Annotated in this window: 43 protein-coding genes (2 of these 43 only partly in view); 19 read left to right on the forward strand and 24 right to left on the reverse strand. The window is 75.1% G+C overall.

What is annotated here, in order from left to right; genetic code table 11:
* The 5 genes from J7W19_RS31505 to J7W19_RS31525 form a co-directional block, all read left to right on the forward strand.
* Positions 1-347, forward strand: the 3' portion of a protein-coding gene (locus J7W19_RS31505) for an ABC transporter ATP-binding protein (RefSeq protein ID WP_004954271.1). It extends 460 nt beyond the left edge of the window; the window shows 347 of its 807 coding nt (coding positions 461-807); its start codon lies beyond the left edge, outside the window; its stop codon occupies positions 345-347.
* Between the two features lie 5 nt (positions 348-352).
* Positions 353-2899 (forward strand): FtsX-like permease family protein, encoded by a 2547-nt coding sequence (locus J7W19_RS31510; RefSeq protein WP_004954269.1) that lies wholly within the window; start codon positions 353-355, stop codon positions 2897-2899.
* A 460-nt stretch (positions 2900-3359) separates the two neighbouring features.
* Entirely contained in the window at positions 3360-4763 is a 1404-nt protein-coding gene (locus J7W19_RS31515) for an erythromycin esterase family protein (RefSeq protein ID WP_040892499.1), read from the forward strand.
* Positions 4764-4950: 187 nt separating this feature from the next.
* Positions 4951-7287, forward strand: coding sequence for an Orn/Lys/Arg family decarboxylase (locus tag J7W19_RS31520; protein ID WP_004954265.1), 2337 nt, complete (start codon positions 4951-4953; stop codon positions 7285-7287).
* Positions 7288-7337: 50 nt separating this feature from the next.
* A complete protein-coding gene (locus J7W19_RS31525) occupies positions 7338-8135 on the forward strand; it encodes a maleylpyruvate isomerase family mycothiol-dependent enzyme (protein ID WP_004954261.1) in 798 nt (265 codons plus the stop codon).
* Between the two features lie 103 nt (positions 8136-8238).
* Here the strand turns inward: J7W19_RS31525 and J7W19_RS31530 are convergent, their stop codons facing one another.
* Positions 8239-9213: an Acg family FMN-binding oxidoreductase gene (locus tag J7W19_RS31530; RefSeq protein ID WP_004954258.1), complete on the reverse strand. Its 975-nt coding sequence runs from the start codon at positions 9211-9213 to the stop codon at positions 8239-8241.
* A gap of 283 nt (positions 9214-9496) precedes the next feature.
* Between J7W19_RS31530 and sigJ the strand changes: the two genes are divergently transcribed.
* The 3 genes from sigJ (at position 9497) to J7W19_RS31545 (ending at position 11514) form a co-directional block, all read left to right on the forward strand.
* A complete protein-coding gene (sigJ, locus tag J7W19_RS31535; protein ID WP_004954256.1) occupies positions 9497-10342 on the forward strand; it encodes an RNA polymerase sigma factor SigJ in 846 nt (281 codons plus the stop codon).
* A gap of 62 nt (positions 10343-10404) precedes the next feature.
* Positions 10405-10689, forward strand: a complete 285-nt coding sequence (locus tag J7W19_RS31540) for a hypothetical protein (RefSeq protein ID WP_004954253.1) — start codon at positions 10405-10407, stop codon at positions 10687-10689.
* A 27-nt stretch (positions 10690-10716) separates the two neighbouring features.
* Positions 10717-11514 carry a DNA-formamidopyrimidine glycosylase family protein gene (locus J7W19_RS31545; protein ID WP_152264651.1) on the forward strand — a complete coding sequence of 266 codons (798 nt, stop codon included), beginning with the start codon at positions 10717-10719 and terminating at the stop codon, positions 11512-11514.
* A 158-nt stretch (positions 11515-11672) separates the two neighbouring features.
* Here J7W19_RS31545 and J7W19_RS31550 read toward each other — a convergent pair whose 3' ends face one another.
* A complete protein-coding gene (locus J7W19_RS31550) occupies positions 11673-12776 on the reverse strand; it encodes a DNA alkylation repair protein (RefSeq protein WP_004955540.1) in 1104 nt (367 codons plus the stop codon).
* A 394-nt stretch (positions 12777-13170) separates the two neighbouring features.
* On the opposite strand from J7W19_RS31550, the gene J7W19_RS31555 reads away from it, so the two are divergent.
* The gene (locus J7W19_RS31555) at positions 13171-13806 is read left to right on the forward strand and encodes a TetR/AcrR family transcriptional regulator (RefSeq protein WP_004955543.1); all 636 of its coding nucleotides are present in this window, start codon (positions 13171-13173) and stop codon (positions 13804-13806) included.
* A gap of 133 nt (positions 13807-13939) precedes the next feature.
* On the forward strand, positions 13940-14386 hold the full coding sequence (locus J7W19_RS31560; protein ID WP_040892748.1) for a hypothetical protein: 447 nt from the start codon (positions 13940-13942) through the stop codon (positions 14384-14386).
* Between the two features lie 30 nt (positions 14387-14416).
* On the opposite strand, the gene J7W19_RS31565 is transcribed toward J7W19_RS31560, so the two are convergent.
* The 4 genes from J7W19_RS31565 to J7W19_RS31580 all read right to left on the reverse strand — a co-directional run bounded on the left by J7W19_RS31565 (position 14417) and on the right by J7W19_RS31580 (position 18186).
* A complete protein-coding gene (locus J7W19_RS31565; RefSeq protein WP_040892746.1) occupies positions 14417-14989 on the reverse strand; it encodes a class I SAM-dependent methyltransferase in 573 nt (190 codons plus the stop codon).
* 208 nt (positions 14990-15197) lie between these two features.
* Positions 15198-16010: a PLL family lectin gene (locus J7W19_RS31570; RefSeq protein ID WP_158688840.1), complete on the reverse strand. Its 813-nt coding sequence runs from the start codon at positions 16008-16010 to the stop codon at positions 15198-15200.
* Between the two features lie 29 nt (positions 16011-16039).
* Positions 16040-17014: a 2-hydroxyacid dehydrogenase gene (locus J7W19_RS31575; protein WP_004955554.1), complete on the reverse strand. Its 975-nt coding sequence runs from the start codon at positions 17012-17014 to the stop codon at positions 16040-16042.
* Entirely contained in the window at positions 17011-18186 is a 1176-nt protein-coding gene (locus J7W19_RS31580; RefSeq protein WP_004955557.1) for a lactate 2-monooxygenase, read from the reverse strand. Before J7W19_RS31580 ends, J7W19_RS31575 begins: the two co-directional genes overlap by 4 nt.
* Before the next feature lie 115 nt (positions 18187-18301).
* Between J7W19_RS31580 and J7W19_RS31585 the strand changes: the two genes are divergently transcribed.
* The gene (locus J7W19_RS31585; RefSeq protein WP_152264656.1) at positions 18302-19510 is read left to right on the forward strand and encodes a PucR family transcriptional regulator; all 1209 of its coding nucleotides are present in this window, start codon (positions 18302-18304) and stop codon (positions 19508-19510) included.
* Here the strand turns inward: J7W19_RS31585 and J7W19_RS31590 are convergent.
* From J7W19_RS31590 to J7W19_RS31600, 3 genes are all read right to left on the reverse strand, one after another.
* A complete protein-coding gene (locus J7W19_RS31590; RefSeq protein WP_004955188.1) occupies positions 19497-20135 on the reverse strand; it encodes an HNH endonuclease family protein in 639 nt (212 codons plus the stop codon). The genes J7W19_RS31585 and J7W19_RS31590 overlap by 14 nt on opposite strands.
* A gap of 257 nt (positions 20136-20392) precedes the next feature.
* Positions 20393-21895, reverse strand: coding sequence for an MFS transporter (locus tag J7W19_RS31595; protein WP_004955185.1), 1503 nt, complete (start codon positions 21893-21895; stop codon positions 20393-20395).
* A gap of 306 nt (positions 21896-22201) precedes the next feature.
* Positions 22202-22753 (reverse strand): hypothetical protein, encoded by a 552-nt coding sequence (locus J7W19_RS31600; protein ID WP_004955182.1) that lies wholly within the window; start codon positions 22751-22753, stop codon positions 22202-22204.
* A gap of 100 nt (positions 22754-22853) precedes the next feature.
* Here J7W19_RS31600 and J7W19_RS31605 point away from each other — a divergent pair, with 100 nt between their 5' ends.
* Both J7W19_RS31605 and J7W19_RS31610 read left to right on the forward strand, forming a co-directional pair.
* Positions 22854-23783 carry a hypothetical protein gene (locus tag J7W19_RS31605; RefSeq protein ID WP_004955181.1) on the forward strand — a complete coding sequence of 310 codons (930 nt, stop codon included), beginning with the start codon at positions 22854-22856 and terminating at the stop codon, positions 23781-23783.
* A 116-nt stretch (positions 23784-23899) separates the two neighbouring features.
* Positions 23900-24136 (forward strand): hypothetical protein, encoded by a 237-nt coding sequence (locus J7W19_RS31610; protein WP_004955178.1) that lies wholly within the window; start codon positions 23900-23902, stop codon positions 24134-24136.
* A 51-nt stretch (positions 24137-24187) separates the two neighbouring features.
* Here the strand turns inward: J7W19_RS31610 and J7W19_RS31615 are convergent, their stop codons facing one another.
* The 9 genes from J7W19_RS31615 to J7W19_RS31655 form a co-directional block, all read right to left on the reverse strand.
* Positions 24188-26389 (reverse strand): terpene synthase family protein, encoded by a 2202-nt coding sequence (locus J7W19_RS31615; RefSeq protein ID WP_004955177.1) that lies wholly within the window; start codon positions 26387-26389, stop codon positions 24188-24190.
* A gap of 198 nt (positions 26390-26587) precedes the next feature.
* Positions 26588-27997 carry a family 2B encapsulin nanocompartment shell protein gene (locus tag J7W19_RS31620; RefSeq protein WP_004955174.1) on the reverse strand — a complete coding sequence of 470 codons (1410 nt, stop codon included), beginning with the start codon at positions 27995-27997 and terminating at the stop codon, positions 26588-26590.
* A gap of 367 nt (positions 27998-28364) precedes the next feature.
* On the reverse strand, positions 28365-30977 hold the full coding sequence (locus J7W19_RS31625; RefSeq protein WP_004949791.1) for a condensation domain-containing protein: 2613 nt from the start codon (positions 30975-30977) through the stop codon (positions 28365-28367).
* Complete coding sequence (locus tag J7W19_RS31630) at positions 30974-35137, reverse strand: amino acid adenylation domain-containing protein (RefSeq protein ID WP_004949790.1); 4164 nt, start codon at positions 35135-35137, stop codon at positions 30974-30976. The genes J7W19_RS31625 and J7W19_RS31630 overlap by 4 nt, the downstream gene beginning before the upstream one ends.
* A gap of 54 nt (positions 35138-35191) precedes the next feature.
* Positions 35192-36349 (reverse strand): acyl-CoA dehydrogenase family protein, encoded by a 1158-nt coding sequence (locus J7W19_RS31635; RefSeq protein ID WP_004949789.1) that lies wholly within the window; start codon positions 36347-36349, stop codon positions 35192-35194.
* Positions 36346-39453 carry a non-ribosomal peptide synthetase gene (locus J7W19_RS31640; protein WP_004949788.1) on the reverse strand — a complete coding sequence of 1036 codons (3108 nt, stop codon included), beginning with the start codon at positions 39451-39453 and terminating at the stop codon, positions 36346-36348. Before J7W19_RS31640 ends, J7W19_RS31635 begins: the two co-directional genes overlap by 4 nt.
* 143 nt (positions 39454-39596) lie before the next feature.
* Entirely contained in the window at positions 39597-40865 is a 1269-nt protein-coding gene (locus tag J7W19_RS31645; RefSeq protein WP_004949787.1) for a hypothetical protein, read from the reverse strand.
* 69 nt (positions 40866-40934) lie between these two features.
* Complete coding sequence (locus J7W19_RS31650; RefSeq protein ID WP_004949786.1) at positions 40935-42185, reverse strand: MFS transporter; 1251 nt, start codon at positions 42183-42185, stop codon at positions 40935-40937.
* Between the two features lie 329 nt (positions 42186-42514).
* Entirely contained in the window at positions 42515-43024 is a 510-nt protein-coding gene (locus J7W19_RS31655; protein ID WP_004949785.1) for a MarR family winged helix-turn-helix transcriptional regulator, read from the reverse strand.
* Between the two features lie 55 nt (positions 43025-43079).
* Between J7W19_RS31655 and J7W19_RS31660 the strand changes: the two genes are divergently transcribed.
* A complete protein-coding gene (locus J7W19_RS31660) occupies positions 43080-44219 on the forward strand; it encodes a questin oxidase family protein (protein WP_233478201.1) in 1140 nt (379 codons plus the stop codon).
* Between the two features lie 70 nt (positions 44220-44289).
* On the opposite strand, the gene J7W19_RS31665 is transcribed toward J7W19_RS31660, so the two are convergent.
* Positions 44290-45687, reverse strand: coding sequence for an NAD(P)/FAD-dependent oxidoreductase (locus J7W19_RS31665; RefSeq protein WP_004949783.1), 1398 nt, complete (start codon positions 45685-45687; stop codon positions 44290-44292).
* Positions 45688-46041: 354 nt separating this feature from the next.
* Here J7W19_RS31665 and J7W19_RS31670 point away from each other — a divergent pair, with 354 nt between their 5' ends.
* The gene (locus tag J7W19_RS31670) at positions 46042-47403 is read left to right on the forward strand and encodes an ATP-binding protein (protein ID WP_004949781.1); all 1362 of its coding nucleotides are present in this window, start codon (positions 46042-46044) and stop codon (positions 47401-47403) included.
* Positions 47400-48527: a tetratricopeptide repeat protein gene (locus J7W19_RS31675; RefSeq protein WP_004949779.1), complete on the forward strand. Its 1128-nt coding sequence runs from the start codon at positions 47400-47402 to the stop codon at positions 48525-48527. Before J7W19_RS31670 ends, J7W19_RS31675 begins: the two co-directional genes overlap by 4 nt.
* A gap of 105 nt (positions 48528-48632) precedes the next feature.
* Here the strand turns inward: J7W19_RS31675 and J7W19_RS31680 are convergent, their stop codons facing one another.
* Complete coding sequence (locus J7W19_RS31680; protein ID WP_004949778.1) at positions 48633-49367, reverse strand: permease prefix domain 1-containing protein; 735 nt, start codon at positions 49365-49367, stop codon at positions 48633-48635.
* Positions 49364-49705: a PadR family transcriptional regulator gene (locus J7W19_RS31685; protein ID WP_004949776.1), complete on the reverse strand. Its 342-nt coding sequence runs from the start codon at positions 49703-49705 to the stop codon at positions 49364-49366. The genes J7W19_RS31680 and J7W19_RS31685 overlap by 4 nt, the downstream gene beginning before the upstream one ends.
* Positions 49706-49922: 217 nt before the next feature.
* Between J7W19_RS31685 and J7W19_RS31690 the strand changes: the two genes are divergently transcribed.
* Both J7W19_RS31690 and J7W19_RS31695 read left to right on the forward strand, forming a co-directional pair.
* A complete protein-coding gene (locus tag J7W19_RS31690) occupies positions 49923-50921 on the forward strand; it encodes a daunorubicin resistance protein DrrA family ABC transporter ATP-binding protein (RefSeq protein ID WP_040891310.1) in 999 nt (332 codons plus the stop codon).
* Complete coding sequence (locus J7W19_RS31695) at positions 50918-51817, forward strand: ABC transporter permease (RefSeq protein WP_004949772.1); 900 nt, start codon at positions 50918-50920, stop codon at positions 51815-51817. The genes J7W19_RS31690 and J7W19_RS31695 overlap by 4 nt, the downstream gene beginning before the upstream one ends.
* Positions 51818-51898: 81 nt before the next feature.
* Here J7W19_RS31695 and J7W19_RS31700 read toward each other — a convergent pair whose 3' ends face one another.
* From J7W19_RS31700 to J7W19_RS31710, 3 genes are all read right to left on the reverse strand, one after another.
* A complete protein-coding gene (locus J7W19_RS31700) occupies positions 51899-52858 on the reverse strand; it encodes an L-tyrosine/L-tryptophan isonitrile synthase family protein (RefSeq protein ID WP_004949770.1) in 960 nt (319 codons plus the stop codon).
* Between the two features lie 125 nt (positions 52859-52983).
* Entirely contained in the window at positions 52984-54402 is a 1419-nt protein-coding gene (locus J7W19_RS31705; RefSeq protein WP_004949767.1) for a cytochrome P450 family protein, read from the reverse strand.
* 313 nt (positions 54403-54715) lie between these two features.
* Positions 54716-55789, reverse strand: a complete 1074-nt coding sequence (locus J7W19_RS31710) for a glucose-1-phosphate thymidylyltransferase (protein WP_004949766.1) — start codon at positions 55787-55789, stop codon at positions 54716-54718.
* A 465-nt stretch (positions 55790-56254) separates the two neighbouring features.
* Here J7W19_RS31710 and J7W19_RS31715 point away from each other — a divergent pair, with 465 nt between their 5' ends.
* A protein-coding gene (locus J7W19_RS31715; protein ID WP_078588153.1) for an AfsR/SARP family transcriptional regulator crosses the window boundary here: on the forward strand, positions 56255-57671 show its start. It continues 2354 nt past the right edge of the window; only the first 1417 of its 3771 coding nucleotides appear in the window; its start codon is at positions 56255-56257; the stop codon falls past the right edge of the window.

Below are 57671 nucleotides of genomic sequence, written 5' to 3' on the forward strand. Positions count from 1 at the left end.
GCCCCGGCCAGCTCTCCGGCGGCCAGCAGCAGCGGGTCGCCATCGCGCGGGCGCTGATCACCCGGCCCGAGGTGGTGTTCGCCGACGAACCGACCGGCGCCCTCGACACCCGGTCCGCCCACGAGGTCCTGGGCCTGCTCCGGCGGGCGGTCGACGCGCTCGGTGCCACGGTCGTCATGGTCACCCACGACCCGGTGGCCGCCTCCCACGCCGACCGGGTGCTCTTCCTCGCCGACGGCCTGCTCGCCGGCGAGCTGACCCGCCCGGACCCGCAGGCGGTCGCCGACCGGATGGTCGCCCTGACCGCCGCGGCCGACCGCCGCCCGGCCGCGACGGCGACGGTGTGAGCCGCATGCCGAACGGACTCGCGCGGGCCTCCGTCCGCTTCCGGCCCGCGTCCTTCGCGGGCAGCCTCGTCGCGCTGCTGTTCGCCTCGGCGATCATCACCGCCTGCGGGGTGCTGCTCCAGACGGGCATCACGGCCCACGTCGTACCCCAGCGGTACGCCCACACCCCGGTCGTCGTCGCCGCCGACCCCTACGCCCGGATCACCACCGGCCACGGCGAGAACCGCTCGACCAGCGAGGCCGCGCTCCCCGGCCGCGGCCGCGTGCCCGCGGCGCTCGCCGCGCGGATCGCGGCCCGGCCCGGCGTGGCCGCCGCCGTCCCCGAGCTGGCGTTCCCGGTACGGGCCGGGGTCACGGCGCTCCCCGACCTCACCGGCAGGCCCTACGGAAGCGCGGGAATCGCCCTCCCGCCCGGCACCCGCCCGCTGTCCGACGGCCGCGCGCCGCGCTCCGGCGAGGTGGTCCTGGACGCCGCCTCGGCACGCACCGCCCGCCTGGCGACCGGCGACCGCGTCACGCTCACCGGCCCCGGCGGCACGGCCGCGTACCGGATCGCCGGCCTGGCCCGGGAGGGCGCCGGACCGGCGACCGCCTGGTTCGCGGACGCCACCGCCGACCGGCTCTCCGGCCACCCGGGCGCCGTGGACGCCATCGCCGTACGCCCCCGGCCGGACACCGGCACCCCCGCCCTCGCCCGCCAGGTCCGGCAGGCCGTCGGCGACGGGCCCAAGGTGCTGACCGGCGACGCGCGCGGCGCGGCCGAGGAACCCGGGGTGACCGACGCCCGGGAGCTGTTCACCGGCATCGGCGGCTCCTTCGGCGGCATCGCCACCTTCACCGCCGTCTTCGTCGTCATGGGAACGGTGGCCCTGGCCACCGGTCAGCGGGCCCGCGAGTTCGCCCTGCTGCGCGCGATCGGCGCCACCCCGCGGCAGATCCGCCGCACCATCGCCACCGAGGCGGTCATCATCGCGCCGGTCGCCGGCGCCCTGGGCATCCCGCCCGGGCTCGCCCTCGCCCACTGGTGGTTCGGTGAACTGCGCGAGCGCGGGGCCGTCCCCGACGGCGTCCACCTGGACGTCGGCTTCATACCGCTGACCGTCGCCGTCGGCGCCACCCTGCTGTCCGCGCTCGTCGCCGGCTACGCAGCCGCCCGCCGCTCCGCGCGGCTGCGTCCCAGCCAGGCCCTGGGCGAGGCGTCCGTCGCACGCGTCAGGCCCGGCTGGATACGCACCCCGCTCGGCCTGGCCGCCCTCGTCGGCGGTACGGTCCTGGCCGGTCTCGCCGCCGACCAGAAGGGCGAGTCGGCCGCCAACACCGCCCTCGGCGTCGTCATGTGCTTCCTGCTGGCCGTCGCCCTGCTCGGCCCGCTGGTGGCCCGGCTCTGCGCGACCCTCCTCGGGCTGCCGCTGCGGACCCGCGCCGCGGGCGCCGCCGGGTCGCTGGCCGCCGACAACTCCCGGGCCCAGGCCCACCGCCTCGCCTCCGCCATCACCCCCATCGTGATGGTCACCGCCTTCTGCGGAACCCTCCTCTTCCTCCAGGGCACCATCCGCCACGTCGCCGACCGGAACGTCCGCGACGCCGTCGTGGCCGACCACGTCCTCACCACCACCGGCCCCGGACTGCCCGCCGCCACCGCCGAACGCGCCGCCCGCGTCCCCGGCGTGGACACCGCCGTCGGCGTCCTGCGCACCGGAACCCTCCACAAGGTCGGGGACGGGCTGTCGTCCGCGACCGCCCTCGGCGTCTCCGGCGACCCGGCCCGGCTCCCCGCCGTCCTCGACCTCGGCGTCCGGACCGGCTCCCTGGCCGGCCTCGGCACCTCGCCCGACACCGTCGCCCTCGCCACCACCCTGGCCGACAGCCTGCACGCCGCGCCCGGCGACCGGATCCCGCTCTGGCTCGCCGACGGCACCCGGGTCCGGCCCCGGCTCGTCGCCACCTACGACCGGGGGCTCGGCCTCGGCGAGGTGCTGCTGCCCCGGTCCGTCGTCGCCGCCCACGCGGCCACCGCCCTCGACAGCCAGGTCCTGGTCAAGGAGGACCCCGGCGCGGACCGCTCGGTCGTCGCCCGGCGGCTCGCGGAACTGGGCCCGCCCGGGACCGCCGTCACCGACGCGGCCGGCTACGCGGCCACCGCCGACCGCGACCAGGAGCTCAACGCCTGGGCGAACACCGTGATGGCGGCCGTACTCGGCGGCTTCGCGGCCGTCGCCGCCGCCAACACCCTGGTGATGACCGTCCTCGACCGCCGCCGCGAGGTCGCGCTCCTGCGCCTGACCGGCACCACCCGCCGCCAGGTGCGCGACATGATGCGCTGGGAGGCCCTGCTGGTGGCCGCCAGCGGCCTGCTCCTCGGCGCCGTCATCGTCTGGATCACCCTGGTCCCCATCGCCCGAGGCGTCACCGGCTCCGCCCCCTACGTCTCACCCGTCACCGTCCTCACCCTGACGGCCGGCGCCATCCTCCTCACCCTCACCGCCACCGCCCTCCCGACCCGCGCCCTCCTCCGCCGAGGACCGCTGGCGGCGGGGTCGGAACGGGGGTGAGGCGGTGGGCGGTGCCCGGAGGGGAGGGGCCGGTCCGTCGGCCGGACCTTGTGCCCGCCGTGGGAACGGGCTCCGGCACCGGGCGCGCCGAGTACGGCCGGAGGCCCGCTCGGGCGGCTCCCAGGGGGTGTGACGCACACCGTTGCACGGCGCGCGGGCCTCGCGCGCCCGCCTTCGGCGCCGCGAACGCGCCGGACCCGCCCGCCGGTTCCCTCCGCCGCGCCCGCGTGCGGCTGCCGGTGGTGGTGCGGCGTCCCGAGGCGTCCCGAGGCGCCCGGAGGCGCCCGGAGGCGCCCCGGAACCGGCGGCGACGGCCGCTCGATCGCCGGTCCCGGGGCCGACCGGACCCACCGCGCCGTGTCGGCGACGCCCCGGCCCGCAGGCCGGGGGATAACCCCACCGCGGCGCCGGAGGCGCTCCGGATGGCTCCCCGCGCACCCCGCCGCCGATGCTGAAGCCCATGAAACGGCACCACACCACCGCGCTTCTGAGCCTGTTCCTCTGCATGGGCACGGCCACGACCCCGGCCCTCGCCGCAGGACCCGCCACATCCGCCATATCCGCCACATCCGCCTCTGCCGACCGCGCGGATGAAGCCGTCGTGAAGGCGATCGGACGCGCCGCCCACCCCCTCCGGACCACTGAACCCGGCGGGCCGGACGGCGATCTGCGCGCCCTGGACCGCGTGGTGGGGGACGCACGCGTGGTGGGGATCGGCGAGGCGACGCACGGGTCGCACGAGTTCTTCGCGCTCAAGCAGCGCGTCTTCCGGCACCTGGTGCGCGAGCGGGGGTTCCGCACCTACGCGCTGGAAGCGCCGTGGAGCACCGGACTCCGGCTGAACGACTACGTGCTGCACGGGAAAGGCGACCCGCGCCGCATCATGCGCGAGGACTTCCAGGACTCCTACCTCCTCTGGAACACCCGGGAATACCTCTCGCTGATCCAGTGGATGCGCTCCTGGAACCTCGCCCACCCCGGCGACCCCGTCCGCTTCATGGGCAATGACGTCGCCTACGCCGGCCCGGACCTCTACGACCGCGTCCTCGACTACGTACGGCGCGCCCACCCGGCCGTCCTGCCCGAACTGACCGCGCTCTACCGGGACCTGCGGCCCACCGGACCCTCCGGTCCCTACCTGCGCGACTACCTCACCCGCCCGCTCGCCGAGCGCCGGGAGCGCGCCGCCCTCGCCACCCGCGCCCTCGACCTCCTGCGGAAGCAGCGGCCCGCGCCCGGCCGGGCGGCCGGGGAAGCGTACCGGTGGGCCGTCCGGAACGCGCTCGCGATCCGGCAGACCGCCGATCAGTACGCCTTCGACTTCACCGGCCAGGACGGCGTCACGGCCGGAATGCGCTACCGCGACCGGGTGATGGCCGACAACACCGCCTGGTGGCAGGAGAACACCGGCGGCAAGGTCCTGCTCTCCGCCCACAATGGCCACATCGGTTACCGCAGCGGCGACCCGGTGAACTACCCCAAGACACAAGGCGCGTTCCTCCGCGACCGGCTCGGCGCACGCTACGTCTCCGTCGGACTCACCTTCCACCACGGGACGTTCAACGGCGTCGGGGCCGACGACGCCATGCTGGACGCGAACGTCCGGCGGTTCACCGTGGCCGCCGCGCCCGGCGGCAACGAGGACACCCTCGACCGCGTCCGCCACCGCGACTACCTGCTCGACCTGCGCACGGCCCCCGCCCCGGCCCGCGACTGGCTGCGCGCGCCGCGCACCGCGCTCGACTACGGCACCGCCTACCCCGCACAGCAGAAGCCGGTCGCCCTGGCCCGCACCTTCGACGCGCTGATCCACCTGCACTCCGTACGGGCCTCGGACCGCCTCCCGGCGGGCGAGGGCGGCTGAGCCGCAAGCCTCTTGACCGCGCCCGGCGCCCGGCCGCGCCCCCGCGCGCCCGGGAACGCCACGGCTCCCCACCGACGGGTGGTTTGAACGCACCCGTCCCGTCGCGCGCCGCCCCGCGCGCCAGACTGGCCGGAGGACGACCCGATGATCCGATCGGGATCCGGGCGGACCGCGCTAGGGGGACGAGATGGCCGTCGGCACCGTGCTGTTCGCGCTCGACCAGGACCCGCGGGACCAGGGCGCGCGCGGCGAGCAGCTCCGCAGGATCCGCGCCGCCCTGGAAGCCGACGGGCTGGAGGTGCGCTGGGCCGGCACCGCGGCCGACGCCCGCGCCGTGCTGCGCACCGAGGCGGGCCTCGCCGCCGCCGTGGTGGCCTGGGACCTGGCCGCCGGCCGCCACCCGGCGGAGGAGCCGGGCGGCGCGTCCGTCCTCCGCGGCGTCGGACGGCGGTTCAAGGACCTGCCCGTCTTCCTCGTCCTCACCGACGAGGCCGACGAGGACCTCGACCGGCTGCCCCTGTGGGTCGCGGAGAGCGTCGTCGGCTACGTCTGGCCGCTGGAGGACACCCCCGGGTTCATCGCCGGCCGGATCTCCGCCGCCGCCCGCGCCTACCGGGAGGCGGTACTCCCGCCGTTCTTCAGGGCACTGCGCCGCTTCGACGACGCGCACGAGTACTCCTGGCACACCCCGGCGCACGCCGGCGGCGTCGCCTTCCTCAAATCACCGGTCGGACGCGCCTTCTTCGACCATTACGGCGAACGGCTGCTGCGCAGCGACCTCTCCATCTCCGTCGAGGAACTCGGCTCCCTCTTCGAGCACACGGGCCCCATCGGCGACGCCGAGCGCAACGCCGCCCGCATCTTCGGCGCCGACCGCACCTACTTCGTCCTCCACGGCAACTCCACGGCCGACCGCATGGTCGGCCACTTCTGCGTCTCCCGCGACGAGATCGCCCTCGTCGACCGCAACTGCCACAAGTCCGTCCTCCACGGACTCGTCCTCTCCGGCGCCCGGCCCGTCTACCTCGTCCCCACCCGCAACGGCTACGGGCTCGCCGGTCCGGTGCCCCCGGCCGAGACCGCAGCGGACGCGGTGGCCGGCCGCGTCGCCCGCAACCCGCTGGCCGCCGACGCCGCGCACCCCCGCGCCGAGTACGCCGTCATCACCAACTCCACCTACGACGGCCTCTGTTACGGCGCCGTCCGGGTCGCCCGGCAGCTCGCGCCCAGCACGCCCCGGCTCCACTTCGACGAGGCGTGGTTCGCCTACGCCCGCTTCCACCCGCTGTACGCCGGCCGCTACGCGATGTCCGTCGACGCCGACACGTTCCCCGGCCCCGACCGCCCCACGGTCTTCTCCACCCAGTCCACGCACAAACTCCTCGCCGCGCTGTCGCAGAGCGCCATGGTCCACGTCAGGGACGCGCCCCGGGCCCCCGTGGACCACGAGCTGTTCAACGAGGCGTTCATGATGCACGGCACCACCTCGCCCCTCTACCCGGCCCTCGCCTCCCTCGACGTCGCCGCCGGGATGATGGACGGCCCCCAGGGCCGCTGGCTGATCGACGAGGGGATCACCGAGGCCGTCCGGTTCCGGCAGGCCGTCGTCCGCACCGGGCGGCGCGTCATGGCCGCGGGCGACCGGCCCGACTGGTTCTTCGGCGTCTGGCAGCCCGACACCGTCACCGACCCGAGCACCGGGGCCCGCCACGACTTCGCCGACGCCCCACCCGACCTGCTGCGCACCGAACCGTCCTGCTGGGAGCTCGAACCCGGCGCCGACTGGCACGGCTTCCCCGGCCTCACCGAGGGCCACTGCATGCTGGACCCCGTCAAGGTCACCCTGACCTGCCCCGGCATCGACGCCACCGGCCGCTGGTCCGACACCGGCATCCCCGCCCGCGTTCTGACCGCCTACCTCGCCACCCGGGGCATCGTCGTCGAGAAGACCGACAGCTACACCACGCTCGTCCTGTTCTCCATGGGCATCACCAAGGGCAAGTGGGGAACGCTCCTCGACGCCCTGATGGACTTCAAGGCGCTGTACGACGAGGACGCGCCCCTCGACCGCGTCCTGCCCGGCGTCGTCGACCGCCACCCCCGCCGCTACGCCGGCACCACGCTCTCCGAGCTGTGCCGGTCCATGCACCGGCACCTGCGCGACACGGACCTGGTCACCCTGCTGGACACGGCCTTCCGCGAACTCCCGGAGCCGGTCGCGCCACCGCAGCGCTGCTACCAGCGGCTGATCCGCGGCGGCACGGAGCGCGTACGCCTCGCCGACGCGGCCGGCCGCGTCGCGGCCGCCATGGTCACCGTCACCCCGCCCGGCATCCCCGTCCTGATGCCGGGCGAGTCGACCGGCGCCGCCGACGGGCCGCTGCTGCGCTACCTGCGCGCCCTGGAGTCCTTCGACCGGGCCTTCCCCGGCTTCCGGAGCGAGACCCACGGCGTCACGGTGGACGACGAGACGGGCGACTACGGCATCGCCTGCCTGCGGGCCGACGAGGAGGTCCGGACGTAGCCGCCGGACGGACACGCCGACCCGGGCGCCGGCGGCGGTAGGGTCGGCGCATGGACCTCGTAGCCCATTTCCGCCGCGAGACGCGGGCGTTCGAGGACGCCGTCCGGAGGGCGGCCCGCGCCGGGGACGCGCCGCCGGTCCCGTCCTGCCCGGGCTGGACGGTCACCGACCTGACCGGACACCTCGCCTGGGTGCACCGGTTCGTGGCCCACGTCGTCGGCGACCGCCTGCGGGACGCCCCCGACCACACGGATCCGGCCTTCCTCGGCCTGCCCCCCGACCGCGCCGGCTGGCCCGACCCCGAACGCCCGCCGACGCACGGGCCGGTGCCGGCCTCTCTCGTCGGCTGGTACGCGGCCGGCGCCGCCGCGCTCGGCGCGCTCTTCGCCGACCGGGATCCCGACGAACCGGTGTGGACCTGGACCGCGGACCGCACCACCGGCTTCTGGCTGTGGATCCAGACCTTCGAGGCGGCCGTGCACCGCTGGGACGCCGAGAACGCACTCGGCGCGCCGCGGCCGTTCGACGCGGAACTCGCGGCCGACGGCGTCGGCCGGTTCCTCGGCACCGTCGTCCCGGCCTGGCGGACCGCCGGCCGGGCACCGTCCGGCGACGGCGAGCGGTTCGGCTTCCGGAGGACCGACGGCGAGGGCCACTGGACCGTCCACTTCGACGGCGACACCGTCCGCTGCGCAGCGGGCCCCGGCCCCTGCGACGTCGAACTCTCGGGCACCGCATCGGACCTGACCCTCTTCCTCTGGCGGCGCATCACCGCGGAGCGCCTGGCGGGCGTGGAGGGCGACCAGGCCGTGCTGAAGCGGTGGGCGGTGCTGGTGCCGACGGTCTGACGACACCCCTCCGGACGTCCGCGCCCGCCCGCCGGCGATGAACACCCGCGCGGTACCGACACCTGGCATGGGTGAACGCGGTCAGGAACGCGCCTGGGTTTCCTTATGGGTACTCCCAGGCGCGTGCGCCCATCGCCGGTGCCGCCCGTGGGGTCGGGGCGCCCTCCGGGCCGTACCCCAGGCGGAAGAGGAACTGCGGGCGGCTCGGTTCGCCGCTGAGGGCGTTGCGGAGGTCGGGCCACTCCAGGGCCTGGTGCAGCGGGCAGGTGCGGAGGCCGCGGGCGGTGGCCAGCAGGAGGGCGCGTTGTACGGCCTGGCCGGCCCGTAGCCAGTCCGCCGGGCGGTCCCGGCCGGTGACCACCAGGGCGAGCTGCGCGTGGCGTTCGAACGGCACCGCCGGGGCACTCCGGGCGCGGCCCGCGCCGGTGAAGTCGCGCAGCGGTATCCGGCCCGCCGCGTCCGCCGGTCCCAGCGCGGCTGACGGGATCCCGTAGGGGAAGGTCCTGCCGTGCACCCAGGCGCGGCTCTCCCGGAGCCGCGCCGAGTCCCGGCGGTTGCGCCGCTCCGCCTCGGCGGTCAGGGTCAGCATCCGGCGGGTGGCGATGACGCCCGGCAGGTGCAGCCGGGCACCCTCGGACAGCACGGCCGACGCCAGATCCGTCAGCGTCCGGGCGGGCACCGGCCGTTCCGTGAACGGCGCCCGGCTCGTCCGGCGCAGGGCGACGGCCTCGTAGAGGTCCGGCCGGCGGGAGGCGTCCGGTGGGAGGCGGGTGAGGTTCACGACGGCCAACAGGTCCGGGTCCCGGGCGTCGGGCAGCAGCCGCACCCGCGGTCGGCGGCCCAAGTGCCGGGCCGCCACCCGCAGGTTGAACAGGGCCGCGCCGACGGAAAGCAGCCGCGCCCGGCCCGTCGGGTCGGCGGCCGGCAGCCAGCGGTCCGCGGCCGGGCGCACCTCCAGCCGGCAGGTGCCCGGGACCGGACGGATCTCCCATGGCTGGGAGTTGTGGATCGACGGGGCCGCCGCTGCCGCCGTCAGCAGCGTCTCCACATCAGTGGTGCCGAGTCCTGCCGCGTTCATCGCCATCAGTCCTCTCCGCAGGTCACGGATGTTCCGCCGTCCACGCTGCGGGGGTCCGCGGCGGGCCGCCAAGGGCCGAGTGGCTCCGCGGGACGGGAACTCCGGCCCCTGTCCGCCCCGGCCGTGCGGCCCCCGGGCGGTCGTCCGCCGCCTCCGTCCGTCCCCCCGCCAGGCCGTCCGAACCGGCCGGTATCCTGGCCGCGCCGCGCCCGGGGAGGTCCCGGCCGCCGCGGGCGCCCGGCTCGCGCGACCCGCGCGGCGGAGCCCGGGGGAACGGGGAGACGTGGACGACGTGTTCGAGGGGCAGCGGCCCCTGCTGCTGGGGATCGCCTACCGGATGCTGGGCAGCATGTGGGACGCCGAGGACGTGGTCCAGGAGGCGTACCTGCGCTGGGCCCGCACCGACCGGGAGAGCGTCCGCGAGCCGCGCGCCTTCCTCGCGACGGTCGTCTCCCGCCTCGCCCTGGACCAACTGCGCTCCGCCCGCGTCACCCGCGAGGCGTACCGGGGCGAGTGGCTGCCCGAGCCCGTCGCCACCGACGCGGCCGGCCCGCTGGACACGGCGGAACTGCGCGACAGCCTCTCCTACGCCACCCTGCACATGATGGAACGGCTCACTCCGCCGGAGCGCGCGGTGTTCGTGCTGCGGGACGCGTTCGAGATGCCGTACGAGCAGATCGCCGAGGTCGTCGGCGCCTCCGCGGCGACCTGCCGGCAGATCCACCGCCGCGCGCTCGGCCACCTCACCGCCGCCCGGCCCCGGCCGCGCCCGTCGCGCGAGGAGCACGAGCGGCTGCTCGCCCGGTTCCTGGAGGCGGCGGCCGGCGGCGACCTGGCCGGGCTGAAGGACCTGCTGAGCGCCGACGTGACGGTGTGGAGCGACGGCGGCGGCAAGGTCAGCGCGGCCCTGCGGCCGGTCCTGGGCCGGGACAAGGCGGCGGCGTTCGTGCTGGGGCTGGCGGCCAAGTACGAGATCACCGCGCAGCGCTTCGTCGAGGTCAACGGCGAGCCGGGGCTCCGGCTCAGCGCGCGCGGCGGCGACCAGGTCGTCCTGATCGACGTACGCGACGGCCGGATCCACGCCGTCTTCGCCGTTCTGAATCCGGACAAGCTGCGATACGCGGAATGAGGGGCGGAACGCCCGCCGGGCGGCGTTCGTGTCGTTTGGTCCCGGTGGCTCGTTGGCACGGCATGAACAACCGCATCATGTCGCGCATCGCCGCCGGGTCGCTGCTGCTCCTCTCCGGCGGCCTCGCCACCGCGACCACCACCGCGTACGCCGCCGAAGGCCCGACGGCCGCTCCGGCTGCCCCGGCCGCCCCCGCTCCCGCCGCCTCCGGCGTCACCCAGCGGCTCTCCCACCTCGCCGCCACCGGTGACGCCACGGCGGGCCGGGCCGCATCCTGGGTGGAGGACACTGTGCCGGAGGAGGTGAGCGGCCGGGTGTCCCTCAAGACACCGCTGTCCCGCGACTGAGGGACCGTACGCCGTAGGAGGCGCCGCATGCCCGAGGGCGACACCGTCTGGCGGACCGCGCGGCGCCTCCACCGCGCTCTGGCGGGCACCACACTGACCCGTGGCGATCTGCGCGTCCCCGCCCTGGCGACGACCGATCTCGGCGGCCGGGACGTCATCGAGGCGGTGTCGCGGGGCAAGCACCTGCTGCTGCGGGTGGACGGCGGACTCACCCTCCACTCGCACCTCGGCATGGAGGGCTCCTGGCGTGTCCACGCCGCCGGGGAGCGGCGGCGCGGCGGCCCCGAGCACCAGATCCGCGCCGTCCTCGCCAACGACCGCCAGGTGGCGGTCGGTTACCGCCTCCCCGTACTCGAACTCCTGCGCACCGCCGACGAGTCCACCGTCGTCGGCCACCTCGGTCCGGATCTCCTCGGCCCGGACTGGGACGCGGCGGAGGCGCTGCGCCGCCTCCTCGCCGATCCCGGACGGGCCGTCGGCGACGCGCTGCTCGACCAGCGCAACCTCGCCGGGGTCGGCAACGTCTACAAATCCGAGATCTGCCACATGCTGCGGATCTCGCCGTGGCTGCCCATGGAGCGGGTGCCGTCACCGGCCCGGCTGCCGGCCCTGGCCCGGAAGCTCCTCGACGTCAACAAGGACCGCTCCGCGCGGATCACCACCGCCGACCCGCACCCCGACCGCCGGCTCTGGGTCTACGGCCGCGCGGGCCGCCCCTGCCGCCGGTGCGGCGGGCCGATTCGCCTCGCGGACCAGGGCGAGCCCGGCCGGGAACGGCCGACGTACTGGTGCCCGCGCTGCCAGGGCGGTGCGGCGGGCGCGTGAACCGGGCGCGTCAGGCGAGTTCGGGAATCGGGGAGCCCCGCCGACAGCCGCACCGGGGCCCGAAAACACGAGCGGACCCTGGCCCGAACCCTCGGGACCGGGACGCGGGTTGCTCGCGCGGGTCCGTCCCGGGGCGCTGGGCGTTCAGCTCGGCAGCTTCAGGCTGGGCCGTCCGATGCCTCGCCGGCGGTGATGTGGACCTCGGTCGCACCGAGGACACGTCCGTTGGCCTGGACCTCGATGCGGTGAGGGCCAGGGTGGATCGTGCGGACCGAGAGGCTCGCGAAGCGGTGTCGGCGTGAGAACCGGACCGCTTGGCCCGCGGGGAGGTCCTGGACGGTCAGCTTGAACACCTTGCCCGCCTTGGGACCGCGGACCCCCTGGTAGTGGACCAGGTAATCGATCGCCGCTCGCGTCGCCTCGGTGGCGTGCAGCGTGAAGGTGACAGTGGTCGTCTCCCCGATGGAGATGGTGGACGGTGAGCAGGCGAGGTCCGTGATACCGATCGGGGCCTGGTGATCGAACCCGAGAACCGCGAGAGCCTCCGGGTGTCCTCGTTTGACGAGCGTCCGCAGACCGTGGCGCACGACGAAATCGCCCCGCGTACTGCTGCGGGACCATCGCCGTGCGGCGTCGAGGGCGAGGTCGGGGTGGTCCTTGCTGATGTCGTTGAGGTGGTTCGCCACGGAACGGCGCACGTAAAGGGACTCGTCGTTGAAGAGGGCCTCCAGGAGCGCCAGCGCGGGAGCGGGATCGGCGACGAACCGGGAGAGTTGCCGCGCCCAGGGCAGGCGCGGGCGCGTGCCCTCCGAGACGAGCCGCCGAACGTGTTCGTCCGGGTCGGTGGTCCATGCCCTGAGCCGGTCCATCGTCGCCTCGTAGTGGGCGTCGACGAACGGGCGAAGCGCGAACTCGGCGGTGCAGCGGGGAGTGAGCGCGGCCAGCAGCGGCAGCGCCACGTCGGGCCGGTCCAGCAGCGCCGAGGCGACGTAGGCGTTGACGGGCATGGAAGCCCACCTCAAGAGGCCCCCGCCGTCGAGGGCGCCGCGGATCACCCGGTCGGCCTCTTCGGGGGACGCCGGCATCGTCGCCGCGAGGGCGCGGGCGATCCGGTCGATACGGGCCATCAGCTCCAGTTCACCGATACCAGTGGCCGCGAGCCGCTCGAACGCCGTCCGGTCGAACGAGGCCGACGCACGCGCCAGGTCACCCGCGAGACGCCCGATGAGCTCCGGCGACAGTTCATCCTTGAAATCGGCCATCTCAACGCCCGCCCACGGTTACGTCGACGCCCCTGACCGCCCGCCCCGTACGGCTCTCGGTCAACGGGAGGAGGGGACCGATGCGCTCCCCCTGTTCGTTCGGGAGCGGTGTGCATCTCGACCTGGACATCATGGCCGCGAGTCTGCCACGGACCACTGACACACGGTCCGGACCTCAGCCTCTCCGAGCTGCGACGACACCACCTGTTATGCGCCGACGCAGCTCGATCGCGCCCAGCCGTTTACAGGGGGCCACCGACGAACGGGCGCACCCGAGCCCTCTCCCCGCGCGGTTCCGCGGCCGCCATCGCCGGGGACGCGAAACGGATTACCAGGTTACATAATAGACTCGGTCAGTTGAGTTCCCTGGTAACGCGCGTGCTAGGGTAGCGGCATGGACGGATCGATGGGCCTGCGGGAGCGCAAGAAGCAGCGGACGCGGGCGGCCATCTCCGACACGGCGATCAGGCTGTTCCTCCGGCACGGCTTCGACGGGGTGTCGGTGGCGGACGTCGCGGCGGAGGCCGAGGTCTCCAAGCCCACGCTGTTCCGGTACTTCCCGACCAAGGAGGACCTGGTCGTCCACCGGTTCGCCGACCACCAGACCGACGCCGCCACCACGGTCCGCGAACGCGCCCCCGGCACCTCCGTTCTGGACGCCCTGCACCGTGACTTCCGCGCCCGGCTGGACGCCCGCGACCCCATCACCGGCCTCAACGACGCCGCGGAGGTCCTCGCCTTCCACGGCCTCATCCGCTCCACGCCGACCCTGGTGGCCCGCATGGGCGAGTACCTGGCGCGCGAGGAGGAGATCCTGGCCGAGGCCCTCCGCGAGACGCCGGCCACCGAACGGCCGGACATCACCGCCCGGTTGCTGGCCGGACAACTGGTCGCCACCCGGCGGATCCTCGCCCTGGCCAACTGGGAGCGCATCGTCGCGGGCCGCTCGGCCGACGAGGTCCACCCCGAGGCCGTCGCCGACGCCGAGCACGCCTTCTCCCTGCTGCGCGACGGCTTCCGCGAGAGCTGACGGGCTTCCAGGACGGGCTTCCGCGAGAGCTGACGCCCGCCGCGCCCGCCCGAGAGCCGCCTTCGGCGCGCGGCATATGATCGACGGCCGGTCCGGGCCGTCCGCCCGGGCCGTCGCCGTCGGAAGAGGAGACATGCGCAAGACAGCCATGGCCGTCATCACGGTCGCGACCGCCGCACTGCTGGCCGGTTGCGGTGGCGGGGGCAAGAGTGACGACAAGGCCGGCAAGGACGCGCCCGCGTCGCAGGGTTCGAAGTCCCAGCCCAAGGAGGACGCCGGCAAGGGGGCGTCCCACCAGGTGACCCTGGAGGTGCGGGGCAAGGGGACGACGCAGATCTACTACAACCTCGACGGCAATGGCGCGCAGCAGGTGACCCTGCCCTGGAAGAGGACCGCCACCATCACGCCGGAGGGCGCGGAACGCAAGGTCGGCCGGCTGGTGAGCGTGGTCCCCGGCTCGTCCCAGGACGAGAACGGGATGCTGCGCGCCGGGTCGTGCACCATCGTCGTCGACGGGAAGAAGGTCGCGGACAACCAGGACGGCAAGAGCAGCAAGCCCTGCGAGTACAAGGTCAGGTAGCCGCCCGGCCGGCCTCTCCGCGCCGCCGGCTCACGCGGCGCCCGTGAAGGCCCGGAAGCGGAATCTGCCCTTTCCGGCGCTGACCTGGGCCTCCTCGAAGCCCGCCGCCCTGAGTCGGCCCGCCAGGGTGTCCGGCGGCACCGGCACACAGGTGTCGCCCCGGTGCACCAGGCGGAAGAGGGTCCCGTCCAGCGCGTCGCAGCCCGCGAAGACCCCGCCCGGCCGCAGCACCCGGCGCGCCTCCGCGAACAGCCGGTCCTGGCGTTCGGGCGAGGGCACGTGGTGGAGCATCGTGAAGCAGGTGACCGCGTCGAACCGCCCGTCCGGAAGCGGCAGTTCGGCGCCGTCCGCGTGGACGACCCCGACCGGCCCGCCGTAGCGCCGCCGCAGCCGTTCGACGGCGGCCGGGTCCACCTCGGCGAGCGTCAGCCGGTCCACCCGGTGCAGCAGCCCGTCCGTCGTGACGCCGTAACCGGGCCCGATCTCCAGGGCGTCGCCACCGAGCGGCACGCCGTGCAGCGCCCAGGGCAGCACCTGCTCCTCGACGGTCCGGGCCCAGCGCCTGGACCGGCAGTAGAAGCGGTGGTAGCGGTTCATCGCCATACGGCGAGGCTAGGACGGGCCGGGGGCGCCGCCTACCGGGCGGAACGCGCCCCGGTCCGTATCCGCCACCGCCCCGGCCCGCGCGGCGCAGGCCGGGCGCCCGCCCGGCCCCGGGATACCGCGCCGTGCGGCGGTCGCCGAGCACGGCCGCCGGCGGGGGAGTTCGGCCGGAATCCGCTCCGCCCGGCGCCGGGTCATGGGCCGCCGGTCAGGAACAGGCGGCGTCCGCGCACAGCCGCCACGGCTCCCAGCTCAGGAAGCGGTCCCGCTCGGTGGCCGTCCAGTAGCGGTCGCGGTTCCACTCCCGGGCGACCAGCCGCAGCCGGCCGTCGGGGAGCTGGGTGACGGACGGCGCGCTCAGGCCGACCCCGCTCTCCGGCACCAGGCCCGTGGCGCGGACCCCGCCCCAGTGGTCGTCGGTGTTCGCGTACTGGCTGCGCACCTCCATGGCCGCGCCGGTGGACCGGCTCGCGGCGAAGGCGTGCAGCCGGCCGTCGCGCTCCTTGAAGAGGGACAGGCCGCCGTGGTACGGGGGCGGGGCCAGCTCGAAGCCCTCCGCCGGGGGCCACGCGTCGTCGGGCGTGCGCAGCACGGTGTGGCAGAAGCCGCCGTAGGAGGAGAAGAACACCTCCAGCTCGCCGACGGCGTTCTCCACCGCGTCCACCTCGTACAGCTTGGGGCCGACGGGCGTCGCGCTCACCCGCTCCCAACCGCCGTACGCGCCGCCCGGCTCGTCCTGGGACCGGTGCCAGACGAAGGGCAGCCCGCCCATCGTCGAGGTGTCGTAGAACTGCTGGAACTGCTCGGTCCGGCCGTCGGCGCGGACGGCCGACACCAGCGTCCCGGCGACGGGCCGGTCGGCCCGGCCGACGGCCGTGGTGTCCGTGCCGCACGCCCGCGCCGCCGCCCGGGCGCCGGGCGCGGCCGTGGCGGCGCCGCCCGCGAGCGCGGGCAGCAGCGCCAGGACGCCGCACAGCACGGCGCGCGCCAAGCGGCGGCGGGGGGCTGTTCTCCGGTGCATGTCGGAACCTCCGGTCAGGGAAAGGGGCTTCAGGAGACCACGTCGCGCGGCGGCTTGCCCTCGAAGTACTCCAGGACGTTCTGCACGGCGGCGAGCGCGATGCGCACCAGCGTCTCCCGGGTGACGCCCGCGACGTGCGGGGACAGCACCACGTTGGGCGCGCGCAGCAACCGCAGCGACGCCGGGGGCGGTTCCGGGTCGAAGACGTCGAGCCCGGCGCCCGCCAGCGCGCCCGCCTCCAGCGCGTCGGCGAGCGCCTCCTGGTCGATCAGGGCGCCCCGGGCCGTGTTGACCACGAACGCGGTGGGTTTGAGCAGGGCCAGCCGTGCGGCGTCCAGCAGGTGCCGGGTGGCGTCCGTGAGCGGCGCGTGCAACGTGACGTAGTCGGAGGTGCGCAGCAGCTCCTCCAGCTCGACGCGGCGGGCGCCGAGCCGGGCCTCGGTCTCCGGCGGGGCCGCCTCCGGCCCGCTGTAGACGATCCGCATGTCGAACGCCGCCGCCCGGCGGGCGACTTCGGTGCCGATGGTGCCGAGGCCCACGACGCCCAGCGTCTTGCCGGACAGTTCCGTGATGGACGACTGGAGGCGCGGCAGCGCCCAGTCGCCCTCGGCGAGCGCGGTGTGCGCGGGGACCAGCCGCTTGGCGAGGGCCAGCATCAGGGCGAAGGTCTGCTCGGCCACGTTCTGCCGCTCCGCCGTGCTGGAGCCGATGGTGCACACCGGGACCGACCGGGCGCGGGCCGCGTCCAGGTCCACGTAGTCGTAGCCGTGACTGGCGCACTGCACCAGCTCCAGGGCGGGCGCGGCGGCGAAGTGCGCGGCGGTCACCGGTCCGAGACCGGTGATGACGACGTGCGCATCGCGCAGCGCGGCGGGGTCCTCGTCGGCCGACTCCACGACCGTGACCCGGGCCCGGCCCGGGAACAGCCCGGCGAGCGCGGCACCGGCCGTCCGCCCGCCGACGTGCGGGGAGACCACGGCCAGGACGTTCCTGAGCTCGTTCACAGCGCCTCCCGCACCAGGTCGGCCGGGCCCGGCGAGGCGGGGTCCGCGTGCCCGGACAGGGCCAGGGTGAGGTCCAGCTCGGCCAGCACGGACCGGATGACGTGGTCCACGCCCGCCTGCCCGTCCAGGGCCAGCCCGTACACGTACGGCCGGCCCAGCAGTACCGCCCGCGCCCCCAGCGCGAGCGCCTTGAACACGTCGTCACCCGTGCGGATCCCGCTGTCGAACAGCACCGTGAGCCGGTCCCCGGCCGCCGCCACCACGCCGGGCAGCGCGTCGGCGGCGGCCACCGCGCCCGCCACCTGCCGGCCGCCGTGGTTGGAGACGACGACGCCGTCCATGCCCGCGTCGGCGGCGGCCCGCGCGTCGTCCGGGTGCAGCACGCCCTTGAGCACGATCGGGCCGTCCCAGTGCTCGCGGAGGAACGCCAGGTCGGGCCAGGTCTTCCCGGCGTCGGAGAACATCCCGAGGAAGTGCCGGACCGCCGCCTCCCGGTCCTCCTCCACGGGCTTGGCCAGCCCGGCCCGGAACGCCGGGTCGCTGAAGTAGTTGGCGGTGCCGACGCCGTGCAGGAACGGCAGGTACGCCTGGTCCAGGTCGCGGGGGCGCCAGGACAGCAGCGGAGTGTCGAGGGTGACGAACAGGGCCGAGTAGCCGGCCGCGCGGGCCCGGGCCAGGAAACTCCGGGCCACCTCGCGGTCCTTCGGCCAGTACAGCTGGAACCACCGCTCGGCGTCGCCCATCGCCTCCGCGACCCGCTCCATCGGCGTGCTGGACGCCGACGACAGGACGTACGGGACGCCGCGCGCGGCGGCGGCGCGGGCCGCCGCCGGCTCCGCGTCCGGGTGCGCGATCTTCAGGATGCCGACCGGCGCCAGTGCGAGCGGCGCCGGCAGCCGGCGGCCGAACAGCTCGCCGGACAGGTCGCGTTCGGCCACGTCGCGCAGCATCCGCGGGACGATCCGCCACCGGTCGAGGGCGGCGCGGTTGGCGCGGGCGGTGCTCCCCGTGCCCGCCGCGCCGATCATGTACCCCGCCGGGCCGGCGCCGAGCCGCCGTTCGACCAGTGCCTCCAGCCGGCTCGGATCGGCCGGCAGCCGGGGCACCGCCCCCGACAGGCCGTTCAGGTAGATCTCGTACTGGTAGTCCGCCCAGCGCGGCGTGGTCGTCATGGGTCCGTCCCGCCTCCCGTCCGTGGAACCGCTGCGTTCCGGCAGCGATCCTCACGGCGGCGACGTGCCCCGTCCACGGTGGTGCGCACGGGGTGAGTGCTGCGACCATCACGGGGTGACGAACGAACGCGAGCGGATCCGCCGGGAGCTGGTCGCCGACCCCCGCGTCGTCGAGGCCGTCGTCGACGCGGTGCACGAACGGGTCCCCGCCTACGCGGACCTGGACGACGGGCGCCGCGGGGAGGTCCGGGCGATAGCGGCCTGGGCGCTGGAGCGCTTCCTGCACCTGTGGGCCGTCGACGGCGACATCGGCCCCGCCGACCTGCGGCGCTTCCGCGGCATCGCGGCGGCCCGGGCGGCGGACGGCCGCCCGCTGCCGGCCGTGCTGCGGGCCTACCGGGTCGCCGCCGCCGTGCTGGTGGACGAGATCGCGGCCCGCGCCGCCCCCTCCTCCGCCGCCGACGCGTTCGCCCTCACCCGGCAGCTCCTCACCACCCTCGACACCCTGTGCGAGGTGATGGCCGGCTCCTACACCGCCACCAGCGAACGCCTGGCGGGCGACCGGGCGCAGGCGCTGCGCCTGCTGCTGGACGACCTGATCGCCGGCCGGCACGCCTCCGTCGGCGCGGTGACCGACCGGGCGGCCCGCCTCGGCGTCGAACTGCCGTACCCCTACTGCCTGCTGGCCGTCGGACCGGGCCGGGACGACCGCCCTGCGGACCCGGCGGAGCTGCTCGCCGCGCTCACCGGCCCGGCCGCCGGCACCCCGCTGGCCACCGCGCAGGGCCCGCGCACGGTGCTGCTGCTCCCGGCGGACGCCGCCGGGGCGGCCCCCGCGGTGCTGCGGGAACGCGGCCTGCGCGGCTGCGCGATCACCGGCGAGGGCCTGGACCGGATCGCCGTCGCCCACCGCCTCGCCACCTGCGCCCTCACCACCGCGCCGGAGCACGCCCACCGCCCCGGGCGGATCCTCACCGACGCCGACGCGCACGTCCTGGCGCTGCTCGCCGGGCACCCGGCCACGGACGCGGAACACATCGGCCGCCTGGTCCTCGGCCCGCTCGCCCGCCCCGCCCAGCGGCACCTGCTGGAGGCCCTCACCGCGTACCTCGACACGGGATCCGCCACCGCCGCCGCCCGCGGCCTGCGGCTGCACCCGCAGTCCCTGCGCTACCGGTTGCGCCGGGTCCGCGAACTGAGCGGCCGCGACCCGCGCGACCCCTGGCAGCGGCTCACCCTCGACATCGCGCGGACGGTGGCGGGCCCGCCGCCCGGACGGGACGACGGGCCCGGGGGAGGGGCGTTCCGGGTCAGCAGCCCTTGAGGACCGCCGCCAGCTTGTTCTTCTCGGCGCTGTCCACCGTGAGCTTGTAGTCGTGCTTGACGGTGACCCACATGCGCACGTACGTACAGGCGTAGTCGGCGCGCGAGGGCATCCACTTCGCCGGGTCCTTGTCGCCCTTGGCCTGGTTGACGCGGTCGGTCACGGCGATGAGCTGCGGGCGCGTCAGGTCGTTGGCGAACTTCTGCCGGTCGGCCTTGGTCCACTTGTCGGCCCCGGAGCGCCACGCCTCGGCGAGCGGGACGACGTGGTCGATGTCGATGTCGGAGGCGTCGTGCCAGGTGGCGCCGTCGTAGGGGGAGTACCAGGTGCCCTCGACGGCGGCGCAGCGGTCGTCCTGCTCGACGCCCTGGCCGTCGCGCTGGAGGACGACCTCGCGGGTGTTGCACTCGCCGTGCTGGGTGATCCAGTGCGGGAACTGGGCCCGGCTGTAGCCGTCGAGCGTGCCTTCCGGGCGGACGGTCAGCGCGTTCACGTACGAGCGCGCGGTGGCGGCGTCCACCGGGGCGGGCGGCGCGGCCTGGGCGCTCGGCCCGTTGAGGACGATCGCGCCGGTCAGGGCGGCGAGGCCGGCGGTGACGGATATTCGACGCGCGTAGAGACGCATGCGTGACGCTCCCGAGTGGTGGGTGGAGGGAATCGCGGATCAGGCTGATGGCACCGGGTGTCCGGGGGGTGAGTGCCGGGCAACACAATGACGGCGTGCGCATGTCAAAACAAGTGTTCTGAAAGTGATCTCACTCTCGAAAACCGGATCCGGCCGGGAAGGAGCCGGCGTTCGGGCATGCGAAGGGCCCGCACGCGGTGGTGTGCGTACGGGCCCGGTCGCCGTGTCCGGCCGGGGTCACCGGCCCTGACGGCGCGTCAGGGAGTGCCGGTCGGGGTGCCGGTGTCCGCGCTCGCGGCGGTGAGCGGGGTGGCGATGTCCTCCAGCGAGCGGCGTTCGGCGGGCAGCGCGAGGAAGCCCGCCACCACGCCCGCGACCGTCATCAGGCCCGCCCCGATCTGGAAGGCCAGCACGGTGTCGCCGACCACCCCGGAGCCGGTCAGCTTGGCGAACAGCAGCGGGCCGGTGATGCCGCCGGCGGCCGTGCCGACCGCGTAGAAGAAGGCGATGGCCAGGGCGCGCGTCTCCATCGGGAAGATCTCGCTCACCGTCAGATAGGCGCTGCTCGCGCCCGCCGAGGCGAAGAACAGCACCGCGCACCAGCAGGCCGTCATCGTGACCGCCGTCAGCGAACCCCGGCCGAACAGCCAGGCGGTGCCGAACAGCAGCAGACCGCTCAGCACGTACGTGCTCGTGATCATCGGCCGCCGGCCGACGGTGTCGAAGAGGCGCCCCAGCAGCAGCGGGCCGAGGAAGTTCACGAAGGCGATGACCGCGAAGTAGTAGCCCGTGTGGCCGGAGGGCACCGAGAAGAAGTCGGTGAGGATCGAGCCGAAGCCGAAGGTGATCGCGTTGTAGAGGAACGCCTGGCCGATGAAGAGCGCCAGACCCAGCGCGGACCGGCGGGGATAGTCGCGGAAGACGGTCCGCGCGATGGTCAGGAAGCCGACGCTACCGCGCCGGTGGATGGTGATCTCCCGGTCCACCGGCTCGCAGGCGCGGCCCGTGTCGGCGGCGACCTTCCGCTCGATGGAGTCGACCAGTTCCTCCGCCTCCTCGCCGCGGCCGTGGATGAACAGCCAGCGGGGCGACTCGGGGACGTTCCGCCGGACCAGCAGGATCACCAGGCCCAGGACGACGCCCAGCCCGAAGGTGAGCCGCCAGCCGAGCCAGGCCGGGAACAGGTCGGTGTCGAGCATGAGGACCGACAGCAGCGAGCCGCCCACCGCCCCGATCCAGAAGCTGCCGTTGATGATGAGGTCCACGCGCCCGCGGTACGGGGCCGGTATCAGCTCGTCCACCGCGGAGTTGATGGCCGCGTACTCACCGCCGATGCCGCAGCCGGTGAGGAAGCGGAAGAGGAAGAACCACCAGGAGTGGAAGGAGAGCCCGGTCATCGCGGTCGCGGCCAGGTACACCGCGAGCGTCAGCATGAACAGCCTTTTGCGGCCCAGCCGGTCGGTCAGCCAGCCGAAGAAGAGGGCGCCCGTACAGGCGCCCGCCACGTAGAGCGCGGCGGCGAGCCCGGTCACCTGGGCGGAGGAGATGTCGAGGCCGCTGCCGTGCTCGGACAGCCGGGAGGCGATGTTGCCGACGACGGTCACCTCGAGGCCGTCGAGTATCCACACCGTGCCGAGGCCGATCACCACCATCCAGTGCCACCGCGACCACGGCAGCCGGTCCAGCCGTGCCGGGACGGACGTGGTCACCGTCCCCGCGTCACCCCCCGCGCCGTCGGAACGCTGTTCGACCGTTGCCATGACGCACCTCCCGGACAGCTCGGCCGGAAACCCCGCGCTCCCGGCCGGACGTCCCGGCGTCTGCCCCCGGTGGTCGGCGGCACACCCGGTGACCTGCGTCGCGTGAGGCTCACGGGACGCGCGCGGCGAGCGCCGCGCGGGCGGGTGAGGCAAGGAACGTGCGTGGTGTCGTCGGAACCGCCCGGGAGCACGGCGCGTGCCCCGGACCCCGGTCCGGACGGAACCGGTCCTTCCAGTTTCCCTCGGAACCGGCCGGCGGCCCACCCGGGGAGCGGGGAGACGGCGGACGGCAGGGGTTCGCCGGGCTCACCGGACGAGCAGGTCCCCGTCCGGCACGTCCGCCACCGTCACCCGGGCACGGGGCTGCCCGAGCCCCCGGGCCACCGCCCGCGCCACGCCCTCGGCGTCGGGGCCCGAGGGCACCGGAACCTGCTCGTCCGGGCCGTACGCCTCGATGGCCCGGGTCAGGTACCCCGGGTGCCAGGCCCCGAGCGCGCCCCTGACCTCCACGGACCGCACCGACCGGTGGCCGACCCGGTCCCGCAGGGCGGGCAGGATCGCGTCCGAGCGCAGCTCGCCGGGCACCTGGAACAGGCTGGCGTGGGCGCCCACCAGCCCGCCGCCGGCCAGCCGCACGGTCACCGTCAGACAGCTGGTGACGCTCGGGTACAGCAGCGGCGTGCCCGGGGCGGCCTCGCGCACCTGGCCCTCGGTGATCCGGACGGCGTCCCCGGGGACGGCGTACGCGGCCCCGGCGCGCGTCCCGGCGGCCGGCCGGGCCTCGGCGGCGGTCGCGGTCGCGGCCGGCAGGGCCAGGGCGAGCAGGGCGGCGGTCACGGCGGCGGGCACGAGGCGCACGGGGGTCCTTTCACGGGCACGGAGGGGGCATCGAGCACAATAGTTCGAGTGCGGGTGCCGCCGGGCCCGTACCCCCGGCACGAGCGAGAGAGCACAGCGCATGGGCATCACCGTCGAATACGTCGCGTACCACGATGACGCGGACGCCGACGTCCGCCTGTACGAGGAGCTCTACGCCGGACTTCCGACGCCCGTTCCCGACCTGGGCCGCGCCGCCGCCGACCGCCCGGTGTGGACCGTCGTCGCCCGCCGCCCCGACGGCCGCCTCCTCGGCTGGGCCGAGGTCCACCCGCCGGCGGCCCGGGACGACGCCGACGCCGCGGACGTCCAGTGGCTGCTGGTCTCCCGGGAGCGCGAACGCCTCACCACCGGTTTCCACGCCCGGCGCGCCACCACCGCCGAGGAGCGGGAGACGACCGGCCGGCTGCTGCGCGGCGCCGCCCGCCGGGCGGCGGCCGACGGGATCCCGGCACTGGAGTGGACCGGCACGGACGCCGACGGCGTCGCGGCGGACCTCGGCGCCCAAGCGCGGGAGGAACCGGGCGGACGCTGGACCACGCCCGTCCCGCTGTCCGACTGGCGACGGCCCGCCGCCCTGCCGCGGGTGACGGCCCGTCAGGTCACCGTCCCGGCCGCCGCAGGCCTGCTCGCGGAGCACGCCCGCCTCTACTCCGAGGTCACCGGACGCCCCTACACCCCGCGCGACGCCGCCGAGGGGCTGCGCGACCTCCCGCCGCTCCCGCACCTGACCCTGGACCTCCTCACCCCGGCCGGTCGCACGGCCGCCCAGGTCACGGCCGTGCTCGCCGGCACGGAGGCGCTGGTCGACATCGTCTTCCGGAGCGCCGCGGCCGACGGGCCCGCCGTCGCCGGACTGCTCGCCGAACTCGTCGCCCGGCTCCGCCGCGACCACCCGCGGACCGCCCTGCTGGAGGTCCAGGAGCACGGCGACCCGGTCACCGCCGACGCCCTGGCCATTGCGGGCCTGCGGCCGGCCGAGCGGTGGTACCGCTACCGCCTGGAGCTGTGAACCGGGCCGCTCACGGCCGCCCGGCGCGGGCGTCCGCTCCGCCGGGCGGGTGCAGCCCGTTCGACGCGCCAGGCGGGCGCTTGCCAGCGTCCGCCCCACTCCGGAGCATGCGGCGCATGGCAGAGTGCGAAGTTTGCGGCAACGACTACGACATGGCGTTCTACGTCGAGACCCAGGACGGCTCCCGGCACGCCTTCGACTCCTTCTCCTGCGCCATCCACCGCATGGCCCCGATCTGCGAGCACTGCCGCACCCGGGTCATCGGGCACGGCGTGGAGGCCGACGGGCAGTGGTACTGCTGCGCCCACTGCGCGCGGGAGGCCGGGAAGGCGGGCATCGTGGACCGGGTGTGAACCGCCGCCGGGGGCGGGACGGCGCCACCGGCCGCCCGCCCCCGCCGCCGGTCAGCGCGACGCCCCCCAGGGGACGGCGGGCGCGAACGCGGACGGCTCCGCCGCCGGAAGGAAACGGAAGTTCCGCTCCAGGTCCTCCTGGCGGTACCGCCGGCACCCCCGGTGCCAGTTGAGGATCCCCGCCAGCCAGTTCTCCAGCTCCTTCACATAGCCCTCCAGCGCCGCCCGCGCCACCGGCCCCAGCCCGGCGTCCTCGTACAGCACCGGCAACTCGTGCATGGCCACGTGCCGGAACTGGCTCATCCGGCCGCGCATCAGATCGTCGACGATGGCGAGCGCCGCCCGCCGGTCGCAGCCGAAGAACGTCTGCACCACCAGGACGGCGTTGTGCACCTCACCCTCGTACTCGATCTCCTTCTGGTACGAGAACACGTCGTTGAGCAGCGTCGCGTAGTCGATCGCCGCGTTCTCCAGGGAGCGGACGGTGCCGCTGCGGTAGACCTCGTCCGGCACCGCGCGCCCGTGCCCGACGCGGCAGAGCGCGATGGTGAGGTCGGAGCCGAAGGTGGCGCGGCGCATCTCGATGTAGTCGACGGGCTCCGGGACCCGGTGCTCGGCCTGGTTCTGCAGCTCCCACAGCCAGCTCTCGAGCATCACCTCGACGGCGTCCCGCAGTTGGGAGCGGCCCGCGGCGTCCATCGGCCCGGCGGTACGCTCCCACAGGTCGGCGAGGCCGCGCTCCAGGGCGGTCGGCGGTACGGGCGCGGGCGCCCCCGCCGGGTCGAGCGGCATCAGGGTGAGCAGCCGGGCGTGGGCCAGCTTGGCGCCGGCCAGGTCGCGGGGCCGGCCGTAGACCACGGGGTAGTAGTCGTCGCCGTAGGTGCCCCAGGTCAGCCACTGCGAGGCCAGGTCGAGTTCCTCGGGGGTGGCGTCCGGGTGGAGGCCCGCGGCGCACAGCGGGAAGTCGTACCCGTACAGCTTGCGCTCGTCCCAGATGTACGAGGTCGGCACCCCCGGCTGCGGGGCGAGCATGCCCATCTCCCGGGCCCACGCGACGGTGTTCGGCCGGGAGCGTTCCAGGTGCGGGTTCAGCCGCAGGGTGAACGGGACGTCGAAGTCAGGGAGTTCGGACGGGCCGACGTGCTGGTGCGGAACGTGGGTGAGGGAGCGGAGGCGCTGGGCGCCGGTCGCCGCGAAGAGGTGCCTGAGGTCGAGGCCGGACGTGCCCGGGCCGGTGGGACCGGGCAGCCCGATCGGGGCCGCCTCCTTGTTCATGTAGCGGCTGGAGCGCATGTGCCACTCGTGGCCGCCGGCCTGCCAGTCCTGCAGGCCCTTGGCGTAGGCGAGCACCGCCCGGCAGTCGTCCGGGCCGAGCGCGTGGTCGACGAAGAGCTGCGGCAGTTCGGTGACGACCGTGTGCTCGAACTGCTGCATCCGGGACGTCAGCAGGTTGTTGACGGACTCGGCGGCCTCCTGCGTCCCGCAGTCGAGGAAGGTCTCCAACACCAGGATGCCGTTGGAGAGTTCGCCCTCGTCCTCGACCTCGCGCTGGTACGAGAAGATGTCGTTGCGCAGGTGCACCGCGTCGGCGAACGTGTCGGACAGCACCCGCATCGGGCGCGTGCCGGCCACGGACGCCGGCACCTCGGCGCCGGCCGCGTACTCCACCAGCCCGGCCGACCAGGGCGCGCCGCCCACCTTGCGGCGCATCTCGATGTACTCGACCGGGTTGGCGATCCTGCCCTCGTTGATGTTGGACAGTTCCCAGAGGGACTCGTCGAGCAGGTTCCGGGTGCTCTCCGCGAACCGGACCCGCCAGTCCGCGGACATGTGCGGGACCGTGCGCGCCCACAGGTCCGCCAGGCCCGCCTCCACCGGATGCGTCGGCTCGGGCACGGCGGCACCGGGGTCCATGGGCATGAACGCCGGGAGGCGGTCCAGGTAGGCGCGGCCGCCCTCGCGGTCCTGCGTCCGCTTGAACAGCTCCAGGAAGTGGTCGTCGAAGAAGAACACCCACACGTACCAGTCGGTGACCAGGGACAGCGCCGGGCCGTCGCAGTCGGGGTGCGTGTAGGCGCAGAGCAGGGCGTAGTCGTGCGCGTCGAGGTCCGCCTGGTCCCACACGCCCGACCCTTCCAGCATGCCCATCCCGCGGGCCCACTCCCGTGCGTGGGCGCGTGCCTCCTCCAGGTGGGGGTTGAGCCGGGCGGGGTGGTTCATGTAGAAGGCGGGCAGGGTGAAGGGCTGGGTCACTGCGAGACTCCTCGTCCGGTCCGCGCCGTGGCGGCGGCCGGCGCGTTCCTGATGCCGACGGGCCGGGCGGCCGTCGGCGACTCCTCGGCCGGAGCGGCGGCGCGCGGTCCGGCGCGGCACCGGCACGTCACCGGGCGGTGCCCGGGGGTTGCCGCCGGCCCCGGACCCCCGTCGGGGCCGGGGCCGGGGCGGGGTCGGTCAGCGCCACCGGCCGATCTCGACGTTCTCCAGCACCCCGAGCGCGTCCGGCACCAGCACGGCCGCCGAGTAGTACGCCGTCACCAGGTACGACATGACCGCCTGCTCGTTGATGCCCATGAACCGCACCGACAGGCTCGGCTCGATCTCGTCCGGGATCCCCGCCTGCCGCAGCCCGATCACGCCCTGCTCGGCCTCGCCGGTACGCATGCAGATGATCGAGGTCGTCCGCGCCTCGGTGACCGGGATCTTGTTGCACGGGAAGATCGGCACCCCGCGCCAGGTCGGGATGCGGTGGCCGCCCATGTCGATCGTCTCGGGCACCAGCCCGCGCTTGTTGAACTCGCGCCCGATCGCCGCGATGGCCCGCGGGTGGGCCAGGAACAGCTTCGAGCCCCGGCGGCGGCTGAGCAGTTCGTCCAGGTCGTCCGGGCTGGGGACGCCGTCGTGCGGCTGGAGCCGCTGGTCGTACTCGCAGTTGTTGAGGAGGCCGAACTCCCGGTTGTTGATGAGCTCGTGCTCCTGGCGCTCCTTGAGCGCCTCGACCGTGAGCCGGAGCTGCTGCTCCATCTGGTTCATCGGGTGGTTGTACAGGTCGGCGACGCGGGTGTGGACGCGCAGGATCGTCTGCGCCACGCTCAGCTCGTACTCGCGCGGGCGCTCCTCGTAGTCGACGAACGTCGCCGGGATGTCGGCCTCGCCGTGGTGGCCGGCGCGGAGTTCGATCTCCTTCTCGCCGTACGGGTTGGTCCGCTGGGCCGGCAGCGAGCGCACCCGCTCGACGTGGCCGCGGAGCGAGTCCGAGCGCTCCACCGCCTGGTCGAAGGCCAGCTTCGGCAGCACCAGGACCGTACAGGCGGTGGCGGCGCGGGCCGTGTACTCCCAGGTGCCGTCCGAGGTGAGCAGGGTGTCCCCGCCGAAGTGGTCGCCGTCCGCGAGCACACCGAGCACCGCGTCGTCCCCGTACGGGCCCTCGCCGACCTTCTCCACGCGGCCGTGCGCGAGCAGCACGACGCCGTCGATGGGCTGGCCCTTCGTCGCCAGGATGTCGCCCGGCGCGTACTCGCGCTGCTCGCAGCGGCGGGCGAGTTCGGTGAGCACCTCGGTGTCCTCGTACCCGTGCAGCGCCGCCAGTTCGCCGAGTTCGGCCGGGATGACCTCGACGCGGTCTCCCGTCTTGACGAACGTGACGCGGCCGTCGCCGACCGTGTAGGTGAGCCGCCGGTTCACCCGGTAGGTACCGCCCTGGATGTGGCTCCACGGCAGCATCTTCAGGAGCCACCGGGAGGTGATCTCCTGCATCTGGGGTTCGGACTTGGTGGTCGTCGCCAGATTCCGCGCCGCGGCCGTTCCGAGGCTCTGCTGCGGACGGTCCTGCTCTGCGGTGCGGTTCTCTTCGGCTACGGACATGTGCGTGCCTTCCCGGGTTGCATGGCGGTGTGCTCGGCATGGGTGTGCCTCGGGAAGACTTACCAACGCGGAGTGTGGTCGTATCCTCACACAAGTGAGTGAGATTACGGTGGGGGTTTCGAGGGGGGTGTTCGAGGTGACGGCGTGTGGTCGGGGAGTTGGGCCCCGGTCCCGCCCCTTCGCCGCTTCCCGGGGGGCAAGCCCCCGGACCCCCGAAACCGCGCTCCGCGCAGTTGTCCTCAAGCGCCGGACGGGCTGATTTCAGCCCGTCCGGCGCTTGAGGACGAGCGGCGAAGCCGCGATCAGGGGGGTCGGGGCGGCGCCCCGGAAGAAACGGCGAAAGGGCGGGACCGGGGCATCCCCCGCGTCAGCCCCGCAGCATCGCGGCCAGGACGTCTCGCCACCCCTCCCCGGCCCGGGGGACGAGCAACTCGGCCAGCGCCTCCGCCCGGTAGCGGTGGCGGTGGCGCAGGCCGGGAGCGGTGGTCTCCGCGGGGACCACGGGACCGGAGGTACCCAGGAGACGGACCAGCTCCTTGGCGAACTCGGCCCAAGACACGTGCCCGCCGATCGCGTTGACGACCCCGTCCACCGGCCGCTCCACACAGTGCGTCAACACCCGCGCCAGCGAGGCCGCGTGGATCCAGGGCGCCCCCGCCCAGGAATCACCCGATGCGGGGACGGCCCCGGCGGCCGGCAGGACGACCGGGCCGCCCGCCCGCGCCGCCTGGTAGAGATCACCGGTCGCGCCCCAGCGCAACTGGTCGCGCAGCCGCGGATGATCGCCCCAGACGATGGGCGCCCGGACCACACTGGCCCCACCGCCGGCGGCCTCCAGCAGCAGGCGTTCGCAGTCGAGCTTGCCCCGCCCGTACGCGCTCACCGGGTCCTCGGAGGGCGCGCCCTCCGGGACGTCGGCCACCGACGGCGAACCGTAGGCGTCGACGCTGCTGACGAAGACGAACGGCCCCGGACCCCGCTCCGCGAGGAGCGCCCGCATCGCGGCCACGTCCACCTCGGGGGCGGTGAAGGTGCAGGCGGAGTGGATGACCGCGTCCACACCGCGCACGGCGGCCCGCAGGCTGTCCGGGTCGGCCAGGTCGCCCTCGGCGATCTCGACGTCGGAACCGTCCGGCACCAGGTGCGCCGACTCGGGCCGGACGAGCGCCCGCACCGGGCGCCCGCTCGCGGCCAGTTCGCGCAGGACGAACGCGCCCACGCCGCCCGTGCCACCGGTGACCAGGACCGTACCGGCCCGGGCGGACGTACGCCGCCCGGCCGCCGGACGGGCCGCCGCCGCGCGCCGCGCCGTCCGCTCGTCGAGCAGCGCGGCCAGCGCCCGCGGCGTGCGGTGCTCCAGCACGTCGAGGCCGGTGAGCGGCGCGTGGAAGCGCTCCCGCAGCCGTTCGGCGACCCGTACCGCGAGCAGCGAGTGGCCGCCGAGGAGGAAGAAGTCCCCGTCGGGGCCCGGCCGTTCGCCGAGCAGGTCCGCGAAGACCGCCTCGACCTCGGGCGTCGGGCCCGGGAGGTCCTCCGCCGGCCGGGCCGGGGTGTCCTCCGGCGCGGCCCGAGGGACGGCGGCCGGGCGGCACAGCGCCGCGTTCCCGGACGCGGCCACGCCGGTCAGCAGGCCCGCGAAGCCGTCCAGCAGGGCCCGCGCGGCCCCGCCGTCCAGCCGCCCGGCGTCGTACTGCACCACGCACCGGGCGGGCCGCCCGTCCGCCGCCTCCTCCAGGAAGAAGCCGAGGCCGAACTTGGCCGTGCCCAGCGGGACGTCGACCGGAGTGCACTCCGCGTCCGGCAGCCGCAGCCCGACGGGACCGGACACGACGTCCGCCGTGACGCCGACCAGGGCGCCGCCGTCCGAGTCCCGGGCGGACGGGTCCAGCCGCCGTACGATCGCGTCGAACGGCACGTGCCGGTACCGCTGTGCCCGCAGCAGCTCGTCGCGCACCCGGTCCAGCAGGCCGGCGAAGTCCTCGGCGCCGGTGAGGTCGGGGCGGACGGGGAGGGTGTTGACGCAGAGGCCGACGAGGTTCCGGTCGGCGGCCCGGTCGCGGTGGCCGCTCGCGCAGCCGACGACCAGGTCCTCCCGGCCGGTCTCCGCCAGCAGGGCGCCGAAGGCGGCCGCCAGGACCACCGTGAACAGCGTGGCCCGGTGCGCGCGGCCGGCCTCGCGCAGCCCCTCGACGGTGCCGGCCGGCAGGAGGGCGGTGAGCAGGCGGCCCTCGCCGCGGGAGCCCCGGGTGCCCGGGGCGCCGTCCGCCGGGCCCGGGAGCGCGGGCGGGCGGGCCCCCGCGAGCCGCCGGGTCCAGTAGGCGGTCCCCTCCTCGTCCTCCGGCGCGGAGCGCTCCCGCCGGGCGAAGTCGGTGTAGCGCGGCGCCGGGCCCTCGGGGCCGTCCGGGCGGTCCTCCACGACCGCCCGGTACCGGTCGCCGAGCTCCCGTGCGATGATCTCCAACCCGCCGCCGTCCACGGCGATGTGATGCAGCGTCAGAAGGACGGTGTGGTCGTCCGGCGCGTGCCGGAGCAGCAGGGCCCGCAGGACCGGGCCCTCGGCGAGGTCGAAGGGGCGTTCCGCCTCCGCCCGCAGCAGCGGGCCGGCCGCGTCGGCGGCGGCCTCCACCAGCGGCACCGGTACCGGCGCGGGCGGCAGCACCTCCTGGTACGGCTCGCCGTCGGCCTGCCGGTAGCGGGTGCGCAGCACCTCGTGCCGGCGCACCAGCCAGTCGAGCGCCCGGGAGAACGCCTCCCGGTCGAAGGGGCCGCGGACGCGGGTGGCGAAGGGCACGTTGTACAGCGCCCCCGTGTGTCCCAGGCGTTCCATCAGCCACATGCGGTGCTGGGCGTGCGAGAGGGGTGCCGGGCCGGCGTCCCCCGGCGCGGGGCCGGAAGCCGGGGCCGTACGGGCGCCGGCGGCGCGGCGGCGGGCCCTGCGGAGCAGCTCCTCCTGGCGCGCCACGTCCTGTGCGGTGCTCACCGGCCGCCCTCCGTTTCGTCCTCGTCCGGGCCGAAGGCGGCGGCCAGTTCCCGCTCCACCAGCTCGGCCTGGCCCGCCACCGTGGGGGCGGCGAAGAACGCGGCGAGCGACAGCTCCACCCCCAGGTCCTCGCGGAGGTCGTCGACGACGCCCAGTGCGAGCAGCGAGTGGCCGCCCAGGGCGAGGAAGTCGGCGTCCGGGTCGGTGACCTCGCGGTCCAGGGCGCGGGCCCAGGCCGCCGCCACCGCCTGCTGGAGGGGCGTCAGTTCGCGGGCCGGGGCGTCCGCCGCATCCGGCGCGGCCAGGGGCAGGCCGGCGAGCGCCGCCCGGTCGACCTTGCCGTTGGCGGTCACCGGCAGCCGGTCCGTCAGCGACCAGGCCGAGGGCACCATGTGCGCGGGCAGCAGCCCGGCCAGGTGCTCGCGGAGCGCCGCCGGGGACGGGCGCGTGCCCTCCGCCGGGACGACGAAGGCGGCGAGCCGCGCGTCCACGGTGTTCGCGCCGCCGGACGCGTCCGGCCGCAGCACCGTCACCGCGGCGTCCGCGACCCCGGCGTGCGAGCGCAGCGCGTGCTCGATCTCGCCCGGCTCGATGCGGTAGCCGCGCACCTTGACCTGGTCGTCGAGCCGTCCGTGGAAGTCCAGCGTGCCGTCGGGACGGGCCGAGACCAGGTCGCCGGTGCGGTAGAGGCGGCCGTGCGCGGGATCGGCGGGGTCGTCGACGAACGCCTCGGCGGTGCGCTCCGGCTGCCCCAGGTAGCCCAGGGCCAGCCGGGAGCCGCCGATCCACAGTTCGCCCCGGACGCCGGGGGGCACCGGCGCGCCGTGCTCGTCGCGGACGTGCGCCGTCGCCCCGGCGATCGGCCGGCCGATGGGCGGCGGCGCCTCGCCGTCCGCCGGGAGCACCCGGTGCGCGGTGGCGAAGCTGGTGGCCTCGGTGGGCCCGTAGCCGTTGACCAGCTCCAGCCAGGGGTGGCGGCGCAGGACGGCGTGGGCGAGCCGGCCGGACAGCGCCTCGCCGCCGACGATCACGCTCCGGAGCACGCCGAAGACCGCCGAGCCGCGGGCCGCGAGGTGGTGGAAGAGGGCCGTGGTGAACAGGGCCACCGTGGCCCCGAGCCGCTCCACGTCCCGGGCCAGGTTCTCCAGCGACTCCCGGTCCGCGGTGGACACCACGGCGGCGGCGCCGTTGGCCAGGGCCGTCCACAGCTCGAACGGCGAGGCGTCGAAGGCGAGCGGGGAGTGGAAGAGGACCCGGTCGCGCGGGGTGACCGTGAGGAACTCCGGTTCGATCACGAGTTCGGCCGCGGCCCGGTGCGGGATGGCGACCGCCTTGGGCCGGCCCGTCGAGCCGGACGTGAACATGGTGTACGCGACGGCGTCCGGGTCGTACGCGCACGGCTCCGGCGACTCCCGCTCCCCGAGCGGGGCGCCCTCGTGGGCCGTACCGCCGGACGCCGAGACGGCCAGCGCGCGGGCGTCCGGCACCCCGGCCGCCTCCAGCAGGTCCTTGCCGCCCACCGTGAGGACCACTCCGGCGTCCGCCAGCATGGCGGCGAGGCGGGCCCGTGGGTAGGCCGCGTCCAGCGGAACGTAGTGGCCGCCCGCCCACCAGACGGCGAGCTGGGCCACCACGACGCCGGTCGAGTGCGGCAGCAGGACGCCGACCGCGTCCCCCCGGCCGACGCCGCGAGCGCGCAGCACACCCGCCAGGCGGCGTGCGGCGTCGGCCAGTTCGGCGTAGGTAAGGGTGTCGTCGGCGTCCCGCACGGCGAGGGCGTCCGGCGTGGCGGCGGCGTGGGCGAGCACGCGGCCGAGGACGCCGCCCGGGCAGCCTGCGGCCTGAACCGAGGGGGTCGTGGCCCGGGTCAGGTGGTCCGCCGTCTCAACCGGGTGGCCCGTGGCCTGAGTCCGGCGGTCCGCCGTGTTCGCCGGGTGGTCCGCCGTCTCGCCCGTGCGGTTCGCCGCCGGTTCCGCGGCCTGTACCGACGGTGCCGCCGCCGGCCCCCGTCGCGTGTCCAGCAGCGCGGCCAGGGTCCGCAGGTCCGGCTGGCGCAGGACCTCCGGTGCGCGCAGGCGGACGCCGCAGCGTTCCTCCAGGGCTGTCAGCAGTCGCGCGGCGGACAGGGAATCGCCGCCGGACGCCAGGAAGTTGGCGCCCGGGCCGAGGTCCGGGCGGCCCAGCAGTTCCCGGCACAGGCCGAGGACCAGGTCTTCGGCCGAACGGTTCGCCGTCTCGCCCGGGCCGTCCACCGCCGGCTCCGTGCCTGGGGCCGACGGCGCGGCCGCCGGCTCCTGTCGTGCGTCCAGCAGCGCGGCCAAGGCCCGCAGGTCCGGCTGGCGCAGGACCTCCGGTGCGCGCAGGCGGACGCCGCAGCGTTCCTCCAGGGCTGTCAGCAGTCGCGCGGCGGACAGGGAATCGCCGCCGGACGCCAGGAAGTTGGCGCCCGCGCCGAGGTCCGGGCGACTCAGCAGTTCCCGGCACAGGCCGACGACCAGGTCCTCGGTGGGTGACGACGCCTGAGCGGCCGTGGCTCCCTCGGGCCGGTCGGCGAGCGGGGCCGTGGCTCGGGTGGTCCGGTCGGCCCGCGGCGCCGTGGTCTCCTCCCGTCGTCCGGCGAGCAGCGCCTCGCGGTCCACCTTGCCGTTCGCGTCCACCGGGAAGGCGTCCACGAACCGGACCGCCGCCGGCACCGCCTGCTCCGGGAGCCAGCCGCGGACCGCGGCCAGCAGCTCGTCCGCCGCCGGAGCGGTCACGCCGGGCGCCGGGCGGACGTACGCGACGAGCCGGACCCCGCCCCCGGCGGCGGTGTCCGCCGCGACGACCGTGCGCAGCACGCGCGGGTCGCGCTCGAACGCCGCCTCCACCTCGGCCGGTTCGACGCGCACGCCGCGCACCTTCAGCTGGGCGTCCAGCCGGCCCAGGAACTCCAGCACCCCGTCCGGCCGCATCCGCACCCGGTCGCCGGTGCGGTACACCCGGTCGGTGCCCGTCACCCCGGCCGGCGGCGGCACGAAGCGCCGGGCGGTCAGCTCGGGGTCCAGGTAGCCGATCGCCAGCCCGTCGCCGCCGACCCGCAGTTCACCCGGCTCGCCGTACGGCACCAACCGCCCGTCGGCGTCGGTCACGCAGGCGACGACGCCCGGCAGCGGCGTGCCGATGGGCGGCGGCGCGGACGCGTCGGCGCCGTTCAGGGCGTGGGCCGTCACCAGGACCGTCGCCTCGGCCGGGCCGTAGTTGTTGTCCACGCGCGCGGTGACGTCCGGGCCGGGGACGCGGCGCAGCCGGTCGCCACCGGTGCTCAGGTGGCGCAGCGGCAGGTCGCGCGGCCAGGGGCGTTCGAGGACGAGCTCGGCCAGCGGGGTGGGCAGGATCGCCACCGTCACACCGGCGCGGGCCCACCAGTCCGTGAGCGCCCGCGGGTCCCAGCGGACGTCGTCGGGGGCGACGCTCAGCGCGGCCCCGGACGTCAGGCCCGCCCACAGCTCCATCAGGTGCGGGTCGAAGGCCACCCCGACCAGCAGGCCGTGCCGGTCGCCCGGCCCGCAGCCGGTGCGCCCGGTGTACCAGTCCAGGCGGGCGGCCAGCGCGGCGCCGCTCACCGCGACCGCCTTCGGCACGCCGGTGGTGCCGGAGGTGAGGACCGCGTACAGGGTGCCCTCGGGCGCGCCGCGCCGGTTCCCCGCGGTGGTGGTGGGGAACGCCGCGACGGGCTCCCCGGTGACGTTGGCCCCGGCGGCCGGGAGCGGCAGCGCGAGCGTGCCGGCCGCCCGGGCGGCGTCGGGCAGCGCGTCGGCCGAGCCGATCAGGCAGGTCACGCGGAGCACGTCGGCGACGGCGGCGAGCCGGCGCTCGCCGGGGCGCGGCCCGAGCGGCAGGTAGACGGCGCCGAGCCGGGCCAGCGCGACGGCCGTCGCGGCCAGGGCGGCGGAGCGGTCCAGGCAGACCCCGACCAGGTCGCCCGGCCGCACCCGGTCGCGCAGCGCGTCGGCGGTGCGGTCGGCCAGGGCGTCCAACTCGGCGTAGGTCCAGGTCAGTTCGCCGTCCTCGACGGCGGGTGCGGACGGGTCGCGCCGGACCCGGTCCGCGAAGCGGGCCAGGACGTCGTCCGGCCCGCGCTCGGCGCGCTCGGCGCCGTACGCGACAGATGCAGTGGTCATGATGTCCTCGATCGAGACGAAGAGAGACGCGAAGTTCGAAGGGGCGGGCGCCGGTCAGCCCAGCCCCATGGCCCGGGCGACGATCACCTTCTGGATCTCCGAGGTCCCCTCGATGATCGTCATCATCCGGACGTACCGGTACAGGAACTCCAGCGGATGCCCGCGCACCCAGCCCGTGGCGCCGTGCACCCGCAGCGCGCGGTCGACCACGCGGACGGCCGTCTCGGAGGCGGTGAGCTTGGCCAGCGCCGCGTTCTCCGGGGCCTCCACGCCGTCGTCCACCAGCCGGGCGCAGGCCAGCGTCAGCAGCTTGGCCGCCTCGACCTCGGCGCGGCTGCTCACCAGGTGCTCCTGGACGTGCTGGTAGGCGCCGATGCGCTCGCCGAACGCCCGCCGCTCGCGGGCGTACTCGACGCCGAGCCGCAGCGCGTACTCGGCGATGCCGTTGCACATCGCGGCCACCACCAGCCGGCCCCGGGACAGGCTGTCGATGCCGTGGCCCAGCGCCGCGCCGATCCCCGGCTCGCCGCCGACGACCGCGTCGGCCGGCAACTCCACGCCGTCCAGGACCAGTTCGTACAGCTCCTCGCCGGACATGCCCGCGTAGCACTGGCCGATGCGGAGCCGCGGGTGGTCCATCGGGACGACGAACGCCGTCGGCCCGGCCTCGGCCTGGGCCACGACGATCGCGAAGTCCGCGTGCCCCGCGTTGCTGACGAACGTCTTGCGGCCGGACAGCACCCAGCCGCCGTCGTCCCGCCGGCCGGCCGTGCTGGTCAGCCGGAAGGCGTCGGACCCGGCGTTGGGCTCGGTCAGCGCGAGGCAGCGCGTCGCCTCGCCGCGCACCAGCGGCATCAGGTACCGCTCGATCTGTTCGGGCGTGCCCTGCCGCAGCAGCGGGCTGGGCCCGTCCGACCCGGCCAGCGCGTACGGCGCCAGCGGGCAGCCGCTGCTCCCGGCCGCGTGGTGCAGCTGGACGACGGCCGTGAACGGCATGCCGGAGCCGCCCAGTTCCTCCGGGTGGTCGGCGGCGTAGAAGCCCAGCTTCGCCGACCGCCGCCGCACATAGGCCCGCAGGTCCGCCGGGGGCAGGTCGCCGCCCTCGGGCAGCTCGGCGGCCAGCGGCACCAGCTCGCGGCGGACGAACGAGGCGAACGAGTCGACGATCTCGCGGTGGTCGGCCTCCAGGACCGACGACGGGGAGGTGCTCATCGGACCGCCTCCGCCACCGCGTGCGCCTGCTCGGACAGGACGGGGTGCTGGAACAGCACCCGCAGCGGCGGACGTCCGCCCAGCCGCGGCTCCAGCCAGGCGGCCAGCTGCGCGGCCAGCAGCGAGTGGCCGCCGACCTGGAAGAAGTGGGACGACGGGGTGAACCGGTCGTGGCCCAGCACCTCCCGCCAGCCCTCGGCCAGGAGTTCGACGGCCGGGTCGGCCGTGGTCTCCGGCGTCTCCGGAGCCGCCTCCTCGGCGGTCTCCGCGATCCGGGCCAGCGCCGTCCGGTCCGGCTTGCCGCCGGACAGCAGCGGCATCGACTCCAGCCGGATCCAGCGGGACGGGACCAGCGCGGCCGGCAGCCGCCCGGACAGCGCCCGGTGCAGCGCCACCTGGTCCGGCTCCGCGCCGCCGTCGAGGAAGCCGACCAGGCACGGACCGGCCGCCGAGCGGCCCAGCGCCACCGCGCAGGACCGGCCGCCGAGCTCGGCCGACGCGGCGGCCTCGATCTCCTCCAGCTCGATGCGGTAACCGCGCAGCTTGATCTGGTTGTCGTGCCGGCCGAGGAACCGCACCAGCCCGTCCCGGCCCACGAAGCCCAGGTCACCGGTCAGGTAGACGCGCTCGCCGCCGAGCGCGGGCACCCGGACGAACCGGGCCTCGGTCGCCTCCTTGTTGCCCAGGTAGCCCTCCGCCAGGCAGGCGCCGGACACGGCCAGCTGGCCGACCGCCCCCGCCGGCAGCGGACGCAGCCCCGCGCCCAGCACGTGCACCCCGACGCCCGGCAGCGGGCCGCCCAGCGGCACCTCCGCCGCGTCGTCGAAGCCCTCGCGGACCACCTCGTGCACGGTGGACGTGATCGTCGCCTCGGTCACCCCGTACGCGTTGAGCACCGTCGCGTCCGTCGCGTCCAGCACCTCGCGCAGGGCCGCCGCCGGCAGCCGCTCGCCGCCGGCCACCAGCAGCCGCGGCGCCCACATGCCGTCGCGCAGCGCCTCCGTCAACTCGGCGCGCGTGGCCAGGAGGTAGCTCGTCGGCAGGTTCGCCACGGTCACCCGCCGCGAGGCGAGGACGGCGACCAGCTCCGCCGCCGTCGGCACCTCGCGCTGCGGCAGCACCAGGCAGCAGCCGGCCAGCAGCGACGGCAGCACCTCCTCCAGCGCCACGTCGAACGACGGCTGGGCGAACACCAGCACCCGGTCCTCCGGCGACAGCGCGTACCGCTCCGCCGCCACCCGGGCGTGGTGCGCCAGCGCGGCCCGGCCGACCACCACGGCCTTCGGCAGGCCCGTGGAGCCCGACGTGTGGATGACGTACGCCGCGTCCGCCAGCGGCTCGGCCGGCTTGGCGGCCGGGAAGTCCGGACCGTCCAGCAGGGCCAGCGGCAGCCCCTCGGCGGGGAGCGACAGGGCGCTCTCCCGGTCGGTCAGCACCAGCGCCGGGCGCAGCCGGCGCAGCAGCGTCTCCAGCCGGTCCGCCGGGTCGTTGGGGGAGAGCGGGCAGTACACCGCGCCCGTCCGGAGGCAGGCCAGCAGTGTCACCACGCTGTGCACGCCGCGCGGCAGGACCGCCGCCACCGGCTGCCCGCGCCGCACTCCGGCGGCCGTCAGCCGGCCCGCCAACTCGTCCGCCATGCTGTGGAGTTCGCCGTAGGTGAGCTTGCGGGCGCCGCTCAGCAGGGCGACGCGGCCGGCGCCGTGCCGGGCGAGCGGGTCCAGCACGTCCTCGACGTCGCTCGCGGGGACGGCCACGGCCTCGGGCACCGGCTCCGGGTCGAGGGCGGCGGCCGGTGCCGACGGCGCGTCCAGGTAGGCGCGGATCAGGCGCAGGAAGCGGTCGGCGAGCAGCCGGGCGGTCTCCTCGTCGAACAGGTCCCGGTCGTAGTCCCACACCAGGGTCATCCCGCCGGCCCCCGAGCGCGGGCCGACCGTGCGCCGGTCGTCCGGGATCAGCACCAGGTCCAGGTCGAAGCGGGTCGTCCCGGTGTTGAAGCCCTCGAACAGGGAGACGTCGAGACCCGGCACGTCGGTCTCCGGCAGCACCGCGTCATGGGCGCTGAACATCACGTCGAACAGCGGGTTGTCCGCGCCCGAGGTGTGCAGGCCCAGCTCCCGCGTCAGCACCTGCACCGGCACGTCCTGGTGCGGCAGCGCCCGGATCAGCCCGTCGGTGACGTCGTCGACCAGGGCGTCGGCGCCCGCCTCCGGGTCCAGCCGCAGCCGCAGCGGGATCGTGTTCACGAACATGCCGACGGTCTCCTCGAAGCCCGCCGGGCGGTTGCCGACCGCCGTGCCGACCACCAGGTCCGTCCGCCCGGCGTACCGCCGCAGCAGCTCCGCGAAGAGGGCCAGCAGCGTGGAGAACGGGGTGTGCCCCTGAGACCTGCTGAACTCCCGCAGCCGCTCGGCCAGTTCGGGATCGACCGTCTGCCGCAGCTGCGCCCCCGCGTGCCGGCGGCGGGCGCCCGGCCGGGTGAGGCCGGGCAGCGGCAGGTCGAACGTGGCGCCTTCCAGCTCGCCCCGCCAGTGCGCCAGCCCGGCCGCCCGCCGCTCCTCGCGGCCCGGCCCGGTGGCCGCCGCGATGTGCTCGGCGTACGAGGGGGCCTCGGGCAGGACGACGGGCTCGCCCGTCAGGTGCGCCCGGTAGACGGTGAACAGGTCGCGGAGCAGGATCGCGAACGAGTGCCCGTCGTGCACGAGGTGGTGCTCGACGTGGACCAGCCGGTGGTGCCCGTCGCCCAGCCGGGCCAGGGTCCAGCGCAGCAGCGGCGCCTCGTGCACGTCCAGCGGTGTCTCCGCCTCGGTGCGCAGCAGCTGGGCGAACGCGGCCTCGGGATCGTCCTCGCCGCTCAGGTCGACGGTCCTCAGGCGTGGCGGACAGCTCTCGCGGATCCGCTGCCCGGGCAGGCCCCCGGACGTCTCGACGAGTTCGAGGCGGAGCCCGGGGTGCCGGTCCAGGACGGCGGCGAGGCCGGCCCGCAGGGCGTCCTCGTCGAGGTCGCCGCGCAGGTCGAGGGTGGCGGTGAAGTTGTAGGCGCGGCTGCCGGGGAGCATCTGCTCGTGCAGCCACACGATCTCCTGCGAGGTGGAGAGCGGGAACACGGTCTGCCTTTCCGTAGGGGTGGGGGATGAGGCGGGATTCCGAGGGGTGCCGGCGCTGTTCCGTCGGGTGGGACGGGAGCGCGCCGGGGCGGCGGCCGGCCGGTGGGCCGGGGCGCCGGAGCCGGTGGGTGAGCGGGGTGGGGTCAGGCGGTGGCGAGGACGGAGACGAGCGCCGCGAAGGCGTCCTCCGCCCGGTCGTCCGGGACGTCCGAACGCCGCCACGCCATCCGGACGAGGACGTCGTCGCCGTACGAGACGGACACCGCGAACGGCGCCTGGAGCGGCCGGTCGTCGAGGTGCGTCTCGCGCCCGGTGGCGCCGCCGAGCCGCAGCGGTGGCCGGCGGCCGAGGTCCTCGAAGGTCAGCAGTCCGTCGAACCGCCCGGACCAGGGGACGCCGGCGCCGCGGGCCGCGTGCACCACCTCGTCGAAGGGCGCGTCGGCGTGGTCCAGGTCGTCCCACCAGGCGGCGGTGCGCGCCTCCGGGCCCTCGGCGTCGGCCGGGTGGGCGACGGTGTTGAGGAAGCAGCCCAGCACCGGCGCCGCGGCGGCCGGCCGGCCGCCCCACGGGTAGCCGAGGGCCGGGACGTGCTCCGCGCCGTACAGCGTGCGGGCGGCGCGGGCGCAGGCGTCGAGCGCGGCGGGGAAGGCCGCCGCCCGGCCGTCGCCGGCCGGAGAGGGCAGCCGCAGCCGGGTGCTTCCGGTGCCGGTCGCCTCCGGACGGCCCGCGAGCGGGGGCGGCGGGCGCAGGCCGGCCAGCCGGCGGGCCCAGTAGGCGCGGGCTGTGGGCGCGGACGCCCGTTCCTCCGCCGCGAGTTGGAGCTCCACGGCCTCGCGGTAGGCGGCCGTCCCCTCCGCCCTCCGGGTTGCCGGGACGTCGTCGGGGCCGAGCCCCTCGGCGTAGGCGTGGGTGAGGCCGTCGGTGATGCCGCCGAGCGACTGCTCGTCGCAGACGGCGTGGTCGAGGACGAGGGCCAGGACGTCCTCGGTGCCGTCGCCCGTGGCGAGGAGGAACCGCAGCGGCGGCCCCTCGGCCGGCCAGTCGGCCAGGGCCCGCGGCAGCACCTCCGCCGCCGTCGCCCCGGGCGGCACCGGGACCTCGCGCACCCACCCCTCGGGCTCGCCGATCCGCTGCACGGGCACGCCCCGGACCACCTCCGGGCGCACCCGCAACGCCGGGTGCAGAGCGGCCAGATGACCGGCCGCGGACTCAAGCCGCGCGGTGTCGACGGCCCCGGCGGGGAAGGCGAAGAACAGGGGGACGAGCGCGGGCCGCCCGGCCGGGTCCAGCCGGCGGGCGAGGAGGAACCTCCGCTGGGCCCCGGTGACGGGCAGCGGCGCACCGGAGCCCTCGGAGCCGGTGAGGCGGCGGTAGCGGTCGAGATAGGAGGAAGTGATGCTGGGGGACTGCACGGTGACCTCCCGCGCGCCGGGAGCGGCGCGGCGGTTCGAAGGGCCAGGGGTATCGGAAAGGGGGAGGGCTCAGCCCGCGACGGGGACGGCCGGCAGGTCGCGCAGCCGTCGGAGGGGCGAGAGCAGGAGGGGCAGCGGCACCAGCAGGAAGCCCGCCGCGCACAGCCAGACGGCGGCCCGGGCGCCGTACGCGCCCGCGACGGCACCGCCGACCAGGGCGCCGAACGGCATGGTGCCCCACACGACGAAGCGCAGGGTGGCGTTCATCCGGCCCAGCAGCGCGTCGGGGCAGAGGAGTTGGCGGAAGCTGACCTGGGCGACGTTGTAGACCACGGCGCCGAAGAAGACCACGGCCTCGCCGACGGCGAACCAGGCCGCCGCTGCGCCGCGCCCGGCCAGCGGCCAGAGCAGGGCGAACGGGCCGGTGAGGAGCGGGGCGACCCAGATGACGCGGGCCCTGCCGACGGCCCGCCCGAGGACGTCCGCGCACAGCGCCCCGCCGAGTCCGCCGACGGCCGCCGCCGACAGCATCAGACCGACGGCGCCCGCCGGCAGGTCCAGCACCCGGACCAGGAACACGGTCTGGACGGCCGTCAGCATGGCGGCGAAGAAGTTCGCGACCGCCGTTGAGCAGGCGATCATGCGCAGGGCGGGGTCGCGGAAGACGAAGGCGAGCCCTTCGAGCACCTGGGCACGCAGCGGCTCGCCGGTGGCGGGGGCGGGCGGGGGCTCGGGGGTGCGGATGCCGCGCAGGCAGAGGGCGGAGAGGAGGTAGCCGACCGCGTCGGCCAGCAGGGCGAGCGGCGCTCCGGCGACCTGCACCAGGACGCCGCCCACCCCCGGGCCCGCCATCTGGGCGGACGAACGGACCGTCTCCAGGGCGCCGTTGCCCGCGACCAGCTTCTCGCGGGGGAGGAGGGACGGCAGGTAGCTCTGGTGCGCGATGTCGAAGAAGACCGTGGCGACGCCGGTGATCAGGGCGACCAGGTAGAGCTGGGTCATCGTCAGGACGCCGGCCCAGGCGGCGAGCGGCAGTGCCGCCATGGCCAGGGCGCGGACGACGTCCGCGCGGATCAGCACCGGGAGCCGGCGCATCCGGTCCACCCAGGCTCCCGCCGGCAGGCCCACCAGCAGGAACGCGGCGGTCTCGGCGGCGGTCAGGATCCCGGTCTGCAGCGGGGAGGCGTCGAGCTCCACCACGGCGACCAGCGGCAGGGCCACCAGGGTCACCTGCGCGCCCAACTGCCCCGCCGCGGCGCCGGACAGCAGCAGCCGGAAGTCCCTGCTGCGTAAGAGGCCGCCGCCGCTCTCGGACGTCATTGACAACATTTGACAGAGATTTGGCTACGTCGACGGGTTCAGTCAAAAACTGCGGCTATTTCCGGTCAGTTGTGTTCGGATTGCGGACAGTGATGACAGGCTGGCGGACGTGGGTCCGGTGAACGACTTCGGTCCGTCAGGCGAACGACACATGACGTGACGCCTGGTGCGCTGCGTGATCGACGGGGGGAGCGGTCGGGAGCGGTCCGAAAAGGGGTGGGTCGTGCGGATGTCCGGATTTCGGTGCCCGGGTCGGTGTTTCGGATCGGGTCGGATCCGGGTTCGGGTCCGGTTCTGGGCCCGGCGTGACCGTCGGGCCTGACGTCCCCTCAGTCGTTCTGCACCTCGTGCGCCCAGGCCGTGAGCCCGGCCACGAACCCGGCGCGCTCCACCGGGTCGAGCGTGGCCAGCGCGCGCAGCAGCGGCCCGCCGCGCCGGACCATGAACGTCTCCAGCGGGGCCCGGTACGCCTCGGCCAGCGAGACCAGGACGCGGCGGCGGTTGGCCGGGTCCTCGGTGCGCTCCACGACGCCCGCCCGGTGCAGCCCGCCGACGAGCTCGCTCGCCGTGGGCAGCGAGACGTGCAGCCGGCGCGCGATCTCGCCGACGCTCAGCGGCCCGGCGGTCAGCAGTTGCGGCAGCACCGCGCCGTGACGTGCCGTCAGGCCGTGGCCGTCCATGGCGTCGCGCAGCGGCGCCGGCATGAGGTCGCGCACCGCGCCGGCGCGGAAGTAGGGCTCCAGCAGCGGGACGAGGCCGACGACGAGGGTGTCGTCGGAGGGGTGGGGCGCGGGGGCCGGGGTGGAGGCCGGGTGTGGGGGAGATTCCGCTTGCTGCATACTGTCGAGTGTAAACGGTTCGGATTCACAAACTATTCGGAACTCCGAAGGGTTGGTGTCCCACGTGTCGCCGGTCACCTATCACGACGCCGTCAACGACGCCCTCGAACGGCTCGACGATCTCGGTTACGAACGAGGCAAGGGCGTCGACCTCGCCAATCACGGGCCGATGGGGGCGGAGGCGCTCGCCCTGCTGGGCCACGAGGACGAAGTGGCCCACTGGGTCGCCCGCTACCGCCGGGTGATGGAGCATCACGAACCGCCGTCCGAGCGCTTCCCCCTGTCGGCGGACGAGAGCTCGTGGCGCCCGGCGCTCGGCGACTTCGGCCGGGCCGGCGACTGGGAGTCCCTCTTCGCCCGCGAACTGGCCGAGGCGCACTGGCGGGACGTCCTCGCCCGCTGGTGGCCGCGGCTGCTGCCCGGCCTGTTCGCCGGCCTCACCCACGGCCTGATCCGCACCGCGCACGCCGTGCGCGGACTGTCCGCCGCGGGCGACCGGCCGACGCCGTACCAGCACCGGGAACTCGCCCGCGGCCTCGCCTACTGGGCCGCCCGCTACACCGAACTCCCCGGCACCCCGCGCCTCGCCGGGACGTACACCGTCCCCGCCGCCGTCGCCGCCCTGCCGCGGACGGCCGAGGACCGCCCGTTCGACGCGGCGGTCGTCGGCGGCCGGTTCGCCGCCCTCGGGGGGCTCCCGGCGTACGGGGACGCGCTGGAGTGGCTCGCCCCGGAGGAGGCGGTGCACCTGCTCGGCGAGATGACCTGCCAGTTCGCCGACGTCTACCTCGGCCACCCCGAGGTGTTCCCGGTACCGCTCGTGCACGGCGTCACCGCCCCGGCCGCCGTCCGCCTCGTACTGCCGCACCTGCCGCACGAACTGCACGGGCCCACGGCGGCCCGGCTCTGGCAGGTGCAGTCCGCCTTCCTGCTGGCACTGACCACCGACCGGCGCGGCGAGGGCACGGCGGCGTGGCGCGAGGAGGTCCCGGAGCTGCCGCCGACCGGCGAACTCGCCGCCCGCGCGGCCGAACACGGCGACGAGCACGTCATCAAGTTCACCGAGGCGTGCCTGCGCGAGTACGCCCTGCGGCCCGACCTCCGCTACCTCGCCGCCGCGGCCGTCGCCCAGCGGCGCATCCCCCGCCTGGACGAGGGCGGCGGCGTGAGCCGCGTGCGGCCCGGCACGGCCTGAGCCGAACGCCCGGGGACCTTCCCGGCCGGGCGGCCCCGACCCGGGGTCCCGGCCGGGAGGCCCCCCGCCCTCAGCCCGCGTCGGCGGACGACGACGTACGGGACCGGATCTCCTCGGGCGTGAGGTACGCGTCCGTGTACTCGAAGTCCCGCAGCGTGGCCGGCCGCCGGCTCTGGAAGCCCGTGCGGACGTAGTCGTCGCCGGCCGCCGCGTTCAGCAGCCAGTTGGTGGCCGTCCGCACCTTGGCGACGTTGGTGCGCAGCGCGAGCAGGTGGTAGCCGCGGGCCACCGCCTGCGCCGGGAGGCCCGTCAGTTGCACACCCAGCGGTTTGGAGACGGCGTCCTTCCCGCCCAGGTCCACCACCAGCCCCAGGTCCTTGTGGACGTACGGCCGCAGCGGCTCGCCGCGCAGCGACGCCACCACGTTGTCGGCCACCACCTTCCCCTGGCGCTGGGCGTGCTGGGCCGTGGGCGGGCACACCGCGCCGTCGCCCTTGGCACGGTCCGGTACGGCCGCGGCGTCGCCGAGGGCGAAGACGCCGTCGAAGCCCGGCAGCGTCATCCGGTCGGTGACCGCCAGCCGGCCCTTGACGGTCTCGGCGCCCAGCGTGCCGACCAGCGGACTGGCGGCCACCCCCGCCGTCCAGATCAGGGTCCGGCACGGCAGCTCCCGGCCGTCCGTCAGCGTCACCCGGTCCGCCTCGGCCTTCGCCACCGAGACGCCCAGCGACACCTCGATACCGCGCCGCCGCAGCGTACGCGCCGCCTCGGCGCCCAGCCGGTCGCCCAGTTCCGGCATCAACTTGGGGGCCACGTCCAGGATGTGCCAGTGCACGTCCCGGGCGTCCAGCCGCGGATAGCGCTCGCAGGCCGCCGTGGTGATCCGTTGCAGGCACGCCGCCGTCTCCGTCCCGGCGTACCCGCCGCCGACCACGACGAAGCGCAGCCGCGCCTCGCGTTCGGCGGCGTCCGTGGCGGCGTCGGCCAGGTCGAGCTGGGCGATGACGTGGTCCCGCAGGTACGCCGCCTCGGCCAGCGTCTTCATGCCGCGGGCGTGTTCGGCCAGCCCGGGGATGTCGAACGTCCGGGTGATACTGCCCGGCGCCAGCACGATGACGTCGTACGGCTCGTTCACCACCTCGTCGGTGATCTTCCGTACGACGCACACCTTGGCCGCCGGGTCCACCCCGATGGCACCGCCCGGCAGCACCCGCGTCCGGCGCAGCCCACGGCGGAGCGAGACCGCCACCGACTGCGGGGTGAGAACTCCCGAGGCCACCTGCGGCAGCAGGGGCAGGTAGAGCTGGTAGTCGAAGGGCGTGACCAGAGTGATCAGCGCTTCATGGGGCTTGAGCCGGCGTTCGAGCCGCCGTGCGCACTCCACACCGGCGAACCCCCCGCCGACGATCAGAATCCGCGGCCGGCCCGCGACCCGGCCCGCCTCCGTGGTGGTCGTATGCGTCGTCATGGTGTGACGTGTGCTCGTTCGGCGGCGATTCAGTACTGGTTACCGGGTCGAGCCGAGTGGACCCGTCCCGGGCCGGGCGGACGGTCGCGCCCCGCGGCGCCGCGGCCTGGACCGGTCGCCCCGGCGTGACCGTCCACCGCTGGGCCCACGAAGACCGCGTCACCCGCCGCGGCACCAGTCGGGACCGCGTCCGCTACGACCTGCGGGAACTCCCGCGGAAGACCGCGGACGACGACGGGGAGACCTCGCCCGGCCCGCTGCCGCCCCCCCACGGTCGGTCCTCCCGGCCTTGGCGGTGTGCGGCCCATGGAGGGGGTTCATGGGCAACGGGTGGCCTTCCGTAAAGTGTGCGCCATGTCGGTGGAACCCCCTCTCATACAGAGCTTGCGCACGGCCGTCGCGGCGGCACCCGATGACGTGCCCCTGCGCTTGCACCTCGCGGATCTGCTGCTGTCCGCGGGCAGTGGCGACGCCGCGGTGAGGGAGATCGCCGTGGCGTTGCAGCGCGCGCCCGACGACGCGCACGCACGCGAGCTGATGCTCCGGGCCCTGGCCGGTACCCCGGCCCCCGAGCCCCCGGCCCCCGAGCCCCCGGCTCCCGCGCCCGTCGAGGCCGTACCGCCCGCGCCCCCGCAGGCCCCGCCGGCGCCCGTCACCGTCCCGCCCCAGGACCCCGCGACCGTGCCCGGGCACCCGCCCGCGCCGGCCCCCGCCCCGGGCCGGGGATTCGACTGGAAGGCCGCGGAGGACCAGATCGGTGACGTCGTGCCACCCCGTTTCGTGGAGGCGCCGCTGAGCGACGACGGCGGTGGGGACCCGGGAGACGCGGCGGCCTGGGACGTGGAACGGCCGGGAACGGTCCGCCTCGCGGACGTGGGCGGCATGCGGGAGGTCAAGGAACGTCTGGAGGCCGCCTTCCTGGCGCCGTTGCGCAACCCGGAACTGCGCCGGCTGTACGGCAAGAGCCTCCGAGGGGGACTTCTGCTGTACGGCCCGCCGGGCTGCGGAAAGACCTTCATCGCGCGGGCCGTCGCCGGTGAGCTCGGCGCGAGTTTCCTGTCGGTCTCGGTCAACGACGTCCTCGACATGTGGATCGGCAACTCCGAGCGCAACATGCACGAGATCTTCCGAACCGCCCGCCGTCAGGCACCCTGTGTGGTCTTCCTGGACGAGCTGGACGCGCTCGGCGGGAAGCGCAGCCGTACCCAGAGCAGCGGCATGCGCAACACCGTCAACCAGCTGCTGACCGAATTGGACGGTGTCGAGGCGGAGGCGAACGAAGGCGTCTTCGTGCTCGCCGCCACCAACGTGCCCTGGGACGTGGACATCGCCCTGCGCCGCCCCGGCCGACTGGACCGGACCCTGCTGGTGCTGCCGCCCGACGGACCGGCGCGGGAGGCGATTCTCCGCTACCACCTGCGGGAGCGGCCCATCGAGAACATCGATCTCGGCAAGCTCGTCAAGGCCACCGACGGCCTCTCCGGAGCCGACCTGGCCCACCTGTGCGAGGCCGCGGCCGAGAACGCGCTGCTGGACTCGGCCCGGACCGGGACCGTACGCCTGATCGGGATGAAGGACCTGATGGCCGCGGCGGCGCAGATCGCGCCCTCGACCGAGCCGTGGTTCGCGGCCGCCCGCAACGTGGCGATGTACGCGAACGACGGCGGGACGTACGACGAGCTGGTGGCGTATCTGAAGAAGAAGAGGAAGTTGTGACGGCACAGCAGTCGGCGGTCGAGCAGGCCCAGGTCCTCATCGACTTCGATCGCTACGAGGAGGCCCGAGAGCTGCTGTCGCGGCGCATAGCCGAGGACCCCGGCGACCTCCGCGCCTGGGTCAAGATCGGTTACTGCCACCTGAACCTCGAGCAGGAACAGCAGGCCCGGGACGCGGCGGCCGAAGCCCTCACACTCGACCCGGAGGACTACGGAGCGCTCATCCTCCGCGCCCAGGCGCTGACGCGCGGCCCCGGCGCCTCCTGGCTCGAGGTCGAGCCCGTGCTGCGCGAAGCGGTCCGCGTCGACCCCCACCACTGGTACGGATACGCCATGCTCGCCGACGCCGTCTGGCGCATGTCGCTCCTCCGCTACGCCCAGGCGACCGGCGCCACGAAGCTTGAGCACCACGAGATCGACCGCGTCTCCCGCGAGGCGGCCGACCTGGTCATGGAAGCGCTGCGGCTGGGACCCGAGGAGGTGTACGCCCACGAGGTCGCCCTCCGGATCGCCGGCGCCTCGGGCAACAGCACCGTCGCCGACCAGCTCGAACGCGCCATCCTCCGCATCGACCCCACCCACGCCGACGCCCTGGCCTCCCAGACCAGGAAGGCCGCCCAGGCCCCGGGCGTCAAGGCCGTCCAAGCCGCCGACCTCTACGCCGCCGGCCTCGCCGCCGCACCGGACTCCGCCGAGTTGCAGCACGGCCTCGACCAGGCCACCTACCGCATGCTGCGCGGCATACGGTGGCTCGCCCTGCTCTGCGTGGGTCTCGCCGCCGCGGGCGTGGACCTGTTCGCCGGCGACGGCGCGACACAGCGGCAACTGCCGCTGCCCCTCGGCCAGCGCCTGTGGGACCTCGTGCCGATGGCCGCCATCTGGTTCGTCGGCGGCCTGCTGCGCTACCGCCGCCGACGCGCCGGCGTCCAGCTCAACGTGCGGTCCCTGATCCGCCGTCGCCGCTGGGCCCGCGTCGTGGTCGCCCAGGCCGGCTGGGCCATGCTCTGCGCCGTGCTGATCGTCGAAGTCCCCTGGACGGACCGGTCGTTGCCGCAGGTGCTGTTCTGGGCGGGGCTGGTGCCGACGTTCGCCACGCTCTGGTTCGACAGGGCGAAGACCCGCTGAGGAGCGGCGGCCGGAACCGCCCTGCTCCGGCCGTTTCCTCGTGACCACTCCACCGTCCGCCGCCCCCGGTGGCCGGCCCCGGCCGCCACCTGTGCCGGGGCGGCGTCAGGGGCGCAGCGTCGGCACAGGCAGTCGTGCGCACAGGCGGCTGGCTCGGGCCGGGCCCGCGGTGACGGCGTGGGAGGCCGCGGTGAGGAGGGTGGCCAGGGTGGTCAGGGGCCAGTGGTCGGTGAGGGGCATGGTGGTGGCGAGGACCAGGGTGCACAGCGCCATGGACGCGGTGACCGCCGTGCTCGTCCACGCCACCGTCCGGGGGAGCCGGGACGGAGTCGGTATCCAGCGCGCCAGGGTGCCCGTCAGGGCGATCACCGCGAAGGCCAGGAGCGCGGCCAGGGCGGTGAAGGTGGTGATCCGGGTGGCCAGCAGGTGCGCCGTGTGCGTGAGGTGCCAGGCGCCGGAGGGGGCGGTGGTGTGGAGGAGGTACCAGGCGGCGAGGAGGAGGGGGGTGGCCGCCGCGGTGGCGCGGGCGGTCTGCCGGACCTGGGCGATGGTCAGCTCGTGCTGACAGGCGGGGAGGAGTTCGTCCACGGATCCGCAGTCGCGGACGGCGCGTTCCGCCGCCAGGTCGCGGTTCATGCCCGCGTGGACATGGGCCGCCACCGCGTCCTGCAGGCTGCCGCGCAGCTCCTCCAGCAGGCGTGCCTTGGCGGCGGGCGGGCCGTGGAGCGCCGCGCCGAGGGCGGTGAGGTGGTCCTCGACGGGGTCGGCGGCGGTGAGGACGTCGCTTCGGGGTGCTTCCGGGCCGTCGGCGAGCCGGTCCGCCGGGCCGTCGGGGGTCATGAGGCGAGCCCGGGGCGCGCGGCCGGGTTGAGGACGGAGCCGATCGCCGTGGTGAACTCGTGCCAGGCGGTCCGTTCGGCGGCCAACGTGTGCCGGCCGGCGTCCGTCAGCTCGTAACGGCGCCGCCGCCGCTCGCCGTCGGCCTCCCAGGTGCTCCGCAGGAACCCCAGCCGTTCCAGGCGGTTGAGCGCCGGATAGATGGTGCCGGTGCGGAGCTCCAGCATGCCGTTGCTGCGCTGCTGGACCGCCGTGATGATCGCGTACCCGTGGAGCGGGCCGGTCTCCAGTACGGCGAGCAGCAGCCCGTCGAGATGTCCCCGTACAGCGTTCTGCCTCATAAGTAGACAGGCTACTCAGGAGAGTTGTCGGTGTGCTATGTATTCCCAGCCAACATATTGACAGGGTGCGGGTGTAGGGTGCCGACAGTGCCGGTTCCCGGTGAACCGCCCGTTCGTCTCCGCTCGTTGATGCGTTCCGAACACTTGATTAGGCGGCCGGCGACGGGCAGTTTGGGCGGGCCGGGCGGTTTCCGCATACGGAAGGGGGGTGGCCGCGATGGCGCCGAGCAGCGGTGCGGCGGTCGAAGTGGCGGGATTGGTCAAGGTGTTCGGGGGCGGGGTGCGGGCCGTGGACGGCATCGACCTCGTCGTGCCCACCGGGGGCGTCTACGGGGTGCTGGGGCCCAACGGGGCCGGCAAGACCACGTGCGTGAGAATCCTGGCGACGCTGCTCCGGCCGGACGGCGGCCGGGTACGGGTGTTCGGGCGTGATGTGGTGGAGGACGCCGAGGGCGTCCGCGCGCGGGTCGCGCTGACCGGCCAGTACGCCTCCCTCGACGACGATCTGACCGGCTCGGAGAACCTCGTGCTGCTGGGGAAGCTGCTCGGCTACGGAGCCCGCGGCGCCCGGCAGCGGGCGGCGGCGCTGCTGGAGGGATTCGGCCTGGGCGAGGCCGGCGGCCGGCAGGTCAAGGGCTACTCGGGCGGTATGCGGCGCCGGCTCGACATCGCCGCGTCCCTGGTGAGCCGGCCGGACCTGCTGTTCCTCGACGAGCCCACCACCGGGCTCGACCCGCGCAGCCGCAACCACGTCTGGGAGATGGTCCGCGCGGTCGTCGCGCAGGGCACCACCGTGCTGCTGACCACGCAGTACCTGGACGAGGCCGACCGGCTGGCGTCGCGCGTCGCGGTGATCGACCGCGGGCGGGTGATCGCCGAGGGGACGAAGGCGGAGCTCAAGGCGTCGGTCGGCGCCGGCTCGGTGCACGTCCGGCTTGAGGACGCCGGATGCCGGGAGCGGGCCGCCGGCGTCCTGGACGCCTGCCTCTCGGGCGTGACGCAGCGGGACGACGACCCGGTGGCCCTCACCGTCCGCCTGGGCGGCGGTGGCGCGGCGGCGGCCGAACAGGCGTCCAGGGCCCTCGCCGAACTGACCCGGGCGGGCATCGGCGTGGAGTCGTTCTCGCTCGGCCAGCCCAGCCTGGACGAGGTGTTCCTGGCGTTGACGGACGACGGCTCCGGCGCCGACCGGGTGGCGGGGAAGGTGGGGGTATGACCACGGTGACGGGCGCCGGGACGGGGTCGGAATCCGGCGCGGGACGAGAAGCCGGCGCGGGACCGGAAGGCGCGGGCGCGGAGGAGCCGAGGACGGCGAACGCGCTCATCGGCGCCCTGGTCGCGGGCGAACGCCCGCCCCGCCCCAGCGCGTTGACGACCTCGCTGGCGTTCGGCTGGCGGGCGGTGCTCCGCATCAAGCACGTACCCGAGCAGCTCTTCGACGTCACGGCGTTCCCCGTGATGCTCGTGCTGATGTACACGTACCTGTTCGGCGGCGCCCTGGCCGGCTCGACCGGCGCGTACCTCCAGTACCTGCTGCCCGGCATCATGGTGACGTCCGTCGTGATGATCACCATGTACACCGGGATGGCCGTCAACACCGACATCGCCAAGGGCGTCCTGGACCGCTTCCGCAGCCTGCCCGTCTGGCGCCCCTCGGTCATGGTGGGCTATCTGCTGGGCGACATGCTGCGGTACGTCCTGGCCTCGGTGATGATGCTGGCGATCGGCCTGGTGATGGGCTACCGGCCGCACGGCGGGGCCGGCGGAGTGATCGGAGGAGTGGCGCTGCTGCTCCTCTTCAGCTTCTGCTTCTCCTGGCTGTGGACGATGTTCGGCCTGCTGCTCCGCACGGAGAAGGCGGTGATCGCCGTGTCCATGGCGGTGATCTTCCCGCTGACCTTCCTGAGCAACGTCTTCGTCGAACCGCGCACCATGCCGGGCTGGCTCCAGGCGTTCGTCAACAACAGCCCGCTGACGCACCTGTGCAGCGCGGTGCGCGGACTGACGGAGGGCGGCACGCCGTCGGCGCACATCGCCTGGACGCTGGGCTGGTCGGCCCTGTTCGTCCTCGTCTTCGGCCCGGTCACGATGCGGCTCTACGCCCGCAAGTAGCGCCGGAGGGGGCGGGAGTTACGGAGAGGGGCGCGCCGAGGCGTCCGCCCCTCTCCGGGCACCGCTCCCGCGGGCGGTGTGTTACGCCTGCGCCATCGGCAGGTCGGTGCGGTAGTGGGTCACCCGGCCGTTCTCCCGCACGGGCTCGCCGAGTTCGGCGGCCCGGGTGTGGTGGACCAGCTGGAAGCCGTCGGGGTGCTTCAGCAGGGTGGCGTGCCAGGGGGTGGTCCAGGGGTTGGTGGTGTCGAGGAACTTGATGCCGTACTTGGCCTCGTTCCGGTTCTGCGGGTGGATGGACAGCCGGACGGTGTCCTGGTGGTAGTCCGCGATCAGGCTGGCCCAGGCCCGGCTGCGCGCGATGACGTGGTAGGCCCGCTGCCGGGACTGGCGCTGGAGGGCGGCCTTGCTGCCCGTCCAGTCCGGGGTGTCCTCGACGAGGAAGCGGGTGATGCCGCGGTACATCCGCAGGGTGGACTCGTCGGTCTTCACCTCGGCGCGCAGCTGCTCGACGGTGGGCGCGTACCGGTCGGCCGTCATACGGCGCTTCTCGTCGTAGTCCAGGTCGGGCCCGTACACGTCACGCAGGTCGAACGTGCCCAGGTGGTCGAGGCCCTCCTCCTGGATCATCGTGCGCAGGGCGTCGCCGTAGGCGTCGATGTGCTCGTCCGGAACGCCGATGACGTCACCGAAGATGTGGCCGTCCGAGCAGATGAGGACCCGCGCGCCGGGCGAATAGATCTTCTCGATACCGGTGCAGAGGTCCTGCAGGAAGTGCAGGGCGAGCCGCTCGCCCTCGTCGGGCAGGTGGCTGATGACCTTCGCGGTGTTGGGCGACTTGCAGGGGAAGCCGGGCAGGGAGAACAGGATGGGCTGCCGGCGTTCCAGGTGGTGCGATATCTGGCGTATCTGATGCGGGAAGTCGTGGGTGGTGTCGTTCTCCGGGTCCGGCTCGATGGTCCGGCGGTGCGGCAGCAACTGGGACAGCACGGCATGGGCGGTCTCGGTGAGGGACTCGGTCGCCGACGGAGTGGTGGCGGGCATGGGTGGTCTCGCTTCCTGGTGAAAGAACGGCCCGGGGCGGGGTCGCCGTCCCGGGCCTCGGGTGGGTCGGTCGGTGCTGTGGGTGGTGGTCCGGGCGGTGCCGTGAGTGGTGGTGCGGATGGTGGTCAGTGGCGGAAGGGGCAGCGCGGAGCGGCGTCCTGGCCGCCTTCCGGGGCGTAGCTGAGCGGCAGCCGGTTGACGCCGCGGGCGAGGACTGCGTGGACCCAGGGCAGCTCACCGGGGCCGGCCTCCAGCCGGAGGTCGGGGAGGCGGGTGAGCAGCGTCCGCAGCGCGGTCTGCAGCTCGATGCGGGCGAGGGCCGCGCCGGGGCAGAAGTGGATGCCGTGGCCGAAGGCGAGGTGCGGGTTGGGCTGCCGGTCGAGGTCCAGGGTGTCCGGGTCCGCGAACCGCCTGGGGTCCCGGTTGGCCGCGCTGAGGGAGACGATGACGGAGTCCCCGGCGGGCACGGTCTCGCCGTGGAACTCGGTGTCCTCGGCGAAGAAGCGCCACGTGGTGAGCTCGAAGGCGCTGTCGTAGCGCAGCAGTTCCTCGACGGCGCGGGCGAGGAGGGCCGGGTCGCCGTCCTCGTCGGTGAGGGATTTCCGCAGCCGCTCCAGCTGTTCCGGGTGGCGGAGGAGGGCCACGAGGGCGGTGGTGATCTGGTTGGTGACCGGCTCCTGCCCGGCGACCAGCAGCTGGAAGACGATCGAGTCGGTCTCCTCGGTGGTCAGCGAACCCTCGTCGTGCGCGGCCACCAGCGTGGTGAGCAGGTCGTCGCCGGGCTCCCGGCGCTTGGCGTCCGTGACGCGCGCGATGTACGCCTGCAGGGCGCGCAGCCGTCCCTCGTACACCGGGCGCTGCGGGTCGCTCGGGCCCACGGGCTGGACGACCTTGCCCCAGTCGCGGTCGAAGTCCCGGGCCAGTTCGGTGGGGAGGCCGATGACCTCGGCCAGGACGCGGAAGGGGAAGTGCGCGGCGAAGCCCTCCACGGCGTCGAAGGAGGCCCGCCCGCCGGCGTCCGCCGGGCCGTCACCGAGCGCGGCGTCGAGGAGCTCGTCGGCGATCTCCTGGATGCGCGGGCGCAGGCGCTCGACGGCGCGGGGCGTGAAGGCGTCGGTGACCATGCGCCGCATGTGGGTGTGCTTCGGCGGGTCCTGGTGCAGCAGGTGCACCTGGAGCTGGGAGTGCTGCGGCTCGGGCATGATGGCGGCCTTGGACCGCCAGGCGTCGTTCCCGAGGTCGTGGTTCTTCCCGAACCGGTCGTCGGTGAGCGCCTGCTGGGCCGCGTCGTAGCCGGTGACCAGCCAGGCGTGGACGCCGCTGGGGAAGTGGACCCGGTGCAGGGGGCCCTTGTCGCGGAGGCGCGTGTACAGCGGATAGGGGTCGGTCTTGTAGTCCTCGCCGTAGAGCGGTACGGGGTCGGGCAGCGGCTCGCGCTCCTGCCGGGTCCGCTCTTCCGCGGAGCCGGAAGGGCCGGACGGACCGGCGGGGACGGCCGGGTCCGCGGGGAGCCGCGTGGTGCCGTGGGTGTCGGGCTGTGCCATGGGTGTGTTCCTTCGGGGATGGGACGGGTCGGTGCGGGACGGGGACGGTGACGGGGACGATGGCGGTCGCGGGGAATGGAGCGGTGGTGGTCCGGGGACCGTGTCCGGGGCGCCGCGCCGGCGCCCGCGGAAGCGCGTTCGGCTTCCGGGACGAGGGGCGGGGCACCGGCGGTTCACGGCCGTCGGACGGAGGGGAGCCGTCCGCGGAGGGGCGGCGGGCGCGCGCCGGGGCTCGCGGTCCGCCGGGGGACGCGCCGGAGCCGCCCTCAACGGGGGCGTGAGCGCGGGGAGTCGCGTCGCGACGGCCCGGACGTCAGGCCGCGACCTCTACCCCCGCGTGGTCGCCGATCACCAGCCGGTGGTGCCGGTCGCCGTGGTCCGCGGCGCTGACGGTGGCCCCCCGGCCGATCACCGAACCCTCGATGCCGTGCATCCCGGTGACCGTCGCGCCGTCCAGCACGATGCTGTTCCCCAGGTACGTACGGCGCAGGGCGCAGCCGCCGCCGATGGACGTGTACGGCGCGACCTGGCTGTCCTCCAGGACGGTGCCGGCGCCGATGACGGCCGGGCCCTGGACCCGGGAGCGGACCAGCCGGACCCCGGGGCCGAGGTCGACCGGCCCGGTCAGCTCGCTCGCCGCGTCCACGGACGCCGTCGGGTGGCGCGCGGCCCGCAGGCCGTCGAGGACGGCGCGGTTGCAGTCCAGGACGTCCGCGACCTCCCCGGTGTCCTTCCAGTAGCCGTCGTACTCGACGGCGCGGACCGGGGCGCCCCTGGTCACCAGCTCCTGGATGGCGTCGGTGATCTCCAACTCCCCCCGGGCGCTGGGCCTGATGGCGGCGATCGCGTCGTGCACGGCCGGCGTGAAGAAGTACACGCCGATCAGCGCCAGGTCGCTGCGCGGCTCCCGCGGCTTCTCCACCAGCCGCAGCACCCGCCCGTCCGGCGCGGTCTCCGCGACGCCGAAGGCCCGCGGGTCGGACACCTTGTGCACCAGCACCTGGGCGGCCGTGCGGGCCGCCCGGAAACCGGCGGCGGCGTCCGTGATCCCCGCGGGCAGCATGTTGTCCCCGAGGTACATCACGAAGTCGTCCTCCGCGAGGAAGGCGCGGGCCGTGATCACGGCGTGGGCCAGCCCTCTGGGGGCGTCCTGGGGGAGGTACGTGAGCCGCACCCCCAGCCGCGAACCGTCCTGGAGGGCGGCGGCGATCTGGTCCCCGCGGTCGCCGGTGACGATCCCGATGTCATGCACGCCGGTCGCGCGGATGTTCTCCAGGACGTATTCGAGCACGGGCTTGTTCGCGATGGGCATGAGCTGCTTGGGCATCGAGTGACTGAACGGCCTCAGACGGGTTCCCGACCCGCCCGAGAGGACCAGTGCCTTCATAGAGCCTCTCCTCGCAACCGTTCCCGCCGCGCGGGCGGGAACCGCCAGTGGATCGCCGAAAGGACGTCGGTCGAACGGGACGATGGAACGACGGTGCGACGGCACGGCGGAACGCCCGGTGCCGACGGCGCGTCAGAGGTGGCCGCCCGGGCGCGCCGGGCGCCGCGCGGGACGGGCGGGACCGGTCCGGGTGAGGCCGTGGGGATCGGCTCGCGGGCCCGGAGGCCGTACGCGTCGCGCTCCCGCGGGGGGTGTCCCTGCCGCAGGGCGCAAAGAACCGATGATGGGAAAGTATTCTTGGCGCGTGGTGAGGCTGTCAAGGAACTCACCCGGGGGTTCCGGCCGTTGCCGGCCGATCCGCCGCCCGTGCGCCGCTCGGCCGCCGTCCTCGGTGGCGCGTCACGGTCGATTGTCTGTCCGAAATTCTCTCCTGACCGCGACATTCATCCCGTACAGTGATCAACCATGATGGCCTCACGGGGGAGTGCTGTCCGGTTCGGCGTACTGGGCACACTTGAGGTATGGGACGGGGACGACCGCCTGCAGGTGGGCGGTCCGCGCGCGCGTGCCGTGCTGGCGGCGCTGCTGCTGGAAGCCAACCGGGTCGTGTCCTTATCACGGCTGGTCGACGCCGTATGGGAGGACGCCCCTCCCGCGACGGCCGAACACCAGGTGCGCAAGGCCGTGGCGGAGCTGCGGGCCCGCATCCCGGACGGCCGGCTGCTGCTGCTCACCGACGGGCCCGGCTACCGGATGGTGGTCGACGGCGGCCAACTCGACCTGCTGCGCTTCGAGAAGGCCCTCGCCCGGGCCCGCGCGGCGACGGACACCGACGAGGAGGCCGCCGCCCTGGAGGGCGCCCTCGCCCTCTACCGGGGGCGGGCCCTGCCCGAGGGCCGCAGCCCGCTGCTGGCCGCCGCGGCGGCGATGCTGGAGGACCGCCAACTCGGCGCCCGCGAACGCCTGCTGGAACTGCGGCTGGAACAGGGCCGCACCGAAGAGGCGGTCGCCGGGCTGCGCTCCCTGGTCGCGGAGCACCCGCTGCGCGAATCGGCGGCGGCCCTGCTGATGGTCGCCCTGTGCCGGACGGGCCGGCAGGCCGACGCCCTGCGCGTCTACCACCAGCTCCGCCACCTGCTCGCCGAGCAACTCGGCATCGACCCCGGCCCCGAGGCCGCGCTGCGCTACGAGCAGATCCTGCGCAACGAGCCCGCCCTGCACGGCGGCACGCCGCGGCCCGGCCGGCGGGCCGCCGCCGGCCGGGCCGGCCGCCCCGCGCCGCCCCCGGCCCTCCCCGAGGAGCCCCACCGGGCCCCCGGCGCGGGGGAGTTCCCCGGCGCGGACGACGAGCACGGCGCCGCGCCGGACGCCGGGACCGGCCGCGCGCCGGGCGCGGGGAGCGGCCGGACGCCGTACGGCTCGGCCGGCCACGCGCCGGACGCCGGGAGCGGCGCCGGACCGTACGACGCGAGCTCCCGGCCGGGGGCCGCGACTGGCCCGGACGGACGCGTGTCGGCGTCCGCTCCGGTGTCCGTGCCGACGTCCGTGCCGACGTCTGTGCCGACGTCCGTGCCGGACCCGGACTTGTACCGGACGCCCGCCCCGCATCCGGCCGCGTACCTGGCACCCGCCCCGCAGGCGGGCTCGTATCCGGCGTCCGACCTGGCCTCGGCCGGGCACGCCGCCTCCGTCCCGCAGGCGGGCTCGTACCCGGCGTCCGGCCCGCGATCGGACGTGCACCCCGCGCCCGCTCCGCAGCCGGGCTCGTACCCGGGGTCCGTCTCCCACCCGGTCGCGCACCCCGGACCCGTGACGTCCCCGGGCACGTACCCCGCGTCCGCTCCACCGCCGATCGTGTACTCGTCGCCGGCCCCGTCCTCGG

The sequence above is a fragment of the Streptomyces mobaraensis NBRC 13819 = DSM 40847 genome, assembly GCF_017916255.1.
GTDB lineage: Bacteria > Actinomycetota > Actinomycetes > Streptomycetales > Streptomycetaceae > Streptomyces > Streptomyces mobaraensis.

Excerpts from the sequence above, each read along its gene's own strand:
- J7W19_RS31510 (WP_004954269.1), top strand. The coding sequence starts at position 353 with ATGCCGAACGGACTCGCGCGGGCCTCCGTCCGCTTCCGGCCCGCGTCC.
- J7W19_RS31515 (WP_040892499.1), top strand. The coding sequence starts at position 3,360 with ATGAAACGGCACCACACCACCGCGCTTCTGAGCCTGTTCCTCTGCATG.
- J7W19_RS31520 (WP_004954265.1), top strand. The coding sequence starts at position 4,951 with ATGGCCGTCGGCACCGTGCTGTTCGCGCTCGACCAGGACCCGCGGGAC.
- J7W19_RS31525 (WP_004954261.1), top strand. The coding sequence starts at position 7,338 with ATGGACCTCGTAGCCCATTTCCGCCGCGAGACGCGGGCGTTCGAGGAC.
- J7W19_RS31530 (WP_004954258.1), bottom strand. The coding sequence starts at position 9,213 with ATGAACGCGGCAGGACTCGGCACCACTGATGTGGAGACGCTGCTGACG.
- J7W19_RS31540 (WP_004954253.1), top strand. The coding sequence starts at position 10,405 with ATGAACAACCGCATCATGTCGCGCATCGCCGCCGGGTCGCTGCTGCTC.
- J7W19_RS31545 (WP_152264651.1), top strand. The coding sequence starts at position 10,717 with ATGCCCGAGGGCGACACCGTCTGGCGGACCGCGCGGCGCCTCCACCGC.
- J7W19_RS31550 (WP_004955540.1), bottom strand. The coding sequence starts at position 12,776 with ATGGCCGATTTCAAGGATGAACTGTCGCCGGAGCTCATCGGGCGTCTC.
- J7W19_RS31555 (WP_004955543.1), top strand. The coding sequence starts at position 13,171 with ATGGACGGATCGATGGGCCTGCGGGAGCGCAAGAAGCAGCGGACGCGG.
- J7W19_RS31560 (WP_040892748.1), top strand. The coding sequence starts at position 13,940 with ATGCGCAAGACAGCCATGGCCGTCATCACGGTCGCGACCGCCGCACTG.
- J7W19_RS31565 (WP_040892746.1), bottom strand. The coding sequence starts at position 14,989 with ATGGCGATGAACCGCTACCACCGCTTCTACTGCCGGTCCAGGCGCTGG.
- J7W19_RS31570 (WP_158688840.1), bottom strand. The coding sequence starts at position 16,010 with ATGCACCGGAGAACAGCCCCCCGCCGCCGCTTGGCGCGCGCCGTGCTG.
- J7W19_RS31580 (WP_004955557.1), bottom strand. The coding sequence starts at position 18,186 with ATGACGACCACGCCGCGCTGGGCGGACTACCAGTACGAGATCTACCTG.
- J7W19_RS31590 (WP_004955188.1), bottom strand. The coding sequence starts at position 20,135 with ATGCGTCTCTACGCGCGTCGAATATCCGTCACCGCCGGCCTCGCCGCC.
- J7W19_RS31595 (WP_004955185.1), bottom strand. The coding sequence starts at position 21,895 with ATGGCAACGGTCGAACAGCGTTCCGACGGCGCGGGGGGTGACGCGGGG.
- J7W19_RS31605 (WP_004955181.1), top strand. The coding sequence starts at position 22,854 with ATGGGCATCACCGTCGAATACGTCGCGTACCACGATGACGCGGACGCC.
- J7W19_RS31610 (WP_004955178.1), top strand. The coding sequence starts at position 23,900 with ATGGCAGAGTGCGAAGTTTGCGGCAACGACTACGACATGGCGTTCTAC.
- J7W19_RS31620 (WP_004955174.1), bottom strand. The coding sequence starts at position 27,997 with ATGTCCGTAGCCGAAGAGAACCGCACCGCAGAGCAGGACCGTCCGCAG.
- J7W19_RS31630 (WP_004949790.1), bottom strand. The coding sequence starts at position 35,137 with ATGACCACTGCATCTGTCGCGTACGGCGCCGAGCGCGCCGAGCGCGGG.
- J7W19_RS31635 (WP_004949789.1), bottom strand. The coding sequence starts at position 36,349 with ATGAGCACCTCCCCGTCGTCGGTCCTGGAGGCCGACCACCGCGAGATC.
- J7W19_RS31650 (WP_004949786.1), bottom strand. The coding sequence starts at position 42,185 with ATGACGTCCGAGAGCGGCGGCGGCCTCTTACGCAGCAGGGACTTCCGG.
- J7W19_RS31655 (WP_004949785.1), bottom strand. The coding sequence starts at position 43,024 with ATGCAGCAAGCGGAATCTCCCCCACACCCGGCCTCCACCCCGGCCCCC.
- J7W19_RS31665 (WP_004949783.1), bottom strand. The coding sequence starts at position 45,687 with ATGACGACGCATACGACCACCACGGAGGCGGGCCGGGTCGCGGGCCGG.
- J7W19_RS31670 (WP_004949781.1), top strand. The coding sequence starts at position 46,042 with ATGTCGGTGGAACCCCCTCTCATACAGAGCTTGCGCACGGCCGTCGCG.
- J7W19_RS31680 (WP_004949778.1), bottom strand. The coding sequence starts at position 49,367 with ATGACCCCCGACGGCCCGGCGGACCGGCTCGCCGACGGCCCGGAAGCA.
- J7W19_RS31685 (WP_004949776.1), bottom strand. The coding sequence starts at position 49,705 with ATGAGGCAGAACGCTGTACGGGGACATCTCGACGGGCTGCTGCTCGCC.
- J7W19_RS31690 (WP_040891310.1), top strand. The coding sequence starts at position 49,923 with ATGGCGCCGAGCAGCGGTGCGGCGGTCGAAGTGGCGGGATTGGTCAAG.
- J7W19_RS31695 (WP_004949772.1), top strand. The coding sequence starts at position 50,918 with ATGACCACGGTGACGGGCGCCGGGACGGGGTCGGAATCCGGCGCGGGA.
- J7W19_RS31700 (WP_004949770.1), bottom strand. The coding sequence starts at position 52,858 with ATGCCCGCCACCACTCCGTCGGCGACCGAGTCCCTCACCGAGACCGCC.
- J7W19_RS31705 (WP_004949767.1), bottom strand. The coding sequence starts at position 54,402 with ATGGCACAGCCCGACACCCACGGCACCACGCGGCTCCCCGCGGACCCG.
- J7W19_RS31710 (WP_004949766.1), bottom strand. The coding sequence starts at position 55,789 with ATGAAGGCACTGGTCCTCTCGGGCGGGTCGGGAACCCGTCTGAGGCCG.